The sequence below is a fragment of the uncultured Halovibrio sp. genome, assembly GCF_913056445.1.
GTDB lineage: Bacteria > Pseudomonadota > Gammaproteobacteria > Pseudomonadales > Oleiphilaceae > Halospina > Halospina utahensis_B.
In genome coordinates this window covers 1-57,339 of the sequence record NZ_CAJXMA010000007.1, presented here as the reverse complement: position 1 = coordinate 57,339, position 57,339 = coordinate 1, and the positions used below count along the sequence as shown (strand labels likewise).

The 57,339-nt window shown below is 62.0% G+C and carries 46 protein-coding genes, 1 tRNA gene and 1 pseudogene (1 of these 48 only partly in view); 26 read left to right on the top strand and 22 right to left on the bottom strand.

Going from position 1 to position 57,339, the window contains the following annotated elements; all coding sequences use genetic code 11:
• The 3 genes from QZ501_RS03235 to QZ501_RS03225 form a co-directional block, all read left to right on the top strand.
• Nucleotides 1-1,185, top strand: the 3' portion of a protein-coding gene (locus tag QZ501_RS03235; protein ID WP_295717100.1) for an ABC transporter substrate-binding protein. It extends 51 nt beyond the left edge of the window; 1,185 of the gene's 1,236 nt are visible here — the last part of the coding sequence; its start codon lies off the left edge, out of view; its stop codon occupies nt 1,183-1,185.
• A complete protein-coding gene (locus tag QZ501_RS03230) occupies nt 1,182-2,006 on the top strand; it encodes an ABC transporter permease (RefSeq protein WP_295717097.1) in 825 nt (274 codons plus the stop codon). The genes QZ501_RS03235 and QZ501_RS03230 overlap by 4 nt, the downstream gene beginning before the upstream one ends.
• Nucleotides 2,007-2,167: 161 nt before the next feature.
• Nucleotides 2,168-3,757 (top strand): sigma 54-interacting transcriptional regulator, encoded by a 1,590-nt coding sequence (locus QZ501_RS03225; protein WP_295717095.1) that lies wholly within the window; start codon nt 2,168-2,170, stop codon nt 3,755-3,757.
• A gap of 5 nt (nt 3,758-3,762) precedes the next feature.
• On the opposite strand, the gene QZ501_RS03220 is transcribed toward QZ501_RS03225, so the two are convergent.
• The 3 genes from QZ501_RS03220 to cynS all read right to left on the bottom strand — a co-directional run bounded on the left by QZ501_RS03220 (nt 3,763) and on the right by cynS (nt 6,215).
• Entirely contained in the window at nt 3,763-4,383 is a 621-nt protein-coding gene (locus QZ501_RS03220) for a class I SAM-dependent methyltransferase (RefSeq protein ID WP_295717094.1), read from the bottom strand.
• A gap of 60 nt (nt 4,384-4,443) precedes the next feature.
• The gene (locus QZ501_RS03215; RefSeq protein WP_295717092.1) at nt 4,444-5,697 is read right to left on the bottom strand and encodes an alginate export family protein; all 1,254 of its coding nucleotides are present in this window, start codon (nt 5,695-5,697) and stop codon (nt 4,444-4,446) included.
• Between the two features lie 74 nt (nt 5,698-5,771).
• Nucleotides 5,772-6,215: a cyanase gene (cynS, locus tag QZ501_RS03210; RefSeq protein ID WP_160898273.1), complete on the bottom strand. Its 444-nt coding sequence runs from the start codon at nt 6,213-6,215 to the stop codon at nt 5,772-5,774.
• 295 nt (nt 6,216-6,510) lie between these two features.
• On the opposite strand from cynS, the gene QZ501_RS03205 reads away from it, so the two are divergent.
• From QZ501_RS03205 to QZ501_RS03195, 3 genes are all read left to right on the top strand, one after another.
• Nucleotides 6,511-8,439: a sigma 54-interacting transcriptional regulator gene (locus QZ501_RS03205; RefSeq protein ID WP_295717090.1), complete on the top strand. Its 1,929-nt coding sequence runs from the start codon at nt 6,511-6,513 to the stop codon at nt 8,437-8,439.
• A gap of 67 nt (nt 8,440-8,506) precedes the next feature.
• Nucleotides 8,507-10,099 carry a BCCT family transporter gene (locus QZ501_RS03200; protein ID WP_295717089.1) on the top strand — a complete coding sequence of 531 codons (1,593 nt, stop codon included), beginning with the start codon at nt 8,507-8,509 and terminating at the stop codon, nt 10,097-10,099.
• Nucleotides 10,096-10,470 carry a gamma-glutamylcyclotransferase family protein gene (locus QZ501_RS03195; RefSeq protein WP_160898276.1) on the top strand — a complete coding sequence of 125 codons (375 nt, stop codon included), beginning with the start codon at nt 10,096-10,098 and terminating at the stop codon, nt 10,468-10,470. The genes QZ501_RS03200 and QZ501_RS03195 overlap by 4 nt, the downstream gene beginning before the upstream one ends.
• A gap of 3 nt (nt 10,471-10,473) precedes the next feature.
• Here the strand turns inward: QZ501_RS03195 and QZ501_RS03190 are convergent, their stop codons facing one another.
• Complete coding sequence (locus tag QZ501_RS03190; RefSeq protein WP_295717086.1) at nt 10,474-10,878, bottom strand: HIT family protein; 405 nt, start codon at nt 10,876-10,878, stop codon at nt 10,474-10,476.
• Between the two features lie 48 nt (nt 10,879-10,926).
• On the opposite strand from QZ501_RS03190, the gene yegQ reads away from it, so the two are divergent.
• Nucleotides 10,927-12,273 carry a tRNA 5-hydroxyuridine modification protein YegQ gene (yegQ, locus tag QZ501_RS03185; RefSeq protein WP_295717083.1) on the top strand — a complete coding sequence of 449 codons (1,347 nt, stop codon included), beginning with the start codon at nt 10,927-10,929 and terminating at the stop codon, nt 12,271-12,273.
• 289 nt (nt 12,274-12,562) lie between these two features.
• Here the strand turns inward: yegQ and gdhA are convergent, their stop codons facing one another.
• Nucleotides 12,563-13,912, bottom strand: coding sequence for an NADP-specific glutamate dehydrogenase (gene gdhA, locus QZ501_RS03180; protein WP_160898278.1), 1,350 nt, complete (start codon nt 13,910-13,912; stop codon nt 12,563-12,565).
• Nucleotides 13,913-14,235: 323 nt separating this feature from the next.
• Between gdhA and QZ501_RS03175 the strand changes: the two genes are divergently transcribed.
• The 3 genes from QZ501_RS03175 to metE all read left to right on the top strand — a co-directional run bounded on the left by QZ501_RS03175 (nt 14,236) and on the right by metE (nt 18,276).
• Entirely contained in the window at nt 14,236-14,754 is a 519-nt protein-coding gene (locus tag QZ501_RS03175) for an SRPBCC family protein (protein WP_160898279.1), read from the top strand.
• Nucleotides 14,755-14,898: 144 nt separating this feature from the next.
• On the top strand, nt 14,899-15,741 hold the full coding sequence (locus QZ501_RS03170) for an iron-sulfur cluster assembly protein (RefSeq protein WP_160898280.1): 843 nt from the start codon (nt 14,899-14,901) through the stop codon (nt 15,739-15,741).
• 255 nt (nt 15,742-15,996) lie between these two features.
• Entirely contained in the window at nt 15,997-18,276 is a 2,280-nt protein-coding gene (gene metE / locus QZ501_RS03165; RefSeq protein WP_160898281.1) for a 5-methyltetrahydropteroyltriglutamate--homocysteine S-methyltransferase, read from the top strand.
• On the opposite strand, the gene QZ501_RS03160 is transcribed toward metE, so the two are convergent.
• The 5 genes from QZ501_RS03160 to QZ501_RS03140 are packed head-to-tail and all read right to left on the bottom strand — an operon-like array spanning nt 18,273 to nt 23,349.
• A complete protein-coding gene (locus tag QZ501_RS03160; protein WP_295717078.1) occupies nt 18,273-18,758 on the bottom strand; it encodes a nitrous oxide reductase accessory protein NosL in 486 nt (161 codons plus the stop codon). The two genes, metE and QZ501_RS03160, sit on opposite strands and share 4 nt — an antisense overlap.
• Before the next feature lie 2 nt (nt 18,759-18,760).
• Entirely contained in the window at nt 18,761-20,698 is a 1,938-nt protein-coding gene (locus QZ501_RS03155) for a VWA domain-containing protein (RefSeq protein WP_295717077.1), read from the bottom strand.
• Between the two features lie 12 nt (nt 20,699-20,710).
• Nucleotides 20,711-21,499 (bottom strand): CbbQ/NirQ/NorQ/GpvN family protein, encoded by a 789-nt coding sequence (locus tag QZ501_RS03150; RefSeq protein ID WP_295717075.1) that lies wholly within the window; start codon nt 21,497-21,499, stop codon nt 20,711-20,713.
• Entirely contained in the window at nt 21,496-22,851 is a 1,356-nt protein-coding gene (locus QZ501_RS03145) for a cbb3-type cytochrome c oxidase subunit I (protein ID WP_295717073.1), read from the bottom strand. Before QZ501_RS03145 ends, QZ501_RS03150 begins: the two co-directional genes overlap by 4 nt.
• A 45-nt stretch (nt 22,852-22,896) precedes the next feature.
• Nucleotides 22,897-23,349 carry a cytochrome c gene (locus QZ501_RS03140; protein WP_151441540.1) on the bottom strand — a complete coding sequence of 151 codons (453 nt, stop codon included), beginning with the start codon at nt 23,347-23,349 and terminating at the stop codon, nt 22,897-22,899.
• Nucleotides 23,350-23,708: 359 nt separating this feature from the next.
• On the opposite strand from QZ501_RS03140, the gene QZ501_RS03135 reads away from it, so the two are divergent.
• Together QZ501_RS03135 and QZ501_RS03130 are read left to right on the top strand one after the other, a co-directional pair.
• The gene (locus tag QZ501_RS03135) at nt 23,709-24,461 is read left to right on the top strand and encodes a Crp/Fnr family transcriptional regulator (protein ID WP_192497403.1); all 753 of its coding nucleotides are present in this window, start codon (nt 23,709-23,711) and stop codon (nt 24,459-24,461) included.
• 39 nt (nt 24,462-24,500) lie between these two features.
• A complete protein-coding gene (locus QZ501_RS03130) occupies nt 24,501-25,235 on the top strand; it encodes a Crp/Fnr family transcriptional regulator (protein ID WP_295717070.1) in 735 nt (244 codons plus the stop codon).
• Nucleotides 25,236-25,247: 12 nt separating this feature from the next.
• Here the strand turns inward: QZ501_RS03130 and QZ501_RS03125 are convergent, their stop codons facing one another.
• From QZ501_RS03125 to QZ501_RS03115, 3 genes are read right to left on the bottom strand one after another with little or no spacing between them, the layout of a single operon-like run.
• Complete coding sequence (locus QZ501_RS03125) at nt 25,248-25,727, bottom strand: Rrf2 family transcriptional regulator (RefSeq protein ID WP_151441543.1); 480 nt, start codon at nt 25,725-25,727, stop codon at nt 25,248-25,250.
• Nucleotides 25,727-26,905: an NnrS family protein gene (locus tag QZ501_RS03120; protein WP_295717068.1), complete on the bottom strand. Its 1,179-nt coding sequence runs from the start codon at nt 26,903-26,905 to the stop codon at nt 25,727-25,729. The genes QZ501_RS03125 and QZ501_RS03120 overlap by 1 nt, the downstream gene beginning before the upstream one ends.
• Complete coding sequence (locus QZ501_RS03115) at nt 26,898-27,257, bottom strand: YbaN family protein (RefSeq protein ID WP_295717066.1); 360 nt, start codon at nt 27,255-27,257, stop codon at nt 26,898-26,900. The genes QZ501_RS03120 and QZ501_RS03115 overlap by 8 nt, the downstream gene beginning before the upstream one ends.
• A gap of 99 nt (nt 27,258-27,356) precedes the next feature.
• Here QZ501_RS03115 and QZ501_RS03110 point away from each other — a divergent pair, with 99 nt between their 5' ends.
• From QZ501_RS03110 to QZ501_RS03090, 5 genes are all read left to right on the top strand, one after another.
• The gene (locus tag QZ501_RS03110) at nt 27,357-27,728 is read left to right on the top strand and encodes a SirB2 family protein (RefSeq protein ID WP_295717064.1); all 372 of its coding nucleotides are present in this window, start codon (nt 27,357-27,359) and stop codon (nt 27,726-27,728) included.
• A gap of 149 nt (nt 27,729-27,877) precedes the next feature.
• Nucleotides 27,878-29,218: a nitrate/nitrite transporter gene (locus QZ501_RS03105; RefSeq protein ID WP_295717061.1), complete on the top strand. Its 1,341-nt coding sequence runs from the start codon at nt 27,878-27,880 to the stop codon at nt 29,216-29,218.
• 65 nt (nt 29,219-29,283) lie between these two features.
• Nucleotides 29,284-30,888, top strand: coding sequence for an MFS transporter (locus QZ501_RS03100; RefSeq protein WP_295717059.1), 1,605 nt, complete (start codon nt 29,284-29,286; stop codon nt 30,886-30,888).
• A 121-nt stretch (nt 30,889-31,009) separates the two neighbouring features.
• On the top strand, nt 31,010-31,972 hold the full coding sequence (locus tag QZ501_RS03095) for an NAD(P)-dependent alcohol dehydrogenase (protein WP_160898292.1): 963 nt from the start codon (nt 31,010-31,012) through the stop codon (nt 31,970-31,972).
• A 6-nt stretch (nt 31,973-31,978) separates the two neighbouring features.
• Complete coding sequence (locus QZ501_RS03090) at nt 31,979-33,532, top strand: MBL fold metallo-hydrolase (RefSeq protein ID WP_295717057.1); 1,554 nt, start codon at nt 31,979-31,981, stop codon at nt 33,530-33,532.
• Nucleotides 33,533-33,534: 2 nt separating this feature from the next.
• Here the strand turns inward: QZ501_RS03090 and QZ501_RS03085 are convergent, their stop codons facing one another.
• The 3 genes from QZ501_RS03085 to QZ501_RS03075 are packed head-to-tail and all read right to left on the bottom strand — an operon-like array spanning nt 33,535 to nt 36,086.
• Nucleotides 33,535-34,596, bottom strand: coding sequence for a GGDEF domain-containing protein (locus QZ501_RS03085; RefSeq protein ID WP_151441550.1), 1,062 nt, complete (start codon nt 34,594-34,596; stop codon nt 33,535-33,537).
• 12 nt (nt 34,597-34,608) lie between these two features.
• Nucleotides 34,609-35,223, bottom strand: a complete 615-nt coding sequence (locus tag QZ501_RS03080) for a gamma-glutamylcyclotransferase (protein ID WP_160898294.1) — start codon at nt 35,221-35,223, stop codon at nt 34,609-34,611.
• Nucleotides 35,224-35,249: 26 nt separating this feature from the next.
• On the bottom strand, nt 35,250-36,086 hold the full coding sequence (locus QZ501_RS03075) for a DUF2846 domain-containing protein (protein ID WP_295717053.1): 837 nt from the start codon (nt 36,084-36,086) through the stop codon (nt 35,250-35,252).
• 220 nt (nt 36,087-36,306) lie between these two features.
• On the opposite strand from QZ501_RS03075, the gene QZ501_RS03070 reads away from it, so the two are divergent.
• On the top strand, nt 36,307-37,431 hold the full coding sequence (locus tag QZ501_RS03070) for an efflux RND transporter periplasmic adaptor subunit (RefSeq protein WP_295717051.1): 1,125 nt from the start codon (nt 36,307-36,309) through the stop codon (nt 37,429-37,431).
• The gene (locus QZ501_RS03065) at nt 37,415-40,456 is read left to right on the top strand and encodes an efflux RND transporter permease subunit (protein WP_295717049.1); all 3,042 of its coding nucleotides are present in this window, start codon (nt 37,415-37,417) and stop codon (nt 40,454-40,456) included. The genes QZ501_RS03070 and QZ501_RS03065 overlap by 17 nt, the downstream gene beginning before the upstream one ends.
• A gap of 62 nt (nt 40,457-40,518) precedes the next feature.
• On the opposite strand, the gene proX is transcribed toward QZ501_RS03065, so the two are convergent.
• From proX to QZ501_RS03050, 3 genes are all read right to left on the bottom strand, one after another.
• Nucleotides 40,519-41,547, bottom strand: a complete 1,029-nt coding sequence (proX, locus tag QZ501_RS03060) for a glycine betaine/L-proline ABC transporter substrate-binding protein ProX (RefSeq protein ID WP_295717048.1) — start codon at nt 41,545-41,547, stop codon at nt 40,519-40,521.
• Between the two features lie 95 nt (nt 41,548-41,642).
• Complete coding sequence (locus QZ501_RS03055; protein WP_295717046.1) at nt 41,643-42,545, bottom strand: proline/glycine betaine ABC transporter permease; 903 nt, start codon at nt 42,543-42,545, stop codon at nt 41,643-41,645.
• 10 nt (nt 42,546-42,555) lie between these two features.
• Nucleotides 42,556-43,731 (bottom strand): betaine/proline/choline family ABC transporter ATP-binding protein, encoded by a 1,176-nt coding sequence (locus QZ501_RS03050; protein ID WP_202405564.1) that lies wholly within the window; start codon nt 43,729-43,731, stop codon nt 42,556-42,558.
• 188 nt (nt 43,732-43,919) lie between these two features.
• Here QZ501_RS03050 and QZ501_RS03045 point away from each other — a divergent pair, with 188 nt between their 5' ends.
• Entirely contained in the window at nt 43,920-44,582 is a 663-nt protein-coding gene (locus QZ501_RS03045; protein ID WP_295717045.1) for a HEPN domain-containing protein, read from the top strand.
• Here QZ501_RS03045 and QZ501_RS03040 read toward each other — a convergent pair.
• Nucleotides 44,571-45,104 (bottom strand): uracil-DNA glycosylase family protein, encoded by a 534-nt coding sequence (locus QZ501_RS03040; protein ID WP_295717043.1) that lies wholly within the window; start codon nt 45,102-45,104, stop codon nt 44,571-44,573. The genes QZ501_RS03045 and QZ501_RS03040 overlap by 12 nt on opposite strands.
• A 229-nt stretch (nt 45,105-45,333) precedes the next feature.
• On the opposite strand from QZ501_RS03040, the gene QZ501_RS03035 reads away from it, so the two are divergent.
• Genes QZ501_RS03035 through QZ501_RS03025 form a run of 3 tightly spaced genes read left to right on the top strand, consistent with a single transcriptional unit; the run spans nt 45,334 to nt 50,146 of the window.
• Entirely contained in the window at nt 45,334-46,254 is a 921-nt protein-coding gene (locus QZ501_RS03035; protein WP_295717041.1) for an ABC transporter ATP-binding protein, read from the top strand.
• The gene (locus QZ501_RS03030) at nt 46,247-49,153 is read left to right on the top strand and encodes a Gldg family protein (RefSeq protein WP_295717039.1); all 2,907 of its coding nucleotides are present in this window, start codon (nt 46,247-46,249) and stop codon (nt 49,151-49,153) included. Before QZ501_RS03035 ends, QZ501_RS03030 begins: the two co-directional genes overlap by 8 nt.
• A 3-nt stretch (nt 49,154-49,156) precedes the next feature.
• Nucleotides 49,157-50,146 (top strand): DUF4340 domain-containing protein, encoded by a 990-nt coding sequence (locus QZ501_RS03025; RefSeq protein ID WP_295717037.1) that lies wholly within the window; start codon nt 49,157-49,159, stop codon nt 50,144-50,146.
• A 570-nt stretch (nt 50,147-50,716) separates the two neighbouring features.
• On the opposite strand, the gene QZ501_RS03020 is transcribed toward QZ501_RS03025, so the two are convergent.
• Together QZ501_RS03020 and QZ501_RS03015 are read right to left on the bottom strand one after the other, a co-directional pair.
• Nucleotides 50,717-52,312, bottom strand: coding sequence for a PAS domain-containing methyl-accepting chemotaxis protein (locus QZ501_RS03020; protein WP_295717035.1), 1,596 nt, complete (start codon nt 52,310-52,312; stop codon nt 50,717-50,719).
• Between the two features lie 234 nt (nt 52,313-52,546).
• The gene (locus QZ501_RS03015; RefSeq protein ID WP_295717033.1) at nt 52,547-55,210 is read right to left on the bottom strand and encodes an EAL domain-containing protein; all 2,664 of its coding nucleotides are present in this window, start codon (nt 55,208-55,210) and stop codon (nt 52,547-52,549) included.
• 509 nt (nt 55,211-55,719) lie between these two features.
• Between QZ501_RS03015 and QZ501_RS15085 the strand changes: the two are divergent.
• The 3 genes and pseudogenes from QZ501_RS15085 to QZ501_RS03005 all read left to right on the top strand — a co-directional run.
• Nucleotides 55,720-56,082, top strand: a pseudogene (locus QZ501_RS15085) (hypothetical protein); the annotation flags it as partial.
• A 42-nt stretch (nt 56,083-56,124) separates the two neighbouring features.
• Nucleotides 56,125-56,619, top strand: a complete 495-nt coding sequence (locus tag QZ501_RS03010; protein WP_295717030.1) for an AraC family transcriptional regulator — start codon at nt 56,125-56,127, stop codon at nt 56,617-56,619.
• A 579-nt stretch (nt 56,620-57,198) separates the two neighbouring features.
• Nucleotides 57,199-57,274: transfer RNA gene (locus tag QZ501_RS03005), tRNA-Gly, on the top strand.
• Nucleotides 57,275-57,339 lie beyond the last annotated feature (65 nt).

Below are 57,339 nucleotides of genomic sequence, written 5' to 3'. Positions count from 1 at the left end.
CTCGATAAGGGACGGCGGCGTTTCATGCTGGACTCCCTGGCTGCTGGTGGTCTTGCGGCTACCCTGGGCACCGCTGGGATGATGCGCCAGGCGATGGCCAGTGATGGCGTCGTCCGGATTGGCTATCTGCCGATTACGGACGCCACGCCACTGCTGGTCGCGCATGCGAACGGCTACTTCGAGGAGGAAGGTCTGGATGTCGCGGAGCCGGAGCTGATCCGTGGCTGGTCACCCCTGGTGGAAGGCTTCACCAGTGGCCGCTTCAATCTCGTCCATCTACTCAATCCCATCCCGATCTGGATGCGCTACAACAACGACTTCCCGGTCAAGCTCATGGCCTGGGCCCACATCAACGGTTCTGCCCTACTGATGAGCGGCAGCAGCTCCGCCGAAAACTTCAGTGATCTCGGTGGTAGTCAGATCGCGGTGCCCTACTGGTACTCGGTCCACAATACGCTGCTCCAGATGGCCCTGCGCCAGGCCGGACTCGAGCCGGTCATCCAGGAGCAGAGCGCGCCGCTGGGCGACAACCAGGTGAACCTGTTGATCCTGCCGCCACCGGACATGGCCCCGGCACTGGCTGGCGGCCAGATTGATGGTTACACCGTGGCTGAGCCGTTCAATGCCGCCGGAGAGAATCTCGCGAATGGCCGCCTGCTCCGCTTCACCGGCGATATCTGGAAGAACCATCCCTGCTGTGTGCTTTGCATGAACGAGAATGACGTCGAGGCCAAGCCGGAATGGACCCAGAAGGTGATGAACGCGCTGGTGCGCGCGGAGCTCTATGCCCAGACCAACAAGGAAGCGACGGCGCGCATGCTGTCCCGGGATGGCAAGGGTTACCTGCCCATGCCGGAAGATGTCGTGGTCAAGGCGATGACGCATTACGACCCCGATGACTATGCCTCTCCGGATGCAATCCGGCACGAGGACTGGAGCACGGGCCGTATCGACTTTTCGCCCTATCCCTATCCGTCCGCAACCCGGCAACTGGTCAAGTCCATGAACCAGACCCTCGTTAGTGGTGATACGACCTTCCTCAAGGGTCTCGATCCCGACTTCGTGGCAAGGGACCTGGTGGATGACCGGTTCGTCAAGAAAGCGCTGGAGAAATACCCGGACGCACACCTGCCGGGCATGGACTCGGCCAACCCCTGGGAGCGTGAAGAGGTGATCAAGGTATGACGGCAACCACAACGACTCCGGCCACCGCTGGTGGCGTCGAGATTGGCCATTACGCGCGCCGGATCAGCGAGAACCTGGGCTATCCCCTTCTGGGTCTGGCGATCCTGCTGGGCTTCTGGTGGCTCGGGGGATACCTGATCGCCAGCAATCCCTCCACCCAGGCGTTCTCGGCCTTCGCGCCCGAGAGCGCGCTGCCACGGGCATGGGAGCTTCTATGGTCGGGGACCCTGTGGGATACAGTGCATCCCAGCCTGAGCCGCATCGGGCAGGGGTTGTTCTGGGCCACGCTGGTGGCGGTACCCGTTGGCATACTGGTGGGTTCACTGCCCGTGATGCAGAAGATCACCAGTTTTCCATTCCAGCTGCTTCGCATGGTCAGCCCCCTGGCATGGATGCCCATCGCCGTGCTGGCGTTCGAGACCTGGGATGGAGCCATCGTGTTCCTGCTGTTCATGGCGTCGGTCTGGCCGATTCTCTTCTCGACGGCTTTCGCGGTACAACGGATTGACCCGATGTACTTCAAGGTGGCGCGCAACTTTGGGGCTTCCCCCCTGGCCAGTCTGAGGCGGCTCGTTATTCCTGCTGTGGCACCGGATATTCTTGCGGGATTCCGGCTTGCGCTGGGGATTGCGTGGGTGGTGCTGGTGCCGGCGGAGTACCTCGGCGTAACCAGCGGTCTTGGGTATGCGATCAACGATGCTCGCGACATTCTTGCCTATGATCTGCTGGCGGCACTGGTTTTGGTAATCGGTGTTATAGGTTATGTGTTAGATGCAATTGTGGTTGCATTGATCCGCTACGTTGGGTGGCAGGGAACCTGAGCAGATCATTTGCCGGTGCGCCATACTGGAGCCAGTTGCACTGGGAAAGGGCAGCGAAGTCAGCAATACTCCGGCAGGGATCCGGCAATTGATCCTGCTTTAGGATGGAGCGGAGTTTGCATCTGCATTCTCCGCTCCATTTTTTAAGCAGTGAGGCTCCGATGGAAATCGATCAGCCGATTGGCAATGACCCGGACCAGGATGCCCTCATCCTGTCTGAAGCGGCCGATCTCCTTGGTCGCTCTCTGGAAGCTTCTATAACCATACCTGCCGTGCTGCGACTGCTATCGCAACTGGCTGGGCTGAATCGGGGGCGGGTTGTATTGCCGGACAATACCGGCAGCAAGCTCAGTATCCAATATGCCTACGGACTCCGTGACCGGGAAAGGGAACAGGGAGTCTATAATCTCGGTGAAGGCATCACGGGCTACGTTATGCAGACAGGGCGTGTCTGTGTGGTTGAAGACATCGACCGTGAGCCGGAGTTTCGGTTCAGGGCCGTGGAGCGCGCCACTTTGCCCTCTGAAGTGGTGTCCTTCGTTGCTGTTCCCATTATGCTGGATGATCAGCCCGCTGGAGTCCTTGGATGCCACCGTATCCGCAACCGGCCGCGCGCCTTCCAGGCCGATATTCATCTTCTGCGTATCGTAGCAGCCATGATTGGCCAGACTCTGAGAATTGGGACTCTTATCCACCAGCGCACGCAACATCTGGAACAGCAGAACGAAGCCCTGCGGTCGGCTTTGGAACGACAGAGCTTCAAGCACGGTATCCTTGGGGAGAGTCCCGTCCTGCTTGAAGCCCTGGAAGAAGCGACGCAAGTTGCGGCTAGTGATGCCACTGTAATGCTCCGGGGAGAGTCCGGCACGGGCAAGGAAAAATTTGCTCGTATGATTCATGAATACAGTCCCAGGGTGGGTAAGCCCTTCGTCTGCATCAACTGTGCTGCCATCCCGGAGCAGCTTCTGGAAGCAGAGCTGTTTGGCCATGAAAAGGGCGCTTTCACAGGGGCCGTCCGTAGTCGCCAGGGAAAGGCGGAGGCCGCTGATGGTGGCACTCTCTTCCTGGATGAAATCGGCGATATGAGTCTTGATCTGCAGTCCAAGCTTTTGCGGCTGCTTCAGGAACGCTGCGTACAACGCATCGGCGGTAATCAGGACATCCATGTGGATATCCGTGTTATCACGGCCTCTCACAAGGATCTTCAACAGGGTGTTAACCAGGGTACTTTCCGACTGGATCTCTATTACCGTCTCAATGTAATACCGTTGCGGCTGCCGCCCCTACGCGAGCGTGCCGGTGATGTTGCTCTTCTGGCTCGGCATTTTCTTCACACTTTTACTCATCGCCACAGGCGCAACCTGACTCTGGGACCAGGGGTGCAGTCACGCCTGGAGAGTTTCCCGTGGCACGGGAATATCCGTCAGCTTGAAAACGTCATGGAGCGAGCGGTGCTCACGACGCGTAGCAGTGTGATTGAAGCCAGCGACATAGAACACATACTGCGGGAGGAGTCGACTGTTGGTGAGGAAACGGAGCAGGTAGATTCGAATCCGCATGGAATCGGCGTTAGGGAGATGAGCGCATACCCTTCCACTGGCCGACCCTATCAACGGGTGGCGGAGTCGGATCCGCAGGAGCTTCAAGAGGTGCTTCAACGCTGTCGTGGCAATAAGACGCAGGCAGCCAGAGAGCTCGGTCTCAGTGCGCGACAGTTGCACTACAGGCTGGAAAAGTTCGGCTTGAAATAAAGGCGTTATCCCTTCCTTCGGAAAAGGCAGTAGACAAAGGGTTGCTCGACGCCATTCGGTGTCCGGTGGTTCTCCTTCTGGCACTGGAGACACTCGAATGTGTCCGCGAATTCCGCCTCTAGCGCTGCCGGATTGTAACGACAGGTCGGCAGACCGCTGCACTCGGTGGGCCCATCATCCGCGAAGGTCGCAACGATGAGGTGTCCCCCCGGTTTAATGGCCTTGCTTGCTGCATCGGTGTATTGGCGGCGATCGCTGGGATGGGTCAGGAAGTGAAAGACGGCGCGGTCGTGCCAGAGATCGTAACCATCGGGCGGCAGTGCAGCTTCGGTGATGTCGCCTTCCCACCAAGTAATGCCGGGATCCCTGTCCTTCAGTTTTGCCTGGGCCCGAGTGAGCGCTTTCCCTGATAAGTCCAGCAGTGACAGGTTTGTATAGCCCGCCTCAATCAGATCATGGACCAATGGTGAGGTGCCGCCGCCGATATCAATGATCGAGGCGCTCAGGGGAGGCTGGACAGTATGGATCAGTTGCAGTGACTGGGTAGCATGCTCCTGAAACCAGCTGGTTTCCGGATCTGAACGGTTTCCGTAAACGGTTTCCCAATGGTTTTTGGAAGTCATCATAAGCCTCGGCAAAACGATAGACGGGTGGCGCTCGAAGACGCCACCCTTGTTTACCGCACTTCAGAAATTGGCGCTGACCCAGAGCCAGGCCTTGTCCGTGTCCACGCTGAAATCATCTGAGCTGTAGCGGGCGGCCTTGAAGCCTAGTGTGTAGGTCTCCGTCAGTGGCTTAACCGCCAGAACGCCGGTTTCCGTGCCATAGTCCTGACTGGCGGTATCGCTTTCAAACTGGTGGTGGATGCCCATCAGCTTGATGCCGCCCACTTTGGTTCCAATCGATGCATAGCTATCGACCAGGCCGTTTTCCGGCGTGCTGAGGAACTTGTCCGTCCAGCCGTTCATGGCGTGGAGGGTCGCCAGCGGCGTCTGGAACGAAGCGGTCCCACCGTCGGAGCCAAGCGTTTCCTGACCGAGCTTGAAAGTAACACCCGATGCTGAAACCCCACCTTCAACCTTGTAGTAATCCACCTCGAAGCTGTCTGGGTTGTCGGCATAGTCGGATTGCTGCGCATATTCGAGCGTATAGAGCGCCTTGACGCTGTCACTCACCTCGGTGTCGCCTGTGAAGCGGAGGCCGTAACTGCTGGTGGAGGCGGTATCCAGATTGTCATAATCCAGCAGGTAGCTGTAAGCCGTGAGAGACCCGGCCGCAAGGCCGTCATAGCGTGCGTTGAAGACACCGGTTTGCATGGCGTCATCGCCACGCGGACCGGCGGCTCCAGATACAAGCCGATTGACGTTGTAGATGTAGCCCGCCGTCAGGGTCGTATCCTCAAGCGACTGATTCACTACCGTGGCCGCGTCATAGGTCTGCTCATTCTGGCGCCAGGCGACATGTCCAATGAAGCGGTGATTATCCAGGGTAAAGAGCTGTCGACCGTACTTGATGTCCGTGTCCGCCAGACCCTGGTAGCGGATATAGGCCTGGTTGATTTCCGTTTCGGTAGGATCCGCTACAACGGGGTGTCGGTTGGGGGACGTACTCGAGGGTGAGGGAACACCGTTTGTTGGGCTGGAGAAATTCTCGGAGCCGACAGCGGTAACACTTTCAGCCTGCAGAAACCCGCTGAAGCCACTGACGCTGCCAGTGCGATAGCCAAGTTTGGTTTTTAATGTGGAGGCATGAGCGTCATTGGGGACGCTGTCCTGGTTCACGAATTCATAACGATAGCGGGCACTCAGCGAGACTTCCCCATCTTTGATGGCCTCGGTTACCGGGTCTGCTACGGCCTGGCTCGCTGGTAGGGCGGCTAACAGTGCCAACACCCTTGCAGGAGCAGACCTCTTCTGGCGGGCCATAGGATAAGTTCTCATGGTTTGATCCTCTGTGAAACAGGGTAAGTAACAAGGCGCAATGCTCAGGGCCAAGTGTTTCGGCCTTGCGATTCTTACCAGCGCTTAAAGGGGAGGAATTTCCCATCCATGGTGATCACGACCCGGTCTCCCTTCGGATCCTCGACCCGATCCACGTGCATTTTGTAATCGATCGCGCTCATGATCCCGTCGCCGAACTTCTCGTGAATGATGTCTTTCACGCTGTCGCCGTAGATCATGCAGGCTTCGTAGATGCGATAGATGAGGGGGTCGGTCGGGACGGCGTTGTCCCAGTGCTTGTGAGGGCAGCTCTGCAGGGTTTGTGCCACGTCGTCACCGAGATTGAGCGTCTTGCAAAGCCCCTTGGCCTGATCCTCCAGCATGGTGTTCATGCCGTAGCAGCAGGAAGCCGTCCATACGGGCGACATGCCGATGGACTCGGCCAGCTGCTCCCAGGTGTAGCCTTTCTCGTTCTTGGCGGTAAGGATGGTCGCGGTCATGGTTTCGTGGTTCATCATGGTGCTGCTCCTGTTTCAGCGTTGTGCAGGTGCGTCTGGCGTGCCCCGGAAAAGGGCACTGCCGGAGTCGCCCGGCAGCCCCTGTGCTGGGGGTTCATCTCTGCCGTCGCAGTGATCATGCCAATCTGCCTTTGAATCAGAATGTGCTGTTCAATCAGGAACTTATTGACTTAACGGTCTGGCGGAATGTGCTACGTGATTTCGTGATTCACGGGAACTCGTAGTTCCCGGCTACGGAAATTCGTGATCCGGCACGGCGTTTGATTGGGGAAGGAAAACATCAGCGGGAGGCCCCATGAACGTTGTCATCACACCGCAGACAAGTCTGGACTGGATCGAAGCACTGCCGGAGCCCGGCCTGCTGGTGGATCCGGTGCGCGATACCGTTGAGGCTGCCAACAGTCATCTTGCGCGGATGCTGGGGCGGTCGGTGGCGGAGCTGGTGTCTCTGCGTGTCACCACGCTTTTCGGAGGCCAGATTCCCCAGCTGGTCAGTCTCACCGACGAGGCCATGACCCATGGTCAGGCCTGGAGCCGGGATCTGAGTCTCGTCGCCCGTGATGAGCGGGTCATCGAACTTGAGATGTCGCTCTCCGTCATGACGGAAGCCGGGGAGCCCCGTGTGCTGATGCTGCTGCGGGATCTGACCCTGCTGCGCGAGCGCCGGGAGCGCCACGAGATCAACAGCTATCACCGGGGCGGCCTCCTTCACTGGAAGCGCGTGGAGACCCTGTTCCGGGAGATCGAGCGCGAGAACCAGCTGATCCTGGAAGCTGTGGGCGAAGGCATCTACGGGGTGGATGCCGAGGGGCGCACCACCTTCATCAACTCCGCCGCCGAGCGCATGCTGGGCTGGCACCGGGATGAACTGCTCGGACGGGTCATGCACACGGCCATTCACCACAGCCACTCGGACGGTACGCCCCACCAACGCGAGTGCTGCCCCATCTACCAGGCCTTCTGCGACGGGGCCGTTCATCGGGTCAGCGATGATTTTTTCTGGCGCCGGGACGGCTCCGGCTTTCCGGTGGAGTACACCAGCACGCCCATCGTGGACAACGGCCAGCTGGTGGGGGCGGTGGTGGTATTCCGTGACATCACTGACCGTCGCCGTACCGAGGACAGCCTCAAGGAAGCGCTGGAAGAGGTGGAAAACCTCAAGCACCGGCTGGAGATGGAGAACGCCTACCTCCAGGAGGAGATCAGCGCCGAGCACAATGCGCATGAGATCGTCGGGCGTAGCGAGGCGGTGGCGGCCATGATCCAGCGCATCGACCTGGTCGCGCCCACCGGCGCCAATGTGCTGGTTACCGGCGAATCCGGCACCGGCAAGGAGCTGATCGCCCGGGCCATCCACAACGTCAGCGAGCGTTCCGAAAGGCCCATGATCCGGGTTAACTGCGCCGCCATTCCGGCAGAGCTGTTCGAGAGTGAGTTCTTCGGCCATGCCAAAGGGGCCTTCACCGGGGCGGTGAACGACCGGGTCGGGCGTTTCGAGCTGGCCGACGGCGGTACCCTGTTCCTGGACGAAGTGGGTGAGATTCCGCTGTCACTGCAGGGCAAACTGCTGCGGGTTCTGCAGGAGCAGACGTTTGAGCGTATCGGTGAAACGCACACGCGCAGCGTGGATGTGCGGGTCATTGCGGCGACGAACCGGGACCTGAAAACCGAGGTTGAGGCAGGCCGCTTCCGCGAGGATCTGTATTTCCGGCTGAATGTGTTCCCGATCGAGTCCGTGCCGCTGCGTGAGCGCCCGGAGGACATCCCGCCGCTGGCGCAGCTTTTCCTGCGTAACGCCTGCCGCAGATTCCACCGGGCGCCGCTGGAGCTCAGCCATGCCAATGTGGAAGCCCTCCAGCGTTACAGCTGGCCGGGGAACGTCCGGGAGCTGGAGAATGTGATCGAACGGCAGGTGATCGTCACACGGGGTCGTAAGCTGAATTTTGACCTGCCAGCGGATCGGGAAGCTGCGGGTCCGGAGCCGGTTGCCGTTGGCCCTGAAGCCGTTGGAACGGCGCAGCAGCGGCCACTGACCGAAGCCGAGAAACGGGAGCAGGAGCGTGAGAACATGATCAGTGCGCTGCGCCAGTGCCGAGGCAAGGTATTCGGGCAGGGGGGTGCCGCCGAGCTCCTGGAGCTTAAGCCCACGACGCTCGCCTCAAGGCTGAAGCGTCATGGTATTGATCCGCGCCAGTACCGCAATGTCCGGGATGCGGGGGCCTGAGACCGGTCTTTATCCCATGAACGGGGGAAGCTAGAGTGGTCACTCCGTCAGCATTGGAAGCGTACTCATGAGCAATCACCGTCCAGGATGGGTTTTCTACACCTCACTGCTTCTGCTGCTTGCGTTCGTCGGGGCCGGCGTGGCGTGGCCGGAGCCGTTCGCGGCCTACAGCAACCAGGCGCTGGAATTCACCACACTGCATTTCGGCTGGCTCTACCTGTTTGTGACTACCGGCTTCCTGCTGTTCTGTCTGGGGGTGGCGTTCAGCGATTACGGGCACATCCGCCTGGGGGCGGACGGCGAGATGCCGGAGTTCTCCTTCCTCACCTGGCTGGGGATGATCTTCTCCGCCGGCATGGGCGTGGGTCTGGTTTTCTGGGGGGTGGCCGAGCCCATGAGCCATTACCTGCAGCCGCCGCTGGACAGTGCTCAGGGTGGAACGCCTGCGGCAGCAAGGCTGGCGATGCAGTACTCGCTGTTTCACTGGGGCTTCCACCAGTGGGCCAACTTTGCGGTTGTGGGGCTCGCCATTGCCTACGTGCGCTTCCGCCATCAGCGGGCGGGGCTGATCAGCGAAGCCTTCCGGAACAGTCTGGGAGCACGGGTCGATGGATTCACCGGTCACGGCATCAACGTGCTGGCCGTGATCTCCACCGTTTTCGGTGTCGCCACGACCCTCGGGCTAGGGGTCATCCAGATCAACAGCGGCCTGGTTACCGTGTCCGAGGTCGCCTTCGGGACCGACCAGCAACTGATGATCCTGGGCGGTGTCTCGGTGGTCTTCCTGCTGTGCGCCATGGCTCCGCTGGAAAGCGGCGTACGCTACGTGAGCGATGCCAACATGCTCCTGGCCGGGGCTCTTCTGGTGTTCGTTTTCTTCGCCGGGCCCACGGATTTCATCACCGCCGCCATGACCACCGCCATTGGCGACTACTTTTCCAACGTGATGGGCATGAGTCTGGTCATGACGCCCTACACCGGGGATGACTGGGTCGAGCGCTGGACCATCTTCTACTGGGCCTGGGGGCTCTCCTGGGCGCCGTTTGTGGGCAGCTTCATCGCCCGTATCTCGCGCGGGCGGACCATCCGTGAATTCGTGGTGGGCGTGATTGGCACCCCGGTGCTCCTGAGTACCTTCTGGTTCGCGACTTTCGGTGGCTCTGCACTCTATTTTGAACTCTTCGAAGAGGCGGCTGTCGGCCAGGCGGTGGCCGATGAGGTCAGTGCCGGCCTGTTCGTGATGCTCTCGCTGCTGCCCGGGGCTGAGTGGCTGGGCTGGCTGGTACTGGTCCTGATCACGCTCTTTGTCATCACCTCCGCGAACTCCGCCACCTTCGTGCTTGGCATGTTCACCAGCAAGGGGGTGCTCACCCCGCCGCGCTGGTCGCGTCTGACCTGGGGCACGGTGCAGGTGCTGGTGGCGGGCGTTCTGCTGCTCAGCGGTGGGCTTGGGGCGCTGCAGACCGTCTCGATCCTGGCGGCCTTCCCTTTCATGATCCTGATGCTGTTCATGGCGGTGGCGCTGTTGCGCTCGCTGCGTGATGAGAAACGCCAGAGCGAACTGCACGAGGCCATCCAGCGGGAACGGCTACAGCGTATGCTGGATGACTGGTACGCGCAGAGTGATGCTGTAACAGAGGAGGAAGAGAGTCGGGAATGAACGGTAATGGGGAGGATGCGGCGTTCCGCATCGCAGTCTATGGCACCCTCAAGCGCGGCTGCAGCAATCACCACCTTCTTATGCGTGCCCGCTTTCTGGGCACGGATCACCTGAACAGTATTGTCCTCCACGACCTGGGTCCGTACCCCGGTGCTGTTGAGCAGCCTTCCCGGGGGATTCTGGTGGAGGTGTACGAAGTGGATGAGCGGACGTTCGCCCGGGTGGACGCTCTGGAGGGCTACAGCGCCCAGGCTCCGGAGCGGGGCGAATACACCCGCCAGCAGCGGGATACCCGTTTTGGTCCTGCCTGGGTCTATTTCTACAACGGCAGCGTTCGGGGTTGCCGCCGCATCACACGCGGGGCCTGGTAGGGGTCAGGCCTCGACCGGGGCCTGCTGGCGGATGGCCTCAATCGCCGCCTCACTCCAGGCCGGGCCTTCGGGGAGGTGGCCCCAGACCGCATCCGGCCAGCAGGGATCGCCCTCGCGGCGCCCGATCACGTGGATATGCAACTGGGGCACACGGTTCCCGATGGCCCCCAGGTTGATGCGTTCACTGCCGTGATGGTGCTTGATGAAACGGGCCATGGCATCAAGCACCCAGTCCACATCGGCACGCTCCGCCATGCCCATCTCGTGCAGCTCCCCCGCCGCAGTTTCCGGAACCACGATGTACCAGGGAACACCGGCATTGTGGTGGAGCAGGATCTGGCAGTTCTCCAGGCGGCCGACCCAGTGACAGTCGGCCTCAAGCTGTGGGTGCAGGCTGAAATCAGTCATGGCATTACCCTAAACGGGAGAGCGGTGCAGGGGAAGGCCTGATGGCTGATGGAAATCAAGGAGCCGCTGTGCCGCATGTCCTACCCTGCGCGCATGATGGAACAGGCCCCTGAACTGCTGGCCCCGGTCGGCAACCAGCGACACCTTGAAATGGCGATCGCCTATGGCGCGGACGCGGTCTATGCCGGTCCACCCCGCTATTCGCTGCGGGTGCGCAACAACAGCTTCCGGGACGCCGAGGCGCTGGCGGAGGCCATCCGTTATACTCATGCGCACGGCCGGCGCTTCTATCTGGTACTCAACATTGCTCCCCATAACGACAAGATCCGCTCCGCCCTCCGGGATCTGGAACCGCTGATCGCCACCGGGCCGGACGCGCTCATCATGTCCGATCCCGGGCTGATCATGCTGGTACGGGAGCACTGGCCGGATATGCCCATCCACCTGTCCGTGCAGGCCAATGCGGTGAACTGGGCCACCCTGGAGTTCTGGCGCCGGCAGGGGCTGGAGCGGGTCATCCTCTCCCGGGAACTGTCACTGGATGAGATCGAGGCGATGCGCGAGCAGGTGCCCGGTATGGAGCTGGAGGTGTTCGTGCACGGGGCGCTGTGCATGGCGTATTCCGGCCGCTGCCTGCTGTCCGGCTACATGAACCATCGCGATGCCAACCAGGGCGCCTGCACCAATGCCTGCCGCTGGTCCTATACCCCGCAGGCCTCCACTCATGACAGCAGTGGCGACCTGATTCCCCTGCACCAGGAAGACGGTGAACGCAGCATGCTGGTTGAGGAGGCCGGTCGCCCCGGCGAGAGCGTTCCCATGCACGAGGACGAGCACGGCACCTACATCATGAATTCGAAGGATCTGCGCGCGGTGCAGCACGTGGAGCGGCTGTGCCGGATGGGCGTGGATTCGCTCAAGATCGAGGGGCGCACGAAGAGCCCCTACTATGTTGCCCGTACGGTGCAGGTCCATCGGCGTGCCATTGATGACGCCATGGCGGGCAGGCCCTTTGATCGGACACTGATGGATGAGCTGGAGGCGCTCTCGAATCGGGGGTACACGGAGGGGTTCCTGCGCCGTCATCCACCAGCGGAATACCAGCGCTATGAAGCCGGAACCTCGCTGCTCGGTACCCGCCAGTGGGTGGGGGAGGTGATTGCCCGTGAGGGGAACTGGCTGTGTATTGAGGCCAAGAACCGGTTTGAATGCGGGGACTGGCTGGAACTCATGACGCCCGCCGGGAATCACTGGTTCCAGCCCTCAACGCTGTTGTCAGAGCTGGATCACCAGTCAGTGCCATCGGCGCCGGGCAGTGGTCACCGGGTCTGGCTCCAGGCGCCGGTTGCCGACGTCTTACCGGAAACCGCGCTCCTCATCCGGTCAGTGGTTTAGGCTCCGGTAATCAGCCAGTATCTCCGCGATCATTCCCTGTTCGCGCAGCTTTACCATCCCCCGGTCGAGGGCCTCAGCCAGTTCCCGCCCTTCGGGCCGGGCCGGGGTGAAGGCAATGTAGAGTTCCTCCTGGTAAGCCAGGCCGGCGTTACGGAGGGGGTTGATCCGGCCTTCGCTCTGGTAGTGATGGTTGAGGACCTTCTCTTCCCATAGCCGTGCTGGCCAAGACCATGTTCTATCTCGGGTGACACATGTTGAGCGTGAAACAGAGCCTGGCCAGTCCTGCGGCTCAGATCAGCCCCTGCGCCTCCATGGCCCGTGCCACCCTCAGGAAGGCGGCGATATTGGCGCCCACCACGTAGTTGCCCGGGGAGCCGAAGGTCTCTGCCGTTTCGAAGCAGTCGCGGTGGATGTTCACCATGATCTGCTCGAGCCGGTTTTCGGTGTGCTCAAAGGACCAGGAGTCGCGGCTGGCGTTCTGCTGCATCTCCAGGGCACTGGTCGCGACGCCGCCGGCATTGGCGGCCTTGCCGGGCCCATAGGCGATGCCCGCTTCGCGGAAGACCTGGGCGCCTTCGGGTGTGGTGGGCATGTTTGCGCCTTCCGCCACGGCACGGCAGCCGTTTTCCACCAGGTACTTCGCGTCCTGGCCATTGAGTTCGTTCTGGGTGGCGCAGGGCAGGGCCACGTCACAGGGCACGCGCCAGACGTTGCCGTCCTGCACGTACCGGGCATTGGGTTTCTCATCGGCGTAATCGCTGATCCGGCGCCGTTCCACCTCCTTGATGCGCCGGATCCGGTCCAGATCGAGCCCCTCCTCATCGACGAGGATCCCCGAGGAATCGGAACAGGCGATCACATGAGCCCCCAGCTGCTGGGCCTTCTGGATGGCATAGATGGCGACGTTGCCGGAACCGGAAACCACCATCTTACGGCCATCGAGTGATTCGCCGCGGGCCTTCAGCATTTCCTGCACGAAAAAGACGGTGCCGTAGCCGGTGGCCTCGGTGCGGGCACAGCTCCCGCCCCAGCCCAGTCCCTTGCCAGTGAGCACGCCGGACTCGTAACGATTGGTGATGCGCTTGTACTGACCGAACAGGTAGCCGATCTCGCGCTGGCTCACGCCGATGTCACCGGCGGGCACGTCCGTGTATTCGCCCAGGTGGCGGTAGAGCTCGGTCATCAGGCTCTGGCAGAAGCGCATGATCTCGGAGTCCGAGCGCCCCTTGGGGTCAAAGTCACTGCCGCCCTTGCCGCCACCAATGGGCAGGCCTGTAAGCGCGTTCTTGAAGATCTGCTCGAAGCCCAGGAACTTGATGATGCCGAGATACACCGAGGGGTGGAAGCGCATGCCGCCCTTGTAGGGGCCGAGGGCGCTGTTGAATTCCACCCGGAAGGCGCGGTTGATCTGGATCTCGCCGTTGTCGTCCTGCCAGGGCACCCGGAAGATGATCTGGCGCTCCGGTTCACAGATGCGCTGGATGATGCGGGAGTCCACAAACTCCGGATGTTTCACCAGGACGGGGCCAAGGGTTTCCAGGACCTCGTGGACCGCCTGATGGAACTCTTGCTCACCGGGATTTCGGTGGAGAACGTCCTGGAAGATGGGCTCGAGTTTCTCATCAAGATACGCGCTCATTGTGGGCTCCTGTTATCGGTGTCGATTCATGGGTCGGCATCAATGGAGTATTCATACCCTTTGAATTGACGCCTTCCTGGTTTCAAAATAAGATGTACTTAAAATACATTAAACAAAAAGATCTGGCCAGAAACCTTACACGAAACGAGAGATGATAACGATGGTGACCATCGGGCGCAGACCGGGCGACGCAGCCTGGGACGAAGGCGCTGGAAGCTCAGAGCCTGAATGCGTTTGATCGGGATCAACCGCTATTGGGTGGGCTGAGCTTACACTGGCATAGGGTGGTTGGTCAGCAATAGACAGAATAAGGAAGCAGGTTCATGAGTGATTCATCAGCGGTAAACCGTACCGAAAGGGCAGCGTTTGAACAGCAGACCGATGGCTGGAAGGTCATGCTGGAGAGGGAGCTCGCCACCGTTCCGGCACAGGTATGGACCTGGCTGACGGACCCCGACCATCTCCGGCAGTGGCTGGCGCCCGGTGAAATGGATCTGAGTCCCGGTGGGCGGGTCCGCATCGAGTTCGAGATGAGTGGTGAGCCCATTGACTCGCATATCATCGAGCTTGAGCCGGAACGCCACCTCACCTACTCCTGGAGTAACGGTGACGCGCCACGCAGACCCCTGCGCTGGGATCTCGCACCGACCAACAGCGGCACACGGCTCACCCTTACCATCGGGCTACTGCCCGAAGACCAGATCGCCATCAGCGCGGCAGGCTGGGATGCTCATCTCCAGATGCTGGAAGCGGCCGTGGCCGGTGTCCCCCTCAGCTTTCCGGTGGCGCGCTTCAAGGAATCCCGGAGTCAGTTTGAAGAGGCACTCAGCGCTTCCCCATAGAGATGTTGTCGTTCCATGGTGGCGCGTACCATTCTGGTCAGGGGTGGCTACCCTGGTGACATACGAAGCAACAGTGGTAATGGCCACGACTGGACTTCCTGTGCCATTGGGATTCAGGAAATGTAACTCGTAAGGGGCTCTGGTATGAGCATCGATGCCGAGGTCAGTGACGCAGCGCAGGACTACCTCGCGGATATACTGGCCAAACAGGAAATTCCGGGCATGGCGGCACGCCTCTTTGTCCAGAATGGCGGCACGTCGAGAGCAGAGAGCTGTCTGGCCTTCTGTCCGCCTGGCGAGGAGCAGGCGAGTGATGCACGGCTGGATTTCGGTGAGGTCACGCTCTACGTGGACGCGCCGAGTCTTCCCTATCTCCGTGAAATCCGGCTCGACCTGGAGACGGCAGCGGACGCCCAGACCCTGACCATCAAAGCGCCGTACGCCAAACAGCCGGCGGCACCGCCCAGGGAACTGGCCCTGCCCATGGCGTGCGTGGCCCGGCGTGTGCCGCATGGCAACGAGGTCACACTGCCCGAGGGGGCACAGGTCTCGGTTACCCAGGCGCTTGGTGGCAGCGTGACCGTCAACCATGGGGGTAACCTATACCGGCTGTCTCCAGAGGAGGCCGGCAAGGTGGGCCTGCGCAGTGATGTGGCCATATTTGAACCGCCGGAAGACGGGAAAATCAGTGAGGATCAGTGCTGGCAGGCACTGGAGCAGGTCTATGACCCCGAGATTCCGGTGAACATCGTCAGTCTCGGGCTTGTCTACGGTCTCAGTGTGAGCGTGGAGCAGCGTTCCGTGTACCTCAGGATGACCCTGACCTCCCCGGGATGTGGCATGGGCGATGTGATCGCCGGCGATGCCCGCAACCGCTTGAGGGAGGTTCCGTTCGTGGAAAACGCGGAGGTGGACATCGTGTTTGATCCGCCCTGGACCTACGACATGCTCAGCGAGGAGGCCCGGTTGGAACTGGGGCTTCTATGACCAAGAGTGGAGTGATGGAGACTCTGGGCTGCTTCAGCAAACGCTCCGGGAATCACTTCGTCTCAGGGCCGCGCCGGGGCACACATGGATGCCGGCCCGGTACTGGCCGTGTTCCGGCGGATCCATGCCGTTGGGCACGGAAAGATGCCGGGAAACATGAAAATGGTTCATTAATAAGCTAAAAACCATCAATTTTGTTGCTGGTTTTGTGGTGTCACCATGCTTCTGGTTAACAATTGATCGGAGGAGACGACCATGGTGACCACGCACAATCTCGGATTCCCCCGCATCGGAGCCAAACGTGGACTCAAGTTCGGGCTGGAAGCATTCTGGCGGGGAGAAATCACTGAAGCGGAACTGATCCAGCGCAGCCGTGACCTGCGCCGCCAGCACTGGCAGAAGCAGTCCAGCCTTCACCGGGTACCGGTGGGCGATTTCTCCTGGTACGACCATGTACTGGACACCAGCATCATGCTCGGGCATGTCCCGCCCAGGGTGCGCGATCTCGGCGGCAGTGCCACGGACCAGTATTTCCGCCTGGCCCGCGGCCGTTCCGCCACCGATGACGATGAGAGCGTGGTGGCAGCCGGGGAGATGACCAAGTGGTTCGACACCAACTACCACTACATTGTTCCGGAGTTCACGCGGGAGAGCCGTTTCAGGCCGGATGCCAGTGCTCTGGTGGCGCAGGTTACCGAGGCACGGGAGCAGGGGCACAACCCGAAACCCGTGCTGGTGGGGCTCGTCACCTATCTGTGGCTTGGCAAGAGCAAGGACGACGGCAGTGAGCGCCTCGAGCATCTGACAGCGCTTGCGGAGGCCTATGCTGGCCTGCTTGAACAGCTCGCGGATGCCGGCGTCGATTGGGTCCAGATCGACGAACCCATACTGGTCACGGACCTGGCCCCTGAATGGCGAAATGCCCTGGAGACGGCCTATCACCGGCTGACGGATACCCGGGTCAGCCTGCTTCTGACCACCTATTTCGGCCACCTGGGGGATAACCTGGAACTGGCCTGTCGGCTGCCGGTGGCGGGCCTGCATCTGGATGCGGTGCGCGGCGGCGCGGACGTTCAGCGGGCCGTGGAGCAGCTTCCACAGGGGCGGGTGCTGTCACTGGGCGTGGTGGACGGGCGCAACGTCTGGAAGGCGGACCTGACGGCGTTGATGGACTGGCTCGAGCCCGTGCATGCCGCCCTGGGTGATCGGCTCTGGATTGCGCCCGCCTGCTCCCTCCTGCATGTGCCCATGGATCTGGACGCGGAACCGGACCTGGATGAGGCTCTGCGCGGCTGGCTGGCCTTCGCCGTGCAGAAGCTGGAAGAGCTCGAAATCCTGGAGAAGGGCCTCAACAAGGGGCGCAACGCCATCATCGCGGAACTGGCGGCCAACCGTGCCTGTCATGAAAGTCGCAGTCAGTCCCAGCGGGTGCGCAATCCGGCGGTGCGCGAGGCCGTGGCCGGGCTGAACGAGGCCATGGGGCAGCGCCAGTCCCCCTATGCGCGGCGGATTGAGGCGCAACAGCGCCATCTGGATCTGCCCCGTTTCCCGACCACCACCATCGGTTCCTTTCCGCAGACTGGGGAAATCCGGCGTACACGTCTGCAGTACCGGCGCGGGGATCTCTCGGAGGCCGCCTACCGGGAAGCCATGCAGGCCGAGATCCGGGACTGCATCCGTGAGCAGGAGGCGCTGGGCCTGGATGTGCTGGTTCACGGGGAGGCCGAACGCAACGACATGGTGGAATACTTCGGTGAGCTGATGGACGGCTTCGCCTTCACCCGCCATGGCTGGGTGCAGTCGTTCGGTTCGCGTTGCGTGAAGCCGCCGATCATCTACGGCGACGTGGACCGGCCCGACCCCATGACGGTGGACTGGATCCGCTATGCCCAGTCACTGACCGAGCGCCCGGTGAAGGGCATGCTCACCGGGCCGGTAACACTGCTCAACTGGTCCTTCGTGCGCGATGACCAGCCGGAGCGGGACACCGCCAACCAGCTGGCGCTTGCCGTCAGAAAAGAGGTCCAGGACCTGGAGGCCGCCGGCATCCGCATCATCCAGATTGACGAGGCGGCGCTGCGCGAGGGCCTGCCGCTGCGGCGTTCGGAGTGGGAGACGTATCTGGAATGGGCCATCAACGCCTTCCGCATCGCGGCCAATGGCGTCAGTGATGACACCCAGATCCACACGCACATGTGCTATTCCGAGTTCAACGATATCATGACCGCCATCGCCCGCATGGACGCGGACGTGATCACCATCGAGACCTCACGTTCGGACATGGAGCTGCTGGAAGCGTTTGAGCACTTCGAGTACCCCAATGGCATCGGGCCTGGCGTCTACGACATCCATTCGCCCAATATTCCCACCGAGGCATCCATGGTGGCGCTGCTCCGGAAGGCGGTTGAACGCATTCCGTCGGAGCGTCTCTGGGTGAACCCGGACTGCGGGCTCAAGACCCGCAACTGGGACGAAGTGCGGCCCGCGTTGGCGGCCATGGTGGGAGCGGCGCGCGGCCTGCGGCAATCCGGCTAGTCGCCGGGAGAAGGCAGGCCCTGGCGGCCGGTAATGCGGCCGCCATGCTTACTGGCGAAGATCTCCGCATCCCCCAGATCCGAGAACCCCGCCGGTGGTGTCTGGCCCTGCCCGTTGTCGCGTTCATGGCCGACCACGAACCAGGCGGTATCCATGGTGACCCAGTCGCCGGTGTCTCTGGGGTCCCAGTCCACATCCGACAGATCCCGGGTGAAGGTAACGATCTCCCCTTCGTTATCCTCCAGTCCCTTCTGCCATTCCAGCAGGTCCGCTGTGCTGCAGAAGTAGTGCTTCCGGCCACTGTCCGCGAGGCAGGCCTGGGCCTGGGGGCCGGCGCATTTGGGCATGGGCGTGCCGTTCATGGCGGTTTCTTCCGCGGCACTGGCCTCGGGGCCGCAGCCTTTGGGAACCGGAGCCTCGCCGCAGCCGGCGATTGCGGCGCCCAGGATCAGCAGGGCAAGGGGACGGTGGACTCGGTGCATGGTCAGACTCCTGCGATCTGCTGGTAGATGCCGGGCAGCGCCGCGCTCAGCTGTTCCGGGCGCTGCACGATGTGGTAGGCCCCGCGCCCGAAGACCCAGGGAAAGTACTGACGTGCCTGCTGGTCGATGGTGATGCCGAAGGTGCGCACGTCCTGCTGGCGGGCTTCCAGTACCGCCTTGCGGGTGTCCTCCAGCGCGTAGCGTCCTTCGTAGTAGTCCGTGTCATTGGGCTTGCCGTCCGTGAGCACCAGCAGCAGGCGGTTGCGGTTGCCGCGTTGCGCCAGTTCCTGGCTCACGTGCCGTATGGCAGCGCCCATGCGGGTGTAATGGCCGGGTTTGAGGGCCTGGATGCGCCGGCGCACGGTTTCATCCGCGCGTTCGTGGAAGCCCTTGATGGTGTTCACTTCCACATTGTGGCGGCGCCGGGAGGTGAAGCCATGGATGCTGAAGTCATCGCCGCAGGCGGCCAGGCCGTGGCACAGCACCAGCAGGGCCTCTTTCTCCACATCCAGGACACGGCGGTCCGCAAGCCAGGATTCGGTGGAAAGCGATGTGTCCACCAGCAGGGTCACGGCCAGATCCCGGGTCTGGGTAAGCAGGGCCTGATGGATGCGCTCGGAGCCATTGCCGGTGGCGCGGATATCGCAGCGGTTGCGGATCAGCGCGTCCATATCGAATTCGTCGCCGTCCGGCTGTTCGCGCAGCCACTGACGCTGGGGCTGCAGCGCCTCGAACTGGCGCTGGACACGGCGGATGCGGTGGCGTGTGCCTTCATCCGGCGTCCAGTCCTCGCCTTCCATGGACTGGATGGCCGGATGCACCCGGCACTGGTCATCCAGGTAGCGTTTTTTGCGATAGTGCCATTCCGGGTAGGTCACAGGTCCGCTGAGCGCGCCGACATCCGGCGCATCAGGGGTCAGGTCCAGCTCTACCTTCAGGCGCGAGGCGGTCTTCTCCCGGTGCGGGCTCAGGGTGATCTCCTCGATCTGCTCTGCCGCCTTGCGGGCGTCCTCCTCATTCTCGTCCTCTACCGGGCGGTTCACATTGACCATCTCGGTCCAGGACAGCATCTTCTCGAAGATGTTCAGTGCCAGCGGGTCGTCGCGTTCGCTCTGGTCCTGGCGGCGGCGTATGGCCTGGCGTTTGCCGCCTTCGGCCTCGGGCGTGGCGCCCTGGCGTGGGTCCTCGCCGTCCTCCGGCTCTTTGGGGGTACCCGCGTGGCGCCCCGGCCGACGCTGACCCCAGAAGGGCACCGGCAACGGTGGCCGGTAGCCCGTTGGGGTGGTTTCCGGCAAAGCGGGTTCGGGTTGGTCAAGGACCCAGGCCAGGACCTGCTCCCGCTCTGCGGTGGCGGGATCCCGCTGCTCGCCCAGGAGCACCCGTATGCCATGATCCACCGCGTCCTCCCAGGCCGGCAGGCGTTGGCATGGGCGAACTGATAGCAGGTGCTCGCGGCAGGCCCTGCCGGTGGCCATCAGGCCGGGGAAGTCCCGCTCCAGGACGCCTTCGGCCTGGTGCACCGCCCGCAGCCAGGCAATGTCCGCCGCCAGCGCCGGCTGATCTGGCGTCGGCTCTGGCAGGAGGGTGAGCAGCGCGGTCAGCCAGTGGTAGGCGCCCCGGTTGAGTTCACGACTGGGAAAGTAGTCCATGCGTGGCGGCAGAAGCAGCTGGTCGTCGTCCAGGAAGGCCATGTCCAGGCTTTCCCGGTCGAAGCCGAGCTTCTGGCGGAAGGTCAGGCGGTGGCCGGAGGCACGGGGTTCCACGGCACTGACCGGGATGGCGCCGGGCCCGCCCATGGCCCGGAAGAACACGCCCAGGCTGCCCTCGAGTTCCGCCAGGGCAACGCCGGCGTCCGGGTAGCGCGGGTAACTGACCGCGCGGGAGGCCCAGCGGTGCCATAGTTCCCCGGCGATTTCCTCAACCTCGAAAAAGGATGCCAACCTGGCGTCTCCTCAGCCCCCGAAAGTGGCCCTTATGGTTTCCATCAGCCCTTCACGCACGTCGGCATCGTCACTCAGTGGCTCCACCAGCGTCGCGCGGCAGGCCTGCAGCACCGGCATGCCGGCCTGCATCAGTCGGGCGCAGTAGACCAGCAGGCGGGTGGAGACCGCCTCCTCCAGGTCCTGCCCTTTGAGCTCCCGCAGGCGCACGGCAAGGTTCACCAGGGCCCTGGCCCGTTCCCGGGCCAGATCGCTCTCGTGCACCACGATGGCCAGCTCCTGCTCCGGAGGCGGGAAGTCCAGCTCCAGCGCCACGAAGCGCTGGCGGGTGCTGGGCTTGAGCGACTTGAGCACATGCTGGTAGCCGGGGTTGTAGGAGGCGACCATCATGAAGTCCTCCGGGGCCTCCAGGGTTTCGCCGGTGCGGTCCAGGGGCAGCACCCGACGGTCGTCGGTCAGCGGGTGCATGACCACCGTCACGTCCTTGCGCGCCTCCACCACCTCGTCCAGGTAGCACAGGCCGCCATGGCGCACGGCCCGGGTCAGGGGCCCGTCCGTCCAGACGGTCTCGCCGCCCTGCAGCAGGTAGCGCCCGGTCAGGTCGGAGGCCGTGAGGTCGTCATGGCAGGCCACCGTCTGCAGGGGCAGGCCGAGGCGCGCCGCCATGTGGCTGACAAACCGCGTTTTGCCGCAGCCGGTCGGGCCCTTGAGCAGGAGAGGGAGCTTACGGTGGAACGCATACTCGAAGAGCTCACGTTCGTGGCCGACCGGTTCGTAGTAGGGCGCTTCGACGGCGCTCATTGGCTGCTCCCGTTACCGTTGCCGCCTTTGACATGGGCTGGGAGCTGCTCACGGGCCGGTCCGAAGATGGCGATCAGGAACAGAACGACACCCAGTGCCACGGCGGTACCCGAGCCAAGCCGCATGATGAAGAAAATATCCAGCTGGTTCTGAACCGTCATGAAGTCCTCGCCCAGCACCCGCTGCATATGGGTCTGGACCACCCCGGCAAAGGTGAGAGTGAAGGTCATGAAGCACATGCCACCGACCATGATCCAGAACGACCACATGTTCATGATCTGGTTGTAGGGCTGGAGCCGGCGCAGCTGGGGCATGGCATAGCTGATGATGGCCATGTTGAGCATCGCGTAGGCACCGAAGAAGGCCAGGTGCCCGTGCGCCGCCGTGATCTGGGTGCCATGGGTGTAGTAGTTGACCCAGGACAGGGTATGCATGAAGCCCCAGACCCCGGCCCCGAAGAAGGAAACCACCGCGCAGCCGAGGGTCCAGAGCATGGCCGCCTTGTTCGGGTGTTCCCGGGAGCCCTTCCAGAACATGTAGAAGGCGAACATCACCATGGCGAAGAACGGAATGACCTCCATGGTGGAGAAGATGTTGCCGATGGGCTGCCAGTAGCCGGGGGTGCCCAGCCAGTAGTAGTGGTGGCCGGTGCCAAGCAGGCCGGAGAACAGCACCAGGCCCACGATCACGTACAGCCACTTTTCGATGATCTCGCGGTCCACGCCGGTCATCTTGATCAGCAGGTAGGCGAGGATGGAGGCCATGATCAGTTCCCAGACGCCCTCGACCCAGACGTGCACGATCCACCACCACCAGAGCTTGTCCTGGGCCAGGTTGTCCGGTTCGTAGAAGGCGAACATCCAGAAGATGGCCGCCAGCCACAGCCCCAGCAGCAGTACAGTGGAGACCGACGTGCGCCGGCCCTTCATGACCGTACGGGTGTTGTTGTACAGGAACATCAGGAACGAGATGGTCAGCAGGATCTTCACATAGACCGGCTGCTCCAGGTAGTGGCGGCCCCCATGGATCCCGAACTGGTAGCCGATCAGCGCCGCGGCACCGGCACCGGCGAAGATCGCGAGCTGGATGTAGGCCATGGTCGGTGAGTGGAGCTCGGTCTCGGCCTCTTCCGGCAGCAGGTAATAGGTGGCGCCGAAAAAGCCGATCAGCAGCCAGACCAGCAGCAGGTTGGTGTGGCTCATGCGCATGATGTGGAAGGGCATGGCCTCGGAAAGGAATTCGGGCATGACATAGACGGTCGACGCCATCAGCCCGAAACAGATCTGCAGCGCGAAAAGCGCCATGGCCACCGCGAAGAACGGCAGGGCCACTTTCTGGGTTTCATACTTCATCGGTTCTCTCCCTGGATGAACGGACGGAGTGGATTGCGGGCATGGTCAGCCGGACTTGTGCGGTGGCCAGTCGTGGGTGTCGATACCGTCCACCCACTTGAAGAAATCCACCAGGTGGTCCAGCTCCTGTTCGTTGAGGTTGAACTGCGGCATCTGGCGGCGCCCCGGCGCCTCGATGGGCTGGGCTTTCATCCACCCCTTGATGCCCGCCCTGGCGGCTTTCGGATTCTCGCGCCCGCCGTAGCGGTGCCAGACGTTGGACAGTTCGGGCCCGAAGTAGGCCCCTTCGCCCATGATGGTGTGGCAGTTGATGCAGGAGTGCTCCTCCCAGACCTCCTTGCCGGCGATGACGTCCTCATCCAGCTTGTCGCTGTTGGTCGAGGTGGTACTCATGTAGATATGGGTATGGATGGTCAGGCCGGCGAAGATCAGGAAGAAGATCGTCGAGCCTCCATAGAAGATGTTGCGCGCGGCGTTTCGGGTCAGTCCCTCGGACATGGGCGTGTCCTCCCGGTCATGGCTTTGGGGTCTGCACGGCGGTTCCGTGACTGGTGTGATTATCCGGGCTGACTTTAAAGATGTAAAACATATAAATCAATAATGGGGTTCTGGTGTCTGCTCATGGCGAGCCCGCCGTAGACCATTCGCATGATCCAGCTGTGAATGGAAAATCCGAGGATTGCGGCCAGCCTCTCTCTGATTTAAGATGCATATTAAATAATTCTTTGAGGTGGCGGTGCAGCATGGGACCCACAGGGAGTACCACCTAAGGGGCGCAGCCTGAACGGCCGGGAGTTTGTAATATGTCAAGGCATAACACCCCCACAGCGAACAACCGTCAAACCGAGGAGGCTGCCGTGACATCCTGTGACGCGATCAAACTGGCCGATGTAACCCATGCGAAGCTGGCAGAGCCCCTGCTGTGCCCGCGTCTGGAGCACTGCGCCATCCACCGGCACCCATTCTTCCAGGATCTGGGCGATCAGGATCTGGCCAGCCTGTGCCAGCGCAGCCGCCTGCATACTCTGGAGGCGGGAGAGATGCTTTGCCGCGAGGGGGACAGAGCGGAGCGGTTCTTCATTGTGCTTTCCGGTTCCGTGAAGCTGTTCCGGGTCACTGACCAGGGCAGCGAGCGCGTTCTGGGCAGTGCCGGCGCGGATGAGGTGCTTGCGGAGGTTGCAGCCTGCTCACCGGATGGGCGCTACCCCTGGTATGCCCAGAGCCTGGAGCCCACCCGGGTCCGCTCGTTCAGTGGTGCTCTGCTGCGGGAGATGGTGGCCGGTCGTTCCGATTACATGATGAATGTGATGCGCTACGTGGCGGCAGCCATGTCCCAGACAGTGGAGGAGCGCACCATTCTGACGGCGCAGAACGCCCGGGAGCGGCTGGTCCAGTATCTGCTCAGCCTGGTTCCGGGCGCGGACCGGCGCAACACCGGGGTGGTAGTGGAACTGCCTCTGCCCAAGGGGCTCCTGGCCTCGCAGCTGGCCATGCAGCCTGAGACCCTGTCCCGTGTGCTCAAGGAGCTGCGTAACCGCGGGCTGATCCAGGTTGCCCAGCGTCAGGTCACCCTCCTGGACAGGGCGGGACTGCAGGAATTCGTGGGATAGGCCCAGGCCTTCACCGGGAAACAGAGTGAGTTGGAGTGAATGCAGGAGACACGGATCCGGAACGATGAAGCGCAACGCCTGCGTGAGCGGCTGCTCGCGTACAGCCCGTTCCGGAGCCTGTCCCGGCGTGAGCTTGATAACCTGATCGGAGCGACGGTGCGGCTGGAAACCCGCGCCGGAGAACTGCTGTTCAGTGAGGGGCAGTCAGCCCATTACTGTGGGGTGGTCGACAGCGGCCAGATTGCCGGTGTGCGCTACACCGAGAATGGTGACGAGAAGTTCTTCTGCACCCACGGCCCCGGGCGTCTGGTGGCGCTGACGGCCGCGTTTCTCAATGGCAGTGGCTACATCATGAGTTACCGGGCGACGCTGCGCAGTCGGGTGTTCGGGGTCCCGGCGCGCCAGCTGCGAGCCCTGGCCGAGGCCAACGGTCCCTTCGCTTCCCGCCTTCTGGAACAGACCAGTGAACGGCTTCAGAGCTCCTTCAACCAGGTGGATTTCTTCACGGCCAGTTCCGCCGAACAGCGGGTGGCCGCCTTCCTGCTGCAGCTCCATGAGGAGCAGGAAAGCCGTGAGATCCGCCTGCCATGCCGCCAGAAGCAGGTGGCCCTGATGCTCGGTGTCCGTGAGGAGACAGTCTCCCGGGTGCTCAATGACTTCCGGCGCGAGGGGATCCTGGCGCCGGAGCGCAGCCCTATCGGGCTCAGGGATCTGGATTTCCTGGAGCAGCTGGTGGGCGAGCAGTACGGTGGGCTGAGATTCGGCGCACTCTGAACAGGCCGGTCTTCAGGTTCCCGGTCTGCTGTTGAGAGCCGGCGTCGGCTCGCCTTCCAGTGTCAGCGCCAGGTGCTGTCGCAGTTTCTGGGCCCGTGGTGAGGTGACATCCTCCAGGCTGTAACCGTCCAGAACCTTCAGGAACGCCCCCAGGGCCTCATCCAGCACGAACTTCAGCTGGCAGCTGGGCGTGATCACGCACTGGTTATCACATCCGAAGCATTCCGCGATTTTCAGATCCGGCTCCATGGTGCGGACCAGATCCCCCAGCATGATCCGTTCGGGCGGCAACGCCAGGCGCAGGCCACCGCCCTTGCCGCGGATGGTTTCCAGGTAGCCGTGGCGTTGCAGCTCATGGGCCACCTTCATCAGGTGGTTGCGGGAGATGCCGTAGGCATTGGCAATCTCGCGGATGGTGCCCAGCTGGCCGTCGCGCAGTGCCAGGAACATGAGCATGCGCACGGCGTAGTCGGTGTGGCGCGTCAGTCGCATCAGCCAGGCCTCCCGTCAACGCGTGGCCGCACAAGGATGCCCGTGTAGCGGAACAGGAAGAGCCCGAAGGCGATCATCCACAGCAGGGCGCTGACACTGATGCCCGTCTGCCAGGCCATGCCGCCGGCGCCGGTGACGACCCGGATCAGGGCTCCCAGGTGGATCATCACGAAAGCAGTGACCATACCGCCCGGCAGAACCAGTGTGCGACCGGTGTGGCCCAGCACCACGCGGCTGATTACGCCCAGAATGAGTCCGCCCATGGCGCCCAGGCCGGTGGCGTGGACCCAGACCGTCTCGGGTATGGCGTTAAAGCGGCTGGCTGCGAGAAGCCAGAGCGCTACTGGAATCCACAGCAGCGACAGGTGCAGGATCCACAGCAGCGGTTCACGGGCCACCCGCCATCCGCGCCAGAGCAGGATGCGGACCAGTGCCACGGTTCCGGCCACCAGTGCCAGGATGCCCGTAACCGGGTCAGGCAGCACGAGCACACTCAGGAAGGTCAGTGCCATCACGCCCAGAACCAGTTTCTCCAGCCAGGGAATGATGGTGATGCCGTCAGTAGAGAGCCCCCGGGTCCGCAGCCAGCCCATGGAGAAGTTGGGGGTGATGCGGCCTCCGATGATCAGCATCAGTGTCATGGCCATGAGCAGGGCACCGTCGAGGGCAGTGCCGCTGCCGCTGATGAGAAAGGTCGCCTGCATCAGCCAGAGCCCGAGGAGAACCAGCAGTATCGGGATCTGGCGCGGCTGGCGTGCCCGCCACACACGCAGGCCTGCATCCAGCATGAGCAGCGGCAGGAACAGCAGGTTCACGCCGACGACCAGCCATTCGGGCAGCGATTCCCCGAGCGTGATCACCAGCCTCCCCATGAGCCAGACGCCCCAGAGCCCCGCCAGCGGCCAGCCATGGGTGCGTGTGGTGCCCGTCCAGACACAGACCGCGGTCAGCAGGAAGCCGGCAATGGCGGCCTGCAGCCAGGCAAAGACCATCTCGTGCTGGTGCCAGGCCAGTGCCGGGATCGCCAGCGGCAGATCCAGCCGCCCGGTGACGGCGCCCACCCAGAGTGGGACAATCACCACGGCCTGTATGGCCAGAGACAGGAAGAAGATACGGAAGGGGTAGCTGAACAGCGTGACAGGGGACAGGCGGGGTGGCGTGTTGAGCGGTTCAGCCATCGGGTCGACTCCAGAGCCAGATCGTGACGCACAGCAGGAACGGTGGCAGCACCCAGCGCAGAAGCTCCGGCGCCGGCGAGACCACCAGCATGGTCAGGCTGATGGCGATCAGCACAGAGGCGGTCCACTTCGCCCTCCTGGGTACGGCCCGCTTTTCACGCCAGGCCCGGATGCAGGGGCCGTAGCGCGGATGGTCCAGCAGGCGCTGTTCCAGTTCCGGCCAGCCATGACTCCCCGCCCAGGCGGCCACCAGCAGGAAAGGCACCGTGGGCAGGCCTGGAAGGGCTACCCCCAGGGCGCCCAGGAGCACCGCCAGGGACGCGAGCAGGCGCCAGAACGCTTTGAAGAGCATCAGACAGTCCGTCATTGTGCTGCTGCCATATCGCATGACAGAGTCAGTGTAACCCAGTTAAGATATATTTTAAATAAATCTTAGTGTCCGGGGTCGACTATGGAGTTCTATCACATCGTCAAGGGTGTGCACATGCTGGCCGCCTATACCACCGCAGCCCTGATGCTGCTGCGCCTGGGGCTGGATGCGGCTGGTCGGCCGGGCTGGCGGGGTACACCGCTGCGCTGGGTTCCCCACCTTAATGATACCGCCCTGCTGGCCGCCGCACTGGGGCTGCTGGCCCTCAGCGGCTGGATGCCGTTCGTTCACCACTGGCTGACCGGCAAGGTGATCCTGCTGGTGGGCTATATCCTGGCCGGCAAGTGGGCACTGGACCAGACGCGGACGCCCGGGGTAAGAGTGGTAGCGGCGCTGGTGGCCCTGGGTCAGCTGGCGGCGATCTTTGCTCTGGCCATCCTGAAGCCACTTTGATCTACCTCAACTTTTCCGGACCTACCCCTATATGGGTAACTCCCTGATTATTTGGAAATAAACCTGTATGTAAAAGGCTCCTTATCTGGTTACTCTATGTCGGAAGGCCACAAAGTGCTGTGTGGCCGCTGATTGAACAGGAGCTGACGATGCTGAGTGAACACGATTACGACCCACCGCGAGCCCATAAGGCACTCGCATTTTCCACTCTTGCCTTTACCACCTGTTTTGCGGTCTGGACGATCTTTTCCGTGATCGGGGTGAAAATCAAACAGGATCTTGGACTATCCGACACGCAGTTCGGGCTCCTGGTGGCGACGCCGGTTCTGACCGGTTCCATAAGCCGGATTTTCCTTGGCATGTGGACCGAGCGCTTTGGTGGACGGCTGGTCTTCACGATCCTGATGCTGGCCACGTCCGTGGCAGTCTTCCTCCTTTCAACAGTGACAACCTATGGCCTCTTTCTGGTTGCTGCTCTGGGCATTGGTCTGGCCGGCGGCTCTTTCATCGTCGGGATTGCCTACACCTCGGAGTGGTACGACAAAAAACACCAGGGAACAGCCCTCGGCATTTTTGGAGCCGGTAACGTTGGTGCCGCTGTCACGAACTTCGGAGCGCCCTTTCTGGTCGTGGCACTTGGCTGGGAGATGACTGCCCAGGTCTATGCCGCCATTCTCGCCGGCATGGCCGTGATTTTCTGGTTCATGACGGAGAATGACCCGCGTCTCAAGCGTCGGGTCGAAGAGGGCACGCAGCCCATGCCGGTGAAGGAGCAGCTGGCTCCGCTGAAGAAGCTTCAGGTCTGGCGCTTCTCGCTCTACTACTTCTTTGTCTTTGGTGCCTTTGTGGCCCTCGCTTCATGGCTGCCGAACTACTACGTCAGCGTCTACGACCTCAGCCTGGAACAGGCAGGCATGCTCGCCGCGCTCTACGCGCTTCCGGCCTCAGTATTCAGGGCCCTGGGAGGCTGGATGTCCGACAGGATCGGCGCCCGTGCGGTGATGTACTGGACCTATGGCGTTTCCCTGCTCTGCCTCTTTGTTCTGAGCTACCCCCAGACCCGCTACGTCATCCAGGGCATTGATGGGCCCATTGAATTCGCCTTTGGCGTACCGCTGGCAGTTTTCGCACTGATTACTGTCGTGCTCGGGTTTGTCATGTCGCTCGGCAAGGCAGCAGTCTACAAGCACATCCCGGTTTACTACCCCGATCACGTGGGGTCCGTGGGCGGTCTTGTGGGGATGATCGGTGGCCTCGGTGGTTTCTTCCTGCCGATCATCTTCGGCGTACTGAATGACGTGCTGGGTGTCTGGACAAGCTGCTTCATGCTGCTCTTCCTTCTGGTGCTGGTCTCGCTGCTGTGGATGCACGGTGCCATCGTACGCATGGAGCGTCGCCGCCACCCGGAGCGTGGAGAAGAGGAAAGCGCCCGCTACCTCCCGGAAATCCAGCTTGATTACGGGCGTGAGGGCAATGCCGCAAAAAGCTGAGACAGAAGCGGGAGGCTCGACCTCCCGCGGAACCCGATTCATACAGATAGATACGGAGCCTTGTTATGGGTGAAATCAATAAGTGGGATGTGGAAGACCCAGACTTCTGGGAGTCAAAGGGTAAGAAAGTCGCCAACCGCAACCTGTGGATTTCCATCCCGAGTCTGCTGTGCGGTTTTGCGGTGTGGCTCTACTGGGGGATCATCACGGTCCAGATGGACAATCTGGGCTTCCCGATCCCCAAGGAAGAACTCTTCACACTGACGGCCATCGCTGGCCTGACCGGTGCCACACTGCGGATTCCCAGCAGCTTCTTCATCCGCATTGCGGGTGGTCGTAACACCATCTTCTTTACCACGGCCCTGCTCATGATTCCGGCCATCGGAACGGGCCTGGCCCTTCAGAGTAAGGAAACCCCGCTCTGGGTCTTCCAGATCCTGGCTTTCCTCTCTGGTATCGGCGGCGGCAACTTCGCCTCCTCCATGTCGAACATCAGCTTTTTCTTCCCCAAGAAGAAACAGGGCCTTGCCCTGGGGCTCAATGCCGGGCTGGGTAATGCCGGTGTTACGACCATGCAGATCCTGGTGCCGCTGTTCATGACCATCGGTGTCTTCGGTGGCGCTCCCATGATCCTGGAAAACGGTTCCGGCACCCTGATCGGCAAGATTCCCGCCGGCAGTGAGACCTTTATCCACAATGCCGGTTATGTCTGGTTGCTGTTCCTGATTCCGCTGGCCTTCGCGGGCTGGTTTGGTATGGACAATATCCGGACCGAGGGCGTATCGCCGAACATCGGCAGTCCGCTGAGCGCGTTTGGCAAGATCACGGGGATGCTGCTGATCGGCTTCTTCACAGCCGCCGTCGGTCTCTACATCATCCTTCCCGCCCCGGTTGGACTGGGTACCCCGGACTGGGTGAAGTGGCCGGTCATTGCGGGCATTCTGTTCACAACGGTGATGCTTCTGAAGCTGATTCCGGGTGAGATCAAGCCGAATCTCCAGCGCCAGTTCAAGATCTTCTCGAACAAGCACACCTGGATCATGAGCCTCATCTACACCATGACCTTTGGCAGCTTCATCGGCTTCTCGGCGGGCTTTGCGCTGGCGATCAAGGTCATCTTCGGCTATCAGCACATCATGGTGGATGGCGTCATGACGCATGACACGGCTAATCCTGCCGGTCCGTCCGCATTGATGTACGCCTGGATGGGCCCCTTCATCGGCGCGCTGATTCGACCTGTTGGCGGCTGGATCGCGGACAAGGTAGGGGGTGCACTGGTCACCGGCATCGTGGCGGTGGTGATGATCGCCAGCTCTCTGGGTGTGGCCTACTACATGCAGCTGGCCTATGCCTCGCAGACACCGCAGGAATTCTTCATGCCCTTCCTGCTGCTGTTCCTGCTGCTTTTTGCGGCAACTGGAATCGGTAACGGGTCGACATTCCGGACCATCGCCCAGGTATTCAACACTGAACAGGCTGGTCCGGTTCTGGGATGGACATCCGCCATAGCAGCCTATGGCGCTTTCATCATTCCCAAGGTTTTCGGGGAACAGATCAAGGCGACCACCCCGGAGAATGCGCTGTACGCCTTCGCCGTTTTCTACGCCGTCTGCCTGGTGGTGAACTGGTGGTACTATCTGGGGCCGAAAGCCGAGTACCGCAATCCGTGACGACAAAGGGGGCAGTGTTCGGGCCCCCGGAAATAGTATGGGCCTGTAAATACAGAGGAAAACTGGCTGGTTGACGGCTACAATGGCGTAAAGTCCGTGTCTCTGGTCAGGGAGCGCCACCATGAAAGCCATCATCTACAGGGCCTATGGACAACCCAATGTGCTGGAATGGGTGGATGACTGGCCGGAACCGGCAGTTGGTCCCGGCCAGGTCCAGGTGCGTGTCCGGGCAGGTGGTCTGAATCCCAAGGATGTGCTGCTGCGCAAGGGGATGTTCAGCACCTTCCTGCGATTCCTTGACCGCGAACCCCTGCCGCGGGTCAGCGGTCTGGATATGGCCGGGGAGATCTCCCGAATCGGGGACCGTGTCCGGGGCCTGGAAGTAGGGCAGCCGGTATTCGGTATGAGCAACCGTTTCCACGGTGGCGTCCATGCTGAGTACGCGGTGCTGGAGGCGGATGAGGTGGCTCCCTGTCCGGAGGGGCTGTCCTTTGCCGAGGCCTCGGCCATTCCTCTGGCCGGCCTCACCGCCCTGCAGGCGCTGCGCGACTGCGCCGGTGTCCAGCCGGGGCAGCGGGTTCTGATCAATGGCGCCAGCGGTGGCGTTGGCCACTTCGCGGTGCAGATTGCCCGCAATCTCGGTTGCCATGTCACCGCCGTGTGCAGTGAGCGTAACCTGAAGTTCGTGAGTGATCTGGGGGCGAACGAGGCTGTGGACTACCAGCAGACATCGGCCCCCGCCATTCCCGGCCCCTTTGATGCGGTGTTCGATGTCTTCGGCAATTACCGGGTCGGTGACTTCAGCGACACGCTGGTGCGGGGCGGGCGCTATGTGAACACCATTCCCAGCGGTCACAGCCTGCCTGCAGAGGGGTTGGCCCGGCTGGGTCTCCAGAAGCGCAACCGGCTTGTGATCGTGCATTCCAATCGCGCGGACCTGGACGTGCTGCGCCAGTGGGTGAATGAGGGTCGGCTCAGGGTGCACGTGGACGAGATTTATCCCTTCTATCATGCCGAGGATGCCCACCGTCACATTGAAACCCGGCATACCCGGGGCAAGGTAGCGATGGAGGCGACCTGCTGAGTGGCCATGACTGAGATACGTGAAGCAGCGACCCTGGTGCTGGCGCGTGATGGCGCCGGTGGCCCGGAGGTACTGCTGTTGCGTCGTACCAGGGACGCGGTCTTCCTGCCGGGGTTCGATGTGTTTCCGGGCGGGGCGGTCAGTGATCTGGATGGGGCCTTGGTGGATCGCACCACAGCGCTCAGGGAGTGCTTTGAGGAAGCGGGCGTTCTGGTGGTCCGGGACGATGCCGGAGGGCTGACCACGCATACAGTGCCGGAGCTCGATGAACGGCGGCGGCTGGATGCCGGCGAGCAGTCGCTGGCCGATTACTGCGGGCGCGCCGGGCTGACGCCCGCCGCTGATGGACTCTTCTATCTGGGGCGTTGGATCACGCCCCCAGGGCCCCCGCGGCGTTTTGATACCCGCTTTTTCCTGGCGCCAGTGCCGGCGGGACAGACCGCCTGGCCGGATGGTACGGAAACCACCGAGGCCTTCTGGCTGACACCGGAGCAGGCTCTGGAGGAGCATGGCCGTGGTGAGCGCCTGCTGGTGCCTCCGACACTGGGCACGCTGAGGCAGATCCGGGGATTCCGGAGCGTTGCCGATCTGGTTGCATCAATGGCGTATCTGGTTCCCTATGAAGCGCCGGCAGAGGACTGGCCGATCCGCAATAGCAGCCTGGCTGCCGGAGCGGCAGGATACGACGAGGCCCGTTTCCTGGACCCCGCAGCCGGTGGGCACACGACCGGACGCATCGAACCGGGCGAGGCGGTTGCGATCACTCCGGCCATCACCCGCCTGACTGCTCCCAACCCGGGTGTCATGACAGGGCCGGGCACGAACACCTACATCCTGCGTACGGACGAGGAGATGCTGGTGGTGGATCCGGGGCCGGATGATGGCGCTCATGTCGAGGCCATCCTCGCTGCCACCGGGGGGCGTATCGACCGCATACTGCTCACCCACACGCATCTGGATCACACACCGGCCAGCCATCGGCTGCGCGAACGCACTGGCGCCCGGCTGGTGTTCCGGCGCCCTGCAGGAGGCCTGGCGCATCACGACTACGATCTTGCGCCGGATCATGAGCCAGCAGACGGGGATTACCTGGTACCGGGGCTGAGGGTGCTGAGTACACCCGGGCATGCTGCTAATCATCTGGCGTTCCTGTGGGAACCGGATGGGCTACTGCTGGCCGGGGATCTGGTGATGCAGTCCTCCACAGTGGTCATTGACCCGCCGGACGGGCATCTGGGGGATTATCTGGCCACGCTGCGGCGTCTTCTGGATGAGCCGGTGGCGCATCTGCTGCCGGGGCATGGCCAGCTGATGGCCGATCCCTGGGCGGTGTTCGATTATCTGATCACCCACCGCCATCGCCGCGAGCACAAGGTTCTGGACTGCCTGGCCGAGGCGCCGGAAGGTATTGAGACGGAAGCATTGCTGCCCCGGGTCTATGACGACGTGCCGGCGGCTATCCATCCGGTGGCTGCGCGCTCACTGGAAGCCCACCTGGAGAAACTGGTGGATGAGGGGCGGGTTCAGCGGTCGGGATACGGGGTTCGGCTCGTGAGCTGAGATCAGCCGGCGGGCTGTTCACGGTCGCTGGCGATTATGACACAGTCACGGCCTCTCTCCTTGGCCTGATAGAGCGCATCATCCGCACGCTTCAGCCAGTCCTCCCAGCTTTCATCCGCTCCCAGGTGAGCCGCGCCAAAGGAGGCGGTGACGGGGCCATCGGGACTTCTCAGGGTGGACCGGATCTTCTGGCGCAGGCCCTGGACCACGGCGCTCATGCCGTCAGAGTCCACGCCCGGCATGAGCAGCACGAATTCTTCGCCGCCAAAGCGGAACAGCTGATCGCTCTGGCGGGTATTGCGTTCCACCATCCTGGCCAGGTTGACCAGGATCTCGTCACCCAGGCCATGGCCGTGCTTGTCGTTGATGGCCTTGAAGTGGTCCAGGTCCAGCATGACCAGGGCATAGGGGGTTTCGGTGCGGCTGGCGGTGGAGGCGGCCAGCTGCAGGGCATCGTCCATGGAGCGGCGGTTGCGTATGCCGGTGAGCGGGTCGCGGCGGGCCAGAACGGCCATTTCCTTGCGTTGCTGCTGGTTACGGATCGCGAAGATGAAGGCGCAGGCGCTGACCACCGTGGCCGTGGCAAAGTAGGCCCACAGGCTCTCTCCCGAGGGCAGGGAGGTGCCATGGATGATGATGGCCACGACCATGGCGGTATTGAGACTGATGGCGATGATCGGCCGTGTAAGGAAGAAGCTTGCCACCAGTATAGGGTAGCTCCAGAGGTGCCCCACTTCCGGCAGAATGGAGCCGATGACCGCCCCCGCAACACAGCAGAAGACCGCCAGCGCGAACCCCGTCCTCTCCGTATCGCCGGACAGCCACGCATAGATCACGCTGCTGAGGATGCCGAAGGAAATCAGTGAATCGGCAGCGCCGGCGAGGTAATTGGTTTCCAGGAACCGGTAGACGCCAAAAGGAATAATGCCGAACAGGGCGGCCGCGCCCAGCAGCGTAATGATCGAGAGCTGGAAATCAGTGCGCAGTCGCCTTGTGGCAACGGCAAGCGCGGGTTCGGCTAGGCTCGCGTCCCTGACGGGTCTGTTCTTGTCATTATCGGACACGTGATTGACTCATCAGGTCTCAGGGGACTGGCTGTAACTATAGGCGGGTTTATTGTCCCCATCAAGGACAGCCCTGAGATGGCGTTCAATCGCATACACATGCGGATCATCAACGCCCATGGCCCGCAGCGCTTCCGCCAGTTCGAGCACATAGTCGCTGTTGGGTCCGCTGGGCCCTTCGGAAGCGGCTACGTGCCGTGCAATGGCGGCTTCTGTAGCCGGCCCCAGCCAGGCGGCATTGTCTTCGGTGGCGATGTAGACAAGGCCCTCCGCGTCGCTGCCATCGTCCAGCCTGAGAGAGCGGATCAGGCGCAGATAGCCATTTTTCTCGCGTACATCCAGCTGTTCAAAAACATCCGGTGTCACCCGGTATGCCAGGCCAGTGCAGGAGGCCTGGGCATCGGCAATCAGGGTTGCGACGCGCCCGGGGCTGTCGGGGGTGCCGCGGTGGTCGTGGGAGCCCTGCCAGAAACGTCGCTTCCAGCCCTGGATGGTGGCCGGCCGCGTCTCGATATAGTCAAAGCCCGCCTTGTAGATCAGTGACCCGTACCCGAAAAGCCATACGGGGCGGCCGTCCTGCGGAAGCTGATCCGTGTTGCGGTTAAGGGATATCGTGTTGGCACTCATAACGCCGCCATACTACGGTATGGCGCTCAGAACGGCCACCACCAGTGGCCGTCGCCTTCCTGTGCGGCCAGCCTCTGCTGCCGTTCCCTTTCAAGCTGGCGGAGTTTGCGATCCGTCTCCAGTGGCCGGGAAGGCCCGCCGCCCCAGGGCCAGTACCAGGGAGCGGGCTCGTAATGGCCCTGCTCCTTCATGCGTTCGACCTCCTCTTTACGCTTTTCCATAAGTGCCTTGCGTCGGCGTTGGTAATCCGCCTCGCGGTTGTCCGCCACAATGGAGGTGCCGGCATGGTTGGTGGCGAGCAGCACGCTCTCCATGAAGCGGGTCCGGCGCAGTTCCTTCATTGCGGCTTCCTGCGTAACAAGCCGTGCGGCACCACGGCTCAGGGGATGATCATCGGGCAGGCGCGGGTCCATGGAGTCGGTTTCGCTGACCTCGGAGTAGCGCAGGAAGTAGATCTCGCCCGCCTCCATTGTCAGTTCGGCATCCAAAAGATGGGAGAAGCGGAACCCGATGCCTTCAATCCCGAAGAAGGGGCGGCTCATGTCCAGCTCGCGGGTGCCGGGGAGGATTTCCAGCCAGGTGTAGCCGCCGCTGCGCAGGTTCACGTAGTGGTGGCCGTCCACGTAGAAGCTGGGCGCCATGAGCTCCTGGTCGCCCCACTCCGACTGTGGGCGGTAGACATAGAGCAGGGCGTGGTTGTTGCTGTCCCATTTGTGTTTGGGCACGGGACGGAAGCGCTCACCGTCCACATCCCGCAGGAAGGCGCCGGCATCATGGCCGATGGACTGGTGGACCGTACAGCCGCCAAGGCTGAGCAGGGCGATCAGCAGACAAAGGATGCAGGCGCGGGTGTTCATTCCCATGGCAGTCACTCGTGGTGTCCCAGTTCCGGCCAGCAAGGTTACCACCCACGGCAAGCGTGGATCTGAGAGGTGATGCAAGACTTTGGATTCCAGTGGGGCCCGTCATTCAGGTCAGGGAAATCGCCCGGATAGATAGGGTGCTATGGGTTGCCTTCTGTTAAGCTTTCGCGCGGATCGTTTGCCAAGCGGTACAACAAGAAAACAGCCGGGAAGCCTGACCATGACTGACCAATGGAAACGACCGCGGGTGCTGGTGGCACTGGCGGTCCTCGCCGTGGCCCTGATCATAATGCGTGCCTGGGCCAGCACACAGACCAGCGCGGACGCCAATGACCAACGGTTGCTGCCCGTCAGCACCAGTACGCCCGAGGCGGTGGACAGCTTCCCGCAGGTGACCCGCCACACCGGGCTCGTGGAGCCGCGGCGGGCCAGCACCCTGGCTTTCGAGCCGGAAGGGCGGGTTGCCCGCATCGAGGTCCGGGAAGGGGATGCTGTCACCCAGGGGCAGGTGCTCGCGGTTCTGGATGATCGCCGCCTCAGGGCCTCGCTGAAGGAGGTGGAAGGCGAGATCGCCGCCACCCGGGCCAGCCTGGATCTGGCCCGCCAGGAGGAGGAGCGCCAGCGCAACCTCCGCCGTGATGGCGCCAGTACCCAGCGTGATGTGGATCGGGCCGAGGCGGAACGCCGGCGCCTGGAAGGCCAGCTCCAGGGGCTTGAGGGGCGTCGCGACCGGGTTCAGGCCAATCTGGATGACGCACGCCTCAGGGCGCCGTTCGATGGCGTTGTGGCCCGCCGGATGGTGGATCAGGGCGATCTGGTCACGACCGGCACGCCGGCCTTCCGGGTGCTGGACCCCGAGAGCCTGGAGGCCCGCATTGGTATGCCGGCAGGTACGGCAGCGGCCTACAGCAGCGGTGACCGTGTCTCGCTGAGGGTGGGTGACCAATCGCTGGAAGGTACCGTGATCGAGCGGCTTCCGGAGCTGGATCCGGCGAGGCGCACACGCACCCTGCGCGTGGCACTGGATGCTGGCGCCCCGGTTGTTCCGGGGCAGATCGCCCATCTACGCCATGCCACCGAGGTGTCGCAAAGCGGCCATGTCCTGCCTGAATCCGCGCTGACCCGGGCCCGTTCCGGCCTCTGGGCCGTACTGGTCCTGGAACCGGATGGGGAGGAAGCGCACCGGATCAGGCGCGTGAACGTGGAATGGCTCTACAGCCACGATGGGCGGGTTCTGGTCCGCGGCCCACTCGAAGCGGGCATGGACGTGATCGATGGCGGTACCCACCGGGTTGTGCCGGGCCAGCGTGTGCGCATTGCGGAAGAGGGTGGCGACGGTGATTGAACGGCTGCTGTTCAACCGCCGCCTGCTGGTGATGGCGGTGGGGCTGTTGATTGTCTCGGGGCTGGCGGCCATCCAGACCCTGCCACGCCTCGAGGATCCACGCATCACGGCGCGTAATGCACGGGTGCTCACCACCTTCCCGGGAGCGGACCCGAAACAGGTCGAGGCGCTGGTCACGCAGACGCTTGAAGACGAGATCCGTACCCTCAAGGAGGTCAAGGTGCTCTCGTCCGCCTCCCGACAGGGGGTCTCCAGCATCGCGATTGAGCTCCTCGAGGAGGTGACGGAGGTCGAACCCGTCTGGAGCCGGGTGCGGGACAAGCTGGCGGATGCCCGTCCGGACCTGCCGGACCAGGCATCACGACCGCGTCTGATTGATGACCGCTTCTACGCCTTCTCCATGGTGATCGCGTTGACGCGTGAGGATCCGGGCATCAGCCACAACGCCCTGGGGCGCCACGCGGAGCGCCTGGAGGAGCGGTTCCGGGCCATGCCGGGCACCGACTATACCAACCTGTTCGGTCGCGCCGCCGAGGTGATCCGCCTGCACGCGGACCCGGCCGAGCTGGCGCAGCTCGGGCTGTCCGCAGAAGACATGGCCCGGCGGGTGGCCGGCTCCGATGCCCGTCGTCCCGCGGGTGTTCTGGACAACGGCGAGTCGCGCCGGGCGGTGACGCTGCGGGGGGATTTCGCGGACCTGGAGCGGGTCCGGGATGTCACCATCAGCATCGACGAGGGCCAGCGCCTGAAAGTGGGCGACCTGGCGGACGTGGAGCGGGGCGTGGCCGACCCGCCGGAACAGCACGCGCTGCTCAATGGCGAGGAAACCATCCTGGTGGGCGCCCGCATGGCCGGTGGTGGCCGTATCGACAGCTGGTCGCAGCAGGCCAGGAGCGTCCTGGATGAGATGCGGGCGGAACTGCCGGACGGGATCGAGACCCGGGTTCTTTTCGACCAGAGCCTCTATACCCAGGAGCGGCTGGAAGGCGTTGTCGGCAGCCTCCTGATGGGGCTGGTCATCGTTGTGGCCCTGCTGTTCCTGACCCTGGGCTGGCGCGGGGCGGCCGCCGTGGGGCTGGCCATTCCCGCGACCATGCTGCTGGTGCTGAGCCTGTTCCGGGTCTTCGGAGTCAATATCCACCAGATCAGCATCACGGGCATTATCGTGGCGATCGGGTTGATCGTGGACAACGCCATTGTGGTGACCAACGCCCTGCGTGAGCGCCTTGGCCAGGGGGATTCCCACACTGAGGCCGTCCGCCGGACGCTGCGCCACTTCGCTGGTCCGCTGTTGGCTAGCACGCTCACCACCATCCTGGCGTTCATGCCGATTGTGCTTATGCCTGGCGGCGCGGGCGAGTTCGTGGGGCCGCTGGCCATTGCGGTGATCTTGGCGCTGATCAGCTCCTACCTGGTGGCGCTGCTGGTGATTCCCGCCATGAGCCCCCTGCTTCTGACCGGGCTGACATCCGCCTCCGCCTCGGGGCCGGGGCGGGCCATGGGCTGGCTGCGTTCCTTCATCGGGATCACACTGCGGCGCCCCGTCATTGCCATAGGCCTGACACTGCTGCTGCCCATCAGCGGCGCCGTGATACTGCCGATGCTGCCGATCAGCTTCTTTCCAGCGGCGGACCGGGACCAGTTCCATATCCAGGTCCGCCTTGAACCCGGCGCCTCGGTGGATCGCGCCCGGAACGTCGCGCAGCGTATGACCCCGGTCATCCGGGATGTTGAAGGGGTGCAGGACGTCTGGATGGTCGCGGGCGGCAACGCGCCCAAGGTCTATTACAACCTGGTGGGGCGTGAGGACAGCAATCCCGCCTTTATCCAGGCCATTGTGGATACTGCCGGGGCAGAGCGGACGATCCCGGCGATCCGGACGCTGCAGAAACGGCTTGATGAGGCCTTCCCTGACGCCCAGACGCTGGTGCGGCGTTATGAACAGGGCCCGCCGGTGGCGGCACCCCTGGAGTTGCGCCTCTATGGCCCGGAACTGCCGGTGCTGGCGGATCTGGGCGAGCGCATCGCCGGTTTCATGCACGCTCTGCCGGAAGTGACCCATGTGCATACCCTGGTCAACCGGGACCAGCCCCGGATTGAGCTGACTCCGGACCAGGAGGAGATCGCGGCGCTGGGACTGGACGCGGAGCGGGTGGCTGGCCAGCTCAACGCCCTTCTCAGCGGGCGTGATGGTGGCTTCATGCTGGAGGAAACGGAACAGATGCCGGTCCAGGTGCGCTACCCGGAGCCCTGGCGCAGTCAGAGCAGTATGCTCGGCAGTGCCCTGATCCGCGGCGGCGAGGGCCGGGGTGGTATCCCGGTGTCGGCCCTGGCGGAGCAGGAGCTGACGCCGTCCTGGCGGCGCATCCAGCGCCGCCAGGGCGAACGGGTCCAGCTCGTCCGTGGGTACCTTAAGGTTGGGGAACTGGCGCCTACGGTGATGCGGCGCCTTAAAGGCAAACTGGAGGCGGAGCTGGATCTGCCTCCCGGGTACCGGCTGGAAACCGGTGGCGAGGCCGAGGAGCGCAACGAGGCCGTCACCCGGCTTCTGAGCTCCGTCGCCATCCTTGTGTTGATGATGGTCGCGGCGGTGGCCCTGACCTTCAATTCCTTCCGGCGGGCGGGGATTGTCTTCTTCAGCGGCGCTCAGGCCTTTGGCCTGGGCCTGCTGGCTCTCGCCCTGGCCGGGCACCCCTTCGGTTTCATCATCATCGTGGGGATCATGGGGCTGGTGGGAGTGGCCATCAACGCCACGATCATCATGATCGCCGCCCTGGACGACGATGACCACGCGCGGGACGGTGATGCCGCCGCCATGGTCGACGTGATCACAGGGCCTACGTTCCGCCACATCGGCTCCACCACCATGACCACCTTTGGTGGTCTGGTGCCCCTGATGGTGGCCGGCGGCACCCTCTGGCCGCCGTTTGCCCAGACCTTTGGCGTGGGGCTGCTGCTGGCGACGGTGATCGCCCTGGTGGTGACACCGGCCGCCTACCGGCTGGCCTGCACGCCGGCCCGGTAAACGGGCATAAAAAAGGGGGCTCCGCAGAGCCCCCCTTCTGATCCCGATGGATCGATGCTGGCTTACTTGGCCGCTTCGCGCGCCGCCTTCAGCCACTTGTCGACCATGTCGCGGTTCTGATCGATCCACTCAGCGGCCAGGGGCCGGACTTCGTCGTCGTCCAGGTCCTGCTCGCTCATCTTGCCGTCAACCTGACTGATCCACTTCAGCGGTACTTCTGCCTGACGGAACAGTTCCTCAGCGGCCGGGTTCTCCTTGAGGAAGTTGTTGTTGGCGGCAACCTGGATGTCAGCCGCAACGAAGCCCATCTGGATGGGATCGGTTACGGCGCCGGTGATGCCGGAAGCTTTTTCGTTCTCGCTTTCGACAATGCCGGGCGCGTTGACCCACATAACGTCCTCACCCGGTACCAGCTTGAGGATCCAGGCGCTGGGGCCCCAGGTCATGTACAGGGTCGGGTTGCCCTGTTCGATCTGGGACATGGCTTCCGTGAAGTTCGCGGAATAGCCGGCATCCACGTGGTCGATGCGGTCGCCCAGTTCGAACTTGTCGATCATGGCGTTGATGCCTTCGTGGCAACCCCAGCCGGGCGGGCAGCCGTAGAGCTCGGCCTTGCCGTCGTTGTCGTGGTCAAAGGCATTGCGGATCTCTTCGTTTTCCACGATGTCCATGATGCCTGTGATGTCGTACTTCTCAACGGCTTCCTTGTTCACCAGGTAGCCCTGGATGCCGCAGCCCTTGCACAGCGGATCAAAGATCGTGCCCTTGTCATCCCAGTTGTCGGGCAGCTGCGGGTTGTGCAGCGGGAACCAGCCGTTGGGCCAGTAGTCTACGTCGCCCTCGCTCATGGCCAGGTAGGCCACCGGGTTCTGGAGGGAAATCGGATCCTGGACGTCGTAGCCCAGCTCGGTCAGCAGTTCCGCATAGACCCAGCTCACCGGAATGGCGGAGGTCCATGTAGCCACAGCCGGCTGGACGCTTACGCCCTCACCGGGCATGGACTTGTGATCGTCGGCCTGGGCACTGAGCGCCAGAGAGCCCACCAGGGCCAGCGCCAGCGCTTTCAGCGAAATGGATTTCAGGCGTTTCATAATACGTTCCTCCGTATTGCTCTTATTTAACTCACATCGCTGTGAGCTGTGTCGTCCCACGGATGCCGGCGGCATCCGCGCTTCACAGATGGTTGTCAGTCATCACTGCTGGCCCGGCTGCCCGGGGCCTTCTCACCCAGACCCTGGGTGATCCGGTCGAGCACCATGGCCAGCAGCACAATTCCAAGCCCGCCAACAAAGGCCTGGCCGATATCAAGCCGGTTCAGCCCCTGGAACACCAGCAGGCCAAGGCCACCGGCACCGATGATGGCCGCGATCACCACCATCGACAGCGCCAGCATGATGGTCTGGTTCAGGCCCGCCATGATGGTGGGCATGGCCAGCGGTACCTGGACCTTCCACAGGATCTGGCGCGGCGTGGAGCCGAAGGCGGTGGCCGCTTCCGTATACTGGCCGGGCACCTGGCGGATGCCCAGGTTGGTCAGCCGGATCGTGGGCGGCATGGCGAAGATGATGGTTGCGATCAGTCCGGGCACGTTGCCGATACTGAACAGCATCACCGCCGGCACCAGGTAAACGAAGGGCGGGGTGGTCTGCATGATGTCCAGTATTGGTCGCACCAGGGTGTAGGTCATGTCCCTGCGCGAGCAGAGAATGCCTATGGGCACCCCTATGACGAGACAGAACAGCACCGAGGTGATCACCAGCGAGAGAGTGGTCATCAGCTCGTCCCAGACGCCCATGAAGCCGATGAAGGCGAAGGCGATCACGGCGAATACGCCCACTTTCCAGGAGGCGGAACGCCAGGCGATGAGGAAAAGGCCGGCCAGGATCACCAGGGGCGGCGCAGAGTTCAGGACCCACTGAACCGCTTCCATAACGGTCTCAACCGGCGGGCTGATCCAGGTCCGGAAGAAGTCCCGGAAGGTGTTCACCAGCCAGTCAACAAACCAGGTGATCCAGTCATCAACTGGCAGGTCAATCAGTTCGAACGGGTTGCCCAGGGAACCGCTGAGCATCGGGATCAGGTCGTTCATGATGGTGGCCTCAGTCGTCCTGTGCGTAACCGTGTTTCTCGAGAATGCCGTGGATCAGCTCCGGTTCGTCGATGATGCCCTTCAGGCGCCCTTCGGCGTCCTGGACGATGACCGGAAGTTCCGAGTAGGCACGCCCGCGCAGCACCCGTTTGAGAATGGTGTCCGTGGTGCAGTGGACGGCGGCGTCCGTGTGGCGTTCGGGGGCGCCGCCGGATTCGGTGATCTTCTCCTCGAGCTCATGGAGCGCTACGTCATTACCTTCGCAGCGCATCTTCGCGAGGTGGCCATTGGTATCCACATGGAACTCGACATCGGTGTAACCGGTACGGTTCCAGATCTGGTTGCCGGCTTCTTCGCCCACTCTGTTGAAGTAGCGGTCGCTGAACGGCAGGGCGACGGTTTCCGCCGTGATGACGCCGGTCGGGTCGGCATGCTCGACAAACTTGGCCACGTACTCGGTTTTCGGGTTGACCAGAATCTCTTCCGGATTACCGACCTGCACGATTTTGCCCGCATCCATGATGGCGATGTGATCGCCGATGCGCATGGCCTCGTCCAGGTCGTGGGTGATGAACAGAATGGTGCGGCCCAGTTCCTGCTGGATGCGAATCAGCTCATCCTGCATCTGGACCTTGATCAGCGGGTCCAGCGCGGAGAAGGGTTCGTCCATCAGCAGGATGTTGGCTTCGGTGGCCACGGCGCGGGCCAGGCCCACGCGCTGCTGCATGCCGCCGGAGAGCTCATCCGGGTAGTGGTTTTCCCAGCCACCCAGTCCGACCATCTCCAGGTACTTCTTTCCCAGTTCCTCGCGCTCGGCCTTGTCGCGGCCCTGAACCTCAAGCCCATAGACCACGTTCGCAAGAACCGTCTTATGCGGGAAAAGCGCGAAATGCTGGAAGACCATGCTCAGATGCTGGGAGCGGACACGCCTCAGTGTCGGGCCGTCCATGGTGGCGATATCCATCTCGCCATGTTCCGGGTCGTTGAGAATGATCTTGCCGAAAGTGGGCTCGATGAGACGGTTGATGCAGCGGATGAGGGTGGATTTGCCACTGCCGGAAAGGCCCATGATGCAGAAGACCTCGCCGGCGCCAACTTCAAAGCTGGCGTTGTTGACCCCGACTACATGCCCGGTCTCGGACTGGATTTCATCTTTGGATTTGCCCTGTTCCAGCAGAGATTTCACGGATTCCGGGTTGGGTCCGAATACTTTGGTGACGCCTTCAGCCCGTATCACTGCAATAATACCTCGTGGTCTGATTAGATAGAGACGTTAAGAAAGCGGCGTGCGGAAGGATTACTGATGCTTAACCGCTCAGTCATGGTGTACGAAATTATACGTATTCGGATCAGAGGTCAAACAGGAGAGCTCCCGTGTCACAGGATTTTGAATCTCTCAAAGCCCGCCACAGAGGCATTCGCGACAACCTTCCGGATGCTCTGGACCTGCGCGTTCACCGTGCCCTGAGCTGGTTGCAGAGGGCGGAAATCTGTGATGACGAGGATGGTCGCTTCATCTTCCTCTGGATTGCCTTCAACGCCGCCTATGCCCAGGAGATGCGGCTGGAGGAGCCAATGCCGGAGCAGAAGGTCCTGCGTGAGTTCCTCGAGCGGCTGGTGGCGCTGGACGTCGAGAAGCGCCTCTCGGGAGTGGTCTGGACGGCCTTCCCCAATGCCATCCGGATGCTGCTGAACAACCAGTATGTGTTCCAGCCCTACTGGGACTGCCAGAACGGGCGCCGGCCCCGCGGGGAGTGGCAGGGGCTGTTCGAGCGCGCCAAGGTGACCGCCTCCCGGGCCCTGGGCTCGGATGACACCGCCCGGGTTCTGGGCCTGGTGTTCTCGCGACTCTATACCCTGCGCAACCAGATGATGCATGGAGGCTCCACCTGGAACAGTTCCGTCAACCGGGAGCAGGTGCGGGACGGGGCCAACATCCTCGAGCAGCTGGTGCCCGTGATCATCGACACCCTGATGGGGCATCCGGAGGTGGACTGGGGCGAGCCGGGCTACCCGGTCGTGGCCTCAGGCGCCTGATTCCGGCCCAAGCAGGGCCTCGATACGCCGGCGCAGCTCCGGCAGCAGTTCCGCCTCAAACCAGGGGTTGTTCCGGATCCAGGCATTGTTGCGCCAGGAGGGGTGGGGCATGGGCAGAACCGCCGGCTCGTTGTCTTCCTCAAGGATGGCCCGCCAGTTGGCCACGGTCGCGGTCAGTGTCTTCTCGCGGTGACGCTTCGGCAGGTGGTAACGCTGTGAGTACTGGCCGATGACCAGGATCAGCGAAAGATTCGGAAGGGCCGCGAACACGGATTCATGCCAGGTTTCCGCGCATTCGCGCCGTGGCGGCAGGTCGCCGCCCTTGCTGTCATAGCCGGGGAAGCAGAAGCCCATGGGAACGATGGCGAACTGTTCCGGGTCGTAGAAGCGCTCCTCGGAGACCGCCAGCCATTCCCTGAGTCGCACACCTGATGGGTCGTAGAACGGCAGGCCCTTCTGGTGGGCCTTGTTCCCCGGTGCCTGGCTGGCGATGCAGACCCGGGCGCCGGTGCCTGCCTGCATCACGGGACTGGGTTCGTGGGGCAGCGGCGGGCCGTGCCGGGGGCAGTCGCGGCACACGCGGCATTGCCTGATCCGTTGGGTAAGCTCTTCTATCGGCAGGCTTTTTTCTCCCATTTCAGTTCTGTAATACCTCTTGAAACGTCTCGCCCGATTCTTTTGAAATCCGGCCGCCGGGAATCGATTCCCCCGGCCAGCAGGTTATCCGATTCCGAAACAGGGAGACCACCGGATGATTGAAGTCGAGCACCTGACGAGACAGTACGGGGCGCTGACGGCGGTCCGGGATGTGGGGTTCCGGATCGAGCGCGGCGAAGTGGTCGGGCTGCTGGGGCCCAATGGGGCCGGTAAGACCACCATCATGAAGATGATGACCGGCGCGCTGGAGCCGACCTCGGGAACCGTAAGGTTGGACGACCTCGTCATGGGTCAGGACACCGCCGCCATCCAGCAGCGCATCGGCTATCTGCCGGAGAACTGCCCGCTCTGGCCCGAGATGACGGTCATCGACTACCTGGCGTACATGGCTGAACTGCGCCGTATACCGCCTGAGCAACGCGACCGGGCGATTGCCAGGGCCATCCGCCGCACGGATCTGGCCGAGAAAGCCGGGGACCGTATCGACACCCTTTCCCGGGGCTATCAGCAGCGCGTTGGCGTGGCCCAGGCGCTGCTCCATGAACCGGAACTGCTGATCCTCGACGAGCCCACCAACGGGCTGGACCCCGCCCAGATCCACCAGATGCGCGACCTGATCCGGGACCTGGCCCAGGACGCCACCGTCATCCTTTCCACCCATGTGCTGCAGGAAGTGCAGGCCGTCTGCGAGCGGGTGCTGATCATGCGCAGCGGCAGCCTGGCCGTGGATGAAAAGCTGGCGGATCTCACCGCGTCCGAGGGCGTGGACATGGTGATTTCCGGCAGTGGTAATCCTGCTGCCGTCCTCGAATCCGTGTCCGGCGTGACGGAGGTCATCGATAGGGGAGTCGATCATCAGGGTCACCGCTATCGGCTCTCCGGAACGGACGAGGCCGTGCCGGCCGCCGTTAACGCCCTGGTGGGCGTCGGCTTCAGTGTGCACGCCGTCGAGCCCCGTCGGCGGGATCTGGAAACCCTGTTCGAGAGCGTGATCCAGGAGGCTTCCCATGCGTGAGACCTTCCAGGTGTGTCGAAAGGAATTCCGCAGCTTCTTCGCCTCGCCGGCGGCCTACCTGCTCCTGGGCGTGTTCCTGGTGGCCGTCCACTTCATCTTCTTCTGGGGCGAGGCCTTCTTTGCCCGCGATACCGCCGACCTCCGTCCCCTGTTCGAGTGGTTCCCTCTGCTGCTGATCTTCCTGGTTGCCGCGCTGACCATGCGCAGCTGGTCCGAGGAACGCCGTTCCGGCACGCTCCAGACCCTGCTGACGGTGCCGGTGAGCCCCGGCAGCCTGATCGCGGGCAAGCTGCTGGCGGGGCTGGCCCTGCTCATTGTGGGCCTTGGCCTGACGCTGCCCCTGCCGATCACGGTCTCCCTGCTCGGCCCGCTGGACTGGGGCCCTGTAATCGGTGGCTATGTGGCGACGCTCTTCCTGGGGCTGGCCTACCTGGCCATTGGCCTGTGCATGAGCAGCCTGACCAGCAACGCCGTGATCGCGCTCATCCTGACCACCGCCACCTGCGGCGTGCTCTACGTCATCGGGGCGCCGGTGATCACCGGCCTGTTCGGGTACGGCATCGGCCACTGGCTGGAACACTTCGGCACCGGCAGCCGCTTTGATGACATCACCCGGGGCGTGCTCGATATCCGGGACCTGTTCTATTACCTCACCATTGCCGGGGTCTTCCTGGCCCTCAACCGGCTGTCTCTGGAGCGGCTGCGCTGGGCCGGCAACCCCCGCAACCGCAACCACCGGCTCTGGGGTGCGGCCACGTTGCTGGTGCTGGCGAACCTCCTGCTGGTGAACGTCTGGCTGGCGCCGGTCAACAACCTGCGGGTGGACCTGACCGAGGGCAACCGCTACACCCTCTCCGCCACCACGCTGGAGAGCGTGCAACGCCTGCAGGAGCCGGTGACCATCCGCGCCTACTTCTCGGACAAGACCCATCCCATGCTGTTACCGCTGGTGCCACGGCTCCGGGACCTGCTGAACGAATACGCGGTGATGACCGACCGGCGGGTGCGCGTCCGCGTGGTGGACCCGACCGAGAACAAGGAAGCCGAGAAGCGCGCGGCCAGCCGTTACGGCGTGGAGCCGGTGCCCTTCCAGACCAGCAGCCGTTACGAGTCCTCGGTGGTCAACGCCTACTTCAACGTGGTGATCGAGTACGGCAACCAGCATGAAACCCTGGGCTTCCGGGACCTGATCCGCGTCGAGCGGAGCACGGGCAGCGGGATCGATGTGGCGTTGAACAACCCGGAATACGAGATCACCCGCGCCATCCGGAAGCTCGCCGGCAAGTACGCGGCCGGGGGCAATCTGCTGGCCCGGCTGGACGGCGACACCAGGCTGACCGCCTATGCCTCGTCCGCGGATCAGTTGCCTGAGCCCCTGGCCAAACTCCGGGGGAATCTGGGTGGCCTGTTCGAGACCCTGGGTCAGGAATCGAACGGTGGGCTGGCCACCGAGGTCGTGACGCCGGACCCGAAGGTTGAGAGCCGCCTCACCGGCGAACTGGGACTGAAACCCCTGGTAGCCGGGCTCAATGACCCCAACCCGTTCTGGTTCCACCTGCTCCTGGAGCGTGGCGACCAGCGGGTTGAAGTGACGCTGCCGGACAAGCTCACCAAGGCCGCCCTGCGGCGTAACATCGAGGCGGCGCTCAAGCGCGTGACCCCGGGTGCCCTGGAGACGGTTACGCTGGTGACCCCGAACGAGCAGGGCCGGCGCCGTCGCCGGAGGGCGGCTGCCATGGGGCCGCGTTTCAGTCGCCTGAATAATGCCCTGTCCGAATCCCGGCAGGTGGAGACCAGCCAGCTCAGTAACGGCCGGGTGCCGCCGCAGACGGACCTGCTGATGGTGATGGCCCCGGAGACCCTGAGCGACAAGCAGCTGTTCGCCGTGGACCAGTTCCTGATGCGGGGCGGCAACGTTGTGATGGCGACTTCGCCCTATCAGGTCACGGTCGGCCGGTCACTGCGGGCCAGCCGGCATGATTCCGGCGTCAGCCAGTGGCTGAAGCACCATGGCCTGACTGTAAGAGAAAGGTTGGTAGCTGATGGGCGCAACGCGACCGTCCCGCTGCCGGTGACCCGGACGGTTTCCGGCCGCCGGTTCCGCGAGATCCAGATGCAGCCCTATCCCTTCGCGCCGGACCTGCGCGGAAACCAGCTCAACCCGGAGTCGCCCATCACGGCCTCGATGAACCAACTCACCATGACCTGGGCCTCGCCCATCAGGGTGGATTCCGAAGCCAACAGCGACCGGGCGGTGACGGAGCTGCTGCACAGTTCCAGCCAGACGTGGCTGCAGCGGAAAGCCCAAGTGCTGCCGGACTTCCAGACCTACCCTGAGACCGGCTTTGCGCAGTCTGACCAGGCAGGCGCGCAGCCCATGGCGGTCAGCATCAAGGGGCGCTTTGACTCCTTCTTTGCCGGCAAGCCCTCACCCCTGTTGGGTAACAGTGGCGATAAGAAGGCCGAGCCACAGTCGCCACAGGGTCGGAATCCGCAGCAACAGGCGAAGCAGGAGAAGAGCAGCGACTCGCCCCGCTACACGCGGGTCATCGAGCAGTCCCCCGAATCCGCCAGCCTGGTCCTGGTGGCCAGTAATGCCTTCGGCTCGGACGCCACGCTCCAGCTGCTGTCGCAGACCGGCGGCTCGCTGTACAGCAAGCCCCTGACGTTCCTGCGCAACACCGTGGCCTGGTCGCTGGAGGACCCGGCCCTGCTCGCGCTGCGCGGCCGCAGCCACGAGGCCCGCACTCTGGTGCCGCTGGACCCGCAGAGCAAGCGCTACTGGGAGTACGGCAACTACGCCCTCAGTGGCCTCGGGCTCTTCGTGATCTGGTTGTGGCGGCGCCTTGTGCGGCGGCGTGACGAGGCGTTCTACCGGACGATCAAGGCGGAGGTGTAAGCCATGGCAAAAGCAATCCGGATTCTCAGCCTGCTCGTGGTGATTCAGGTGGTTGCCGTGGCGGTGGCCTACTGGCCCGCCACCGGAACCACCGGCGCGGACGACGGTGGGCCCTTCCTGGACGTAGCCGCCGAGGCCGTATCGAGCCTTGAACTCAAGGGGCCGGAAGGCAGCAGCGTCCAGCTCACAAAGAAGGGAGAGGAATGGCGCATTCCCGCCCTGAATGACCTGCCCGCCGGCACGGACCAGGTCACCCGGCTGCTGGAGGGCCTGCGCGAGGCCAGTACCGGGCTGCCAGTGGCCACCTCGGGAGGGGCCGCGCAGCGCTTCCGGGTCGCCAAGGACGACTACAAGCGCCGCCTGGTGCTGCCGCTGGCGGACTCCGACAGCAAGCGGGTCCTGTTCTTCGGCGACACTCCCGGCGCCGGCGAGATCTACGCCCGGCGCGAAGGAGAGAACAGCGTCTACCGGGTCGGCGTGGGCACCCACATGATGCCCCTCGAGGCGGACCAGTGGCTGGCCAAGGACCTGCTGAGCCTGGATCAGCAGACGATCCAGTCCCTGGAGGTCAACGATCTCCGGCTTGAGCGGGCGGCATCGGCAGGGGCCAGTGACGGTTCCCGTGAAGATAACGGAGCGGACCGCAAGTGGACGGTCTCCGGTACCAAGGATGCCGGCCAGGCGAACCCGAAAGCGGTGGCCGACCTAGTCAGCCGGATTGCCGCCCTGCGGATCTCGGGTGCAGCCGGTGATCGGAGCATACCGGACGGTGAGCCCGCCCTGACCACCCGCATTGGCACCGGGGAGGGCGCACCCCGGCAGTATCACTTCTACGCCGGTGACAAGGGGGAAGACGCGCTTCTGGTGACGGAGCAATACGATACCGTCTTTACCGTGAATACCCCGGTCTTCGACAGCATCCGGAAGGCAGCCGGCCGGGAAGCGCTGCTCGCCCCGTCGGCCAGCGGCGGTCAGTCCGTCGACGGTGACTGAAGGAAGGGCCACCAATCGGGGACCGGCAGCGCCAGCTGCCGGTCCCCAATGCCAGGGATTAGCGGGGGTGTGGCTTTCCGCTGAGGAAGGCATCTCCGATTTGACCCTGTATAGTTGGGCTTGGCTGGATCCACTGCATGCTGCTTTGTGCCCGAGGATTGAGGCTTGTCACGCAGATAGGGCGGGTAAATTCGCCCTGATGCTGCGTGCGCCAAAGAGTTGTGTCACTGACACCGATGATTTCGATCACTTCCCGTTTGCGCAGCACACGGTCATTTTCGGGGGAGATAGCAGCATGGTTTATGACAGATTCCTCAATCGACGATGGTCTGCTGTCCATACGGGAACCTGTAATTTCCATTTGGATTGAAACGAGCTTTTGGCTCATGTCTGGTGTGACGGGGCATAAGCGCCAGCGAATCGATTCCTGTTCCCTGATCTAAGGCTCGATCACACTGGTTCCATCTTGGAAGAGCCCGCATGACCTAGACTGAGTTGAATAATTTCTGGCAACAGGCTTAGCCTACTGTGCGGCATACGGGATTACGGATTCACTATTCGAAGAGCCTCCTATGATGCGTTGGCGAAACGGCTGACTAGGCGCGTCGTGCGCTCTACTTCCTCTACGAGTTCAGTGATGCGCTGATCAGTCCCTTCAGCCTGCTCGTTCAGTTCGCCGGACAGGTTGTCTATGTTACTGATATTCTTGTTGACCTCCTCCGCAGTCGAACTCTGCTCCTCGGTGGCGCTGGCAATCTGGTTACTGATATCAGTGATGGCTTCGACCGCGGCTTCGATCTTTTCCAGAGCGCTATGGGACTCCTCGGCCTGGGACAGCGTGTCCTGAGCCCGCTCACGGCTCTGGCGCATGGCTTCAACGGCCTGATGCGAACCGTTCTGCAGTGATTCGATAATTGCTTGGATTTCCTTTGTGGACTCGGAGGTACTGCTCGCAAGGTTCCGTACTTCGTCGGCGACCACCGCAAAGCCACGACCCGCTTCCCCGGCCCTCGCGGCCTCGATGGCGGCGTTGAGGGCCAGGAGGTTGGTCTGGTCGGTGATCTGCTGGATCAGATCCAGTGCGGAACCGATTCGCTGTGTTTCACCGGCAAGTTCCTCGATTACCCCTGATGCCTTGCTGACCAAATCCGTCAGCTCGCGGACCGAGTTTGCACTCTGTTTTACCGTGCTTTTCCCTTGGGTTGTCTGCTCGTGGGCCCCTTTTGCGGTATCCGCTCCATTACTGGAATTGCCGGCGACCTCCTGAACCGCTTGGGACATTTCTTCCATCGCCGTGGCCACTTGCTGGGTCTCATCGGTCTGGCGAGATGAACTCTGTCGTGCCTGTGCGATGGATTCGGAGGCCGCTGCGGCTGACTCGCGAATTTGCTTCACGGTATCCAGCAAGCGCTTGGGTACGGCTTTCAGTTCCGTCTTGCGACTGATCATCGCCGTTTCCACCCTTGCGAGCTCATCGCGCCGACCGGTTAGAACCTGTTCCACCAAGGGGTCATCAAGAACATTTCGTGTCAGCGCCTCAATGCTGCGTATTGGCGCGGTTGCCCAGAACAGGCCACCCAGAAGCAGGGCCAGCCCGGCGGGCAAAATCACGGTTGCCAGAGTGACGGACTCCGGCACCAGCAAGCCAGCGCCCATTATTGCCATGGCTGCCAGGGAAATCATGAACACTTTGGCTGTAACACCGGGATACCAGCCCCTAGCGGTCCCGGCCTTTATGGATCCCGAGTCGGACTCGCTCGCCCGGACCTTCGCGTAGAGCGCTGAAGCACGTTCAACCGCCTCCTCGTCAGGGGTCTGGCGGATGGACTGGAACTCTACAACATCACCATTGTCGTTCAGTATTGGTGTTACATAGGCGTGAACCCAGTAGTGGTCCCCGTTCTTGCAGCGATTCTTGACCATTCCCATCCAGGATCGGCCATTGCGGATTGCATCCCAGAATTCAAAGAATGCCTGCCGCGGCATGTCCGGATGCCGGATGATGTTGTGAGGTTGCCCGATAAGCTCCTCGTGGGTAAAACCGCTGATCTCGATGAATTCATCGTTGACGTAGGTGATGCGGCCCTTGGGGTCAGTGGTGGAAAGAATGTTTGCGTTGGGTTTTACGGGCACACGTCTCTGTGTAACGGGCTGGTTCGTTCGCATACGTAGATGTCTCCGTTGCCTGACCTGATGAATAAAGTGGACGCTGTCCCTTCACTTCAGTGTGGTCTCGGAGAACACGTTGGGGAATCCGGCCATTGCACGGTTGCGGTATCCAGGGCCTCTTGTTATCCCTTGATTGCACATGTCTCGGAAGATTCTAAAAATAAAGGTGCTTAAATGGCACGTGAATTTGACGAGAAGGTACCTGCCGGGGGTGGGGCGTATGGGCAGGGCTCATCCATAAGAGCGTATTGTGTTGCGGGGTGATACGCCCAAAGCCTGCCATTGGGTGGATGCATCGATAACATCAGTGATCTGGTCAACTGGCACGGGATGCGCAAAAAGGAAGCCCTGGTAACGGTGACAGCCGATACTGGACAGTGCCTGACATTGATCCCAGGTCTCAACGCCTTCGGCGATCACTTCCAGCTTCATGGTGTTGGCCAGCGCAACAATCATCTTTGCTATCTCGATATCGTTCTCGTCATTGAGAATGTCGCGCACGAAGCTGATGTCGATCTTCAGCTGGTTCAGCGGCAACCGTTTCAGGTAGGCGAGGGACGAGTAGCCGGTTCCGAAGTCATCCAGAGAAAATCTGATACCGTGCTCTCGAAGTAGTTTCATCTTGTTGATGACATCGGCCATATCCTGCACAAGAAGCGATTCAGTGAGCTCCAGCTCAAGCAGGTATGCCGGTGCCCCCGTCTTTTCAATCGCCTTGAGGATCTGCTCAACAAAATCATGCTGATGGAACTGTCGCGCGCTGATGTTAATGGCTACGATCAGATGACAGGTTGACTCATGACGGGACCAGAGGGCCAGTTGTCGGCAAGCGGTTTCAACGACCCAGCTGCCAAGGTCCATTATCAGGCCGGTTTCTTCACATACGGGAATGAAACGGCTGGGCGAGATCCAGCCCTGCTCCGGGTGGTGCCATCGAAGCAGCGCCTCGACACTGGTTACACGGCCTCCCTCCGAAACCTGGGGTTGATAATGCAGTTCGAATTGCTGCTGGAGCAATGCTTGCCTGATATCCCCCTCAAGCTTGAGCTTTTCCTCTACATCCTGCTGCATTGATGTGGAAAATAGCCGGACGGTGTTCTTGCCTTCCTTTTTGGCTTGGTGAAGTGCAATGTCTGCTTGCTTGAGAAGCTCCTCCACGCTTTCATTATGCTCGTGGAGAAGGGTCGCCCCGATACTCACGTTTCCGATGTATTCATGGGCGGCCAGGTTGAAGGGGGCCGCCAGTGTCTGATGAATCTCACCCGCAATCTGCTTGACCTCCACTCGTGCCTGTTCGGGCATCACGTGCAGGCCGGTAATCAGCGCGATGAACTCGTCGCCTCCGATGCGAGCGACCGTACCGGCCCGGGAGAGTATGTCCTCAAGACGATGTGCGACCTGGACCAGATACCTGTCTCCCATTGAGTGTCCGTGGGAATCGTTAAGGACCTTGAAATTATCCAGGTCAAGGAAAAGTAGGGCGCTGACACCCCTTTCGTTCCGGTCAGCGGCAAGTTCCTGCTGTATGTGGTCAATGATCAGGCGTCTGTTGGGTAGTCCCGTCAGAGGGTCGTAATATGCGAGGCTTTCGATTTTTTTCTCGCTTTGCTTGTGCTGGGTAATATCCCGGATGACTCCGATAAAATACTGGCAGTCGTTCATCGTGATCTGGGAAACCCGAAGCTCTATAGGGAAAATGGAGCCGTCCTTCCGTTGCGCCTCCAACTCGCGGGGTATACCCATAACGCGTGCCTCACCGGAACTCAGGTACCGATCAATATAGGCATCGTGTTCTGAGCGATAGGGCTCAGGCATAATGATATTGATCTTGCTGCCGTTCAGGCCGTCCGACCCGTAGCCGAAGGTCTGTTCAGCCGCGCGGTTTGCAGACTGGATAACGCCATGCGCGTCGATTGAGAAAATGGCGTCGTCCACATTATCCAGGATTGCCTCGGTCCAGAGGCCCTGGTCAATTATCGTCTGCTCAGACGTCATCTGGTCGGTGATTTCACTCAGGTATCCGTGCCAGACGATGCTGTCCGCCACCTCTTCTGGTATCGCAATCCCCTCGAACCAATGCAGCTTGCCCCCGTCGGCGTGGATACGGAACGCCTTATGGAATGGAGTTACGTTTGCCGAGGACTCCCCGATGGCAGCCATGACCCGAGCATAATCCGATCCATGGATCCTGTAGAGTAACGGGTGTGCTGAGTTTCTGAGCGTTTCAGCCGGGATTCCAAAAAAACGTTCGAATCTTTCGGATACGAATGGCATCCGGGGCGTGCCGCTGGAATCGACTTCGTATTGGAAAACCAGGCCCGGGAGAGGCTGCATCAGCTTACGGACCCGCGATGCGAATTGAGCCGCCTCCAGCGATGCAAACTCGCGATGCAGAGTCCCACCTATGATTTCAGCAATCAGGGACAGATCCTCCTGGAGCCTGTCGGGCCACTGGTATTGTGTACTGATCCTATCGAAACCGACCAGCCCGTAAAGCTGGTCCCCATGACGCAGCGGCATAATGATCAATGAGCGGACCTGTTGGGATTCGAGGTCCGTTTTCTCAACCTTCGCGTCCTCCGGTAATGCGGCGACGTCATCGATTGCCAGGCAAGCGTGCTTCTCAAGCTGGTTCATCAGCCAAGGGTAGCGGGTGAGGGGAATGTGCCTCTTGTGTGTCTGCACACCGGAAATCCCCCCACGTTGCCATTCGAGGACCTTGTCCAGTGATTCCTGGTTCTGCGAGAGGGTGAACATGTAAGCCGTGTCGGCACCGATGTGCTCCCCGATCTGAGTAAGCGCGTCCAGAATGGCCGTCCGGATTTCGGTGGCTGACACCCGAGCAAGGTTGGCTGACAGTCTGAAAACGACTTCATGGAAACTGTTGTTACGCATGGGATCTTTCAATGAGACCACTCGCTGCCGCCTCCGCGCTGACTGACATCCATCTGTTTTGGCGACGATTACGTTCAGGCATCAGCGTATAAATCCTGGTTTCGGGCGATTCCTCCAGTGTTCAGAGGGAACCTGATACCGGAGGTCATATCTGTCACCTTTTATTCTGGCTAGGGATAGAAAAGTATGGGAACCATTCTTTGCACGATGTGGAGGTTCTGGGCGCCAGCGTATCCGGTTATTGCACGCCACCGTTCGGTTTCACAAAAGAGTTCTAAAATCAGTGCGCTGTGGCTAGAAAATTGGTTGAGAAGCAAATTTTTGATTAATCTCAATAGCCATAATCCTCAATAACCCCACAATCTTTATGGGTATTTCCCTGCTTACAGAACCTGCATGAGGTGTCGTTGTCTAGCTATCAGAGGAAAGGGCAGTCCCTCCACATTGAGGATTTGGTTGAGTTCCCCTTGATCAGTCATGCTCAGTGTATTCACTCGTCCCCTAATGTGATGGAAAGGGCGTTGAACTGTTTTGTCTCCGATCCCCAGGTCGGGACACTTTCTGATGAAAGGGAGAGCCATCGTGGTTTTCTGAGCAGGCTTGATGGAAGCGACGTCGTTGTGGGTTACTTGGCTTTCGGTGAACCCGTGACCGTGCGCCTTTGGAATCAGGACTGTTTCCATTGCGTGCTGCCGTATCGTGGCCGGGCCAGGATGGAGCAGTATCCAAAGGCCCTCCAAGGCGCGAATGGCCCCTTTTTTCTGCTTCCGAAAAGTGATCAGCAATGGCAGCTTTCGGAAGACTGTGAACTGCTTTTTTTGCGGGTTGATGTGGAGACTGAGGCACGTGGCCACCTGACGGAGGCGTTGCGGCACCCCTGGGATCCTAGCGGGCGCACTGAATGTGCCCGTGTAATGATGGAGTCGCTGCCCTACCGCCTTCATCATGGCATGAACCACACGGATAAGCTCAGCCTGCTCAATGAGATCCGTAAGGAGTTCATGCAGCTTTTTGGGTTCTATCCGGAAAAGAGGGGTTGGGTTGAAGGACCTCAGGTCACGGATCCGAGAGTCCTGCGGGCCATGGATTACCTGGTCCAGCTCCCCGCCAGCGGGTACAGTCTTGACGCCGTCTGCGAGGTTGCTCACATGAGCGCGAGGGGGCTCTATTACGCGTTCGAGCGGAACCTTGGCTGTACGCCCTATGCCTATTTCCGCGCCTGCCACTTGGTTCGGGTGAGGCTATCCCTTCTAGAGGACCCCGAACGCCGCTACTCCATTGCCTGGCACGCATCGGCCCATGGATTCCGACACATGAGCCGGTTTGCGTCCCATTACCGCAACCACTTTGGGGAGCTGCCAAGCGAGACCTGCCATCGCCTTGAACAGGAGTTTCATTGCCTATCGTGACCCGCTAAGCGTTTAACCGCCTGACATTGTTGCAATGTCTGGACCATGACAGGCGTTTTCTGATGCAGCGGCAATTAACATTGCTTCTTGCGCAAACATTCGGCTCCCCAGCTCATTGATCGACCCACATAACAGACAGTCGCTAGAACTCTGCGGTATTGATATTCGTGAATTCTAGATAGCGCCGCTTCTCAGCGTGCCCAAGGTGACTTTATACCTCTTTCAGAGTGGCACTTTAGTGCACGTGATGGCATGGGGCGATGAATCGTTTGAATTCCCGGTTTCACGCATCCAATGGGACTGTATGGATTCAGCGGTCTCGTGGGGTCGGAAGGGGAATGCTGTCCTACGCTCAGCGTGACTACAGGATTCTGGCGCCGCTCACGATTGACAGCAGCGGTTCGCGGTGGTTCCCTGTTCATGCTCTACGAATCAACCCCTATATCCCTGTTGTGGGGATAGCGAAGTGACGCTTTGCACAGTGTGGGGACATTTGTGGGGACATAGCTGGAGAAGGACGGATCGGTCATCAGGTGGCCATACAGGAAGTCCCGTAGAAACAGAGATTTAACGATCTTTGCGGGCGTAGCTCAGTTGGTAGAGCATCAGCTTCCCAAGCTGAAAGTCGCGAGTTCGAGCCTCGTCGCCCGCTCCATTTCCCCGTATTCCCTGCCTCGCTATACTGCCGCCATCCTGATGGCTTGAGTGGGTTCGCCAATG

What these genes read in the sequence shown, in the direction of transcription:
- QZ501_RS03230 (WP_295717097.1), top strand. Translation starts at nt 1,182, where the DNA reads ATGACGGCAACCACAACGACTCCGGCCACCGCTGGTGGCGTCGAGATT.
- QZ501_RS03225 (WP_295717095.1), top strand. Translation starts at nt 2,168, where the DNA reads ATGGAAATCGATCAGCCGATTGGCAATGACCCGGACCAGGATGCCCTC.
- QZ501_RS03220 (WP_295717094.1), bottom strand. Translation starts at nt 4,383, where the DNA reads ATGATGACTTCCAAAAACCATTGGGAAACCGTTTACGGAAACCGTTCA.
- QZ501_RS03215 (WP_295717092.1), bottom strand. Translation starts at nt 5,697, where the DNA reads ATGAGAACTTATCCTATGGCCCGCCAGAAGAGGTCTGCTCCTGCAAGG.
- cynS (WP_160898273.1), bottom strand. Translation starts at nt 6,215, where the DNA reads ATGATGAACCACGAAACCATGACCGCGACCATCCTTACCGCCAAGAAC.
- QZ501_RS03205 (WP_295717090.1), top strand. Translation starts at nt 6,511, where the DNA reads ATGAACGTTGTCATCACACCGCAGACAAGTCTGGACTGGATCGAAGCA.
- QZ501_RS03200 (WP_295717089.1), top strand. Translation starts at nt 8,507, where the DNA reads ATGAGCAATCACCGTCCAGGATGGGTTTTCTACACCTCACTGCTTCTG.
- QZ501_RS03195 (WP_160898276.1), top strand. Translation starts at nt 10,096, where the DNA reads ATGAACGGTAATGGGGAGGATGCGGCGTTCCGCATCGCAGTCTATGGC.
- QZ501_RS03190 (WP_295717086.1), bottom strand. Translation starts at nt 10,878, where the DNA reads ATGACTGATTTCAGCCTGCACCCACAGCTTGAGGCCGACTGTCACTGG.
- yegQ (WP_295717083.1), top strand. Translation starts at nt 10,927, where the DNA reads ATGGAAATCAAGGAGCCGCTGTGCCGCATGTCCTACCCTGCGCGCATG.
- gdhA (WP_160898278.1), bottom strand. Translation starts at nt 13,912, where the DNA reads ATGAGCGCGTATCTTGATGAGAAACTCGAGCCCATCTTCCAGGACGTT.
- QZ501_RS03175 (WP_160898279.1), top strand. Translation starts at nt 14,236, where the DNA reads ATGAGTGATTCATCAGCGGTAAACCGTACCGAAAGGGCAGCGTTTGAA.
- QZ501_RS03170 (WP_160898280.1), top strand. Translation starts at nt 14,899, where the DNA reads ATGAGCATCGATGCCGAGGTCAGTGACGCAGCGCAGGACTACCTCGCG.
- metE (WP_160898281.1), top strand. Translation starts at nt 15,997, where the DNA reads ATGGTGACCACGCACAATCTCGGATTCCCCCGCATCGGAGCCAAACGT.
- QZ501_RS03160 (WP_295717078.1), bottom strand. Translation starts at nt 18,758, where the DNA reads ATGCACCGAGTCCACCGTCCCCTTGCCCTGCTGATCCTGGGCGCCGCA.
- QZ501_RS03150 (WP_295717075.1), bottom strand. Translation starts at nt 21,499, where the DNA reads ATGAGCGCCGTCGAAGCGCCCTACTACGAACCGGTCGGCCACGAACGT.
- QZ501_RS03145 (WP_295717073.1), bottom strand. Translation starts at nt 22,851, where the DNA reads ATGAAGTATGAAACCCAGAAAGTGGCCCTGCCGTTCTTCGCGGTGGCC.
- QZ501_RS03140 (WP_151441540.1), bottom strand. Translation starts at nt 23,349, where the DNA reads ATGTCCGAGGGACTGACCCGAAACGCCGCGCGCAACATCTTCTATGGA.
- QZ501_RS03130 (WP_295717070.1), top strand. Translation starts at nt 24,501, where the DNA reads ATGCAGGAGACACGGATCCGGAACGATGAAGCGCAACGCCTGCGTGAG.
- QZ501_RS03125 (WP_151441543.1), bottom strand. Translation starts at nt 25,727, where the DNA reads ATGCGACTGACGCGCCACACCGACTACGCCGTGCGCATGCTCATGTTC.
- QZ501_RS03120 (WP_295717068.1), bottom strand. Translation starts at nt 26,905, where the DNA reads ATGGCTGAACCGCTCAACACGCCACCCCGCCTGTCCCCTGTCACGCTG.
- QZ501_RS03115 (WP_295717066.1), bottom strand. Translation starts at nt 27,257, where the DNA reads ATGCTCTTCAAAGCGTTCTGGCGCCTGCTCGCGTCCCTGGCGGTGCTC.
- QZ501_RS03110 (WP_295717064.1), top strand. Translation starts at nt 27,357, where the DNA reads ATGGAGTTCTATCACATCGTCAAGGGTGTGCACATGCTGGCCGCCTAT.
- QZ501_RS03105 (WP_295717061.1), top strand. Translation starts at nt 27,878, where the DNA reads ATGCTGAGTGAACACGATTACGACCCACCGCGAGCCCATAAGGCACTC.
- QZ501_RS03100 (WP_295717059.1), top strand. Translation starts at nt 29,284, where the DNA reads ATGGGTGAAATCAATAAGTGGGATGTGGAAGACCCAGACTTCTGGGAG.
- QZ501_RS03095 (WP_160898292.1), top strand. Translation starts at nt 31,010, where the DNA reads ATGAAAGCCATCATCTACAGGGCCTATGGACAACCCAATGTGCTGGAA.
- QZ501_RS03090 (WP_295717057.1), top strand. Translation starts at nt 31,979, where the DNA reads ATGACTGAGATACGTGAAGCAGCGACCCTGGTGCTGGCGCGTGATGGC.
- QZ501_RS03080 (WP_160898294.1), bottom strand. Translation starts at nt 35,223, where the DNA reads ATGAGTGCCAACACGATATCCCTTAACCGCAACACGGATCAGCTTCCG.
- QZ501_RS03075 (WP_295717053.1), bottom strand. Translation starts at nt 36,086, where the DNA reads ATGGGAATGAACACCCGCGCCTGCATCCTTTGTCTGCTGATCGCCCTG.
- QZ501_RS03070 (WP_295717051.1), top strand. Translation starts at nt 36,307, where the DNA reads ATGACTGACCAATGGAAACGACCGCGGGTGCTGGTGGCACTGGCGGTC.
- proX (WP_295717048.1), bottom strand. Translation starts at nt 41,547, where the DNA reads ATGAAACGCCTGAAATCCATTTCGCTGAAAGCGCTGGCGCTGGCCCTG.
- QZ501_RS03055 (WP_295717046.1), bottom strand. Translation starts at nt 42,545, where the DNA reads ATGAACGACCTGATCCCGATGCTCAGCGGTTCCCTGGGCAACCCGTTC.
- QZ501_RS03040 (WP_295717043.1), bottom strand. Translation starts at nt 45,104, where the DNA reads ATGCAGGCAGGCACCGGCGCCCGGGTCTGCATCGCCAGCCAGGCACCG.
- QZ501_RS03035 (WP_295717041.1), top strand. Translation starts at nt 45,334, where the DNA reads ATGATTGAAGTCGAGCACCTGACGAGACAGTACGGGGCGCTGACGGCG.
- QZ501_RS03030 (WP_295717039.1), top strand. Translation starts at nt 46,247, where the DNA reads ATGCGTGAGACCTTCCAGGTGTGTCGAAAGGAATTCCGCAGCTTCTTC.
- QZ501_RS03025 (WP_295717037.1), top strand. Translation starts at nt 49,157, where the DNA reads ATGGCAAAAGCAATCCGGATTCTCAGCCTGCTCGTGGTGATTCAGGTG.
- QZ501_RS03020 (WP_295717035.1), bottom strand. Translation starts at nt 52,312, where the DNA reads ATGCGAACGAACCAGCCCGTTACACAGAGACGTGTGCCCGTAAAACCC.
- QZ501_RS03015 (WP_295717033.1), bottom strand. Translation starts at nt 55,210, where the DNA reads ATGCGTAACAACAGTTTCCATGAAGTCGTTTTCAGACTGTCAGCCAAC.
- QZ501_RS03010 (WP_295717030.1), top strand. Translation starts at nt 56,125, where the DNA reads ATGATGGAGTCGCTGCCCTACCGCCTTCATCATGGCATGAACCACACG.